The sequence below is a fragment of the Lactiplantibacillus herbarum genome (assembly GCF_001039045.1).
In the GTDB taxonomy this organism is placed as follows: domain Bacteria; phylum Bacillota; class Bacilli; order Lactobacillales; family Lactobacillaceae; genus Lactiplantibacillus; species Lactiplantibacillus herbarum.
In genome coordinates, this window is sequence record NZ_LFEE01000003.1 from 1 (window position 1) to 55181 (window position 55181).

53 protein-coding genes and 1 pseudogene are annotated in these 55181 nt (G+C 43.5%); 34 read left to right on the plus strand and 20 right to left on the minus strand.

Annotation, left to right across the window (positions count from 1 at the left end; translation table 11 throughout):
* Positions 1-65: 65 nt before the first annotated feature.
* Positions 66-536: a transcription elongation factor GreA gene (gene greA, locus ACG95_RS01315; protein ID WP_047998771.1), complete on the minus strand. Its 471-nt coding sequence runs from the start codon at positions 534-536 to the stop codon at positions 66-68.
* Positions 537-948: 412 nt separating this feature from the next.
* Here greA and ACG95_RS01320 point away from each other — a divergent pair, with 412 nt between their 5' ends.
* Entirely contained in the window at positions 949-1662 is a 714-nt protein-coding gene (locus tag ACG95_RS01320) for a glucosamine-6-phosphate deaminase (protein ID WP_047998772.1), read from the plus strand.
* A 257-nt stretch (positions 1663-1919) separates the two neighbouring features.
* On the opposite strand, the gene ACG95_RS01325 is transcribed toward ACG95_RS01320, so the two are convergent.
* On the minus strand, positions 1920-3335 hold the full coding sequence (locus tag ACG95_RS01325; RefSeq protein WP_047998773.1) for a C69 family dipeptidase: 1416 nt from the start codon (positions 3333-3335) through the stop codon (positions 1920-1922).
* A 362-nt stretch (positions 3336-3697) separates the two neighbouring features.
* On the opposite strand from ACG95_RS01325, the gene ACG95_RS01330 reads away from it, so the two are divergent.
* The 4 genes from ACG95_RS01330 to ACG95_RS01345 are packed head-to-tail and all read left to right on the plus strand — an operon-like array spanning position 3698 to position 9259.
* Complete coding sequence (locus tag ACG95_RS01330) at positions 3698-5533, plus strand: PTS mannitol transporter subunit IIBC (protein WP_047998774.1); 1836 nt, start codon at positions 3698-3700, stop codon at positions 5531-5533.
* A gap of 36 nt (positions 5534-5569) precedes the next feature.
* Complete coding sequence (locus ACG95_RS01335) at positions 5570-7645, plus strand: BglG family transcription antiterminator (RefSeq protein ID WP_047998775.1); 2076 nt, start codon at positions 5570-5572, stop codon at positions 7643-7645.
* Between the two features lie 14 nt (positions 7646-7659).
* The gene (locus tag ACG95_RS01340) at positions 7660-8109 is read left to right on the plus strand and encodes a PTS mannitol transporter subunit IIA (protein ID WP_047998776.1); all 450 of its coding nucleotides are present in this window, start codon (positions 7660-7662) and stop codon (positions 8107-8109) included.
* A gap of 1 nt (position 8110) precedes the next feature.
* Entirely contained in the window at positions 8111-9259 is a 1149-nt protein-coding gene (locus tag ACG95_RS01345) for a mannitol-1-phosphate 5-dehydrogenase (protein WP_047998777.1), read from the plus strand.
* Between the two features lie 161 nt (positions 9260-9420).
* Here ACG95_RS01345 and ACG95_RS01350 read toward each other — a convergent pair whose 3' ends face one another.
* Positions 9421-9939 carry a MerR family transcriptional regulator gene (locus ACG95_RS01350; RefSeq protein WP_047998778.1) on the minus strand — a complete coding sequence of 173 codons (519 nt, stop codon included), beginning with the start codon at positions 9937-9939 and terminating at the stop codon, positions 9421-9423.
* Between the two features lie 182 nt (positions 9940-10121).
* Between ACG95_RS01350 and trxA the strand changes: the two genes are divergently transcribed.
* The 3 genes from trxA (at position 10122) to ACG95_RS01365 (ending at position 11954) form a co-directional block, all read left to right on the plus strand.
* Positions 10122-10451, plus strand: coding sequence for a thioredoxin (gene trxA, locus ACG95_RS01355; RefSeq protein ID WP_047998779.1), 330 nt, complete (start codon positions 10122-10124; stop codon positions 10449-10451).
* 289 nt (positions 10452-10740) lie between these two features.
* Positions 10741-11355 (plus strand): signal peptidase I, encoded by a 615-nt coding sequence (lepB, locus tag ACG95_RS01360; RefSeq protein ID WP_047998780.1) that lies wholly within the window; start codon positions 10741-10743, stop codon positions 11353-11355.
* Between the two features lie 362 nt (positions 11356-11717).
* Positions 11718-11954 (plus strand): hypothetical protein, encoded by a 237-nt coding sequence (locus ACG95_RS01365; protein ID WP_047998781.1) that lies wholly within the window; start codon positions 11718-11720, stop codon positions 11952-11954.
* Between the two features lie 73 nt (positions 11955-12027).
* Here ACG95_RS01365 and ACG95_RS01370 read toward each other — a convergent pair whose 3' ends face one another.
* Entirely contained in the window at positions 12028-12423 is a 396-nt protein-coding gene (locus tag ACG95_RS01370; RefSeq protein WP_047998782.1) for a hypothetical protein, read from the minus strand.
* 301 nt (positions 12424-12724) lie between these two features.
* Positions 12725-13186 (minus strand): nucleoside-diphosphate kinase, encoded by a 462-nt coding sequence (ndk, locus tag ACG95_RS01375; protein WP_047998783.1) that lies wholly within the window; start codon positions 13184-13186, stop codon positions 12725-12727.
* 239 nt (positions 13187-13425) lie between these two features.
* Here ndk and ACG95_RS01380 point away from each other — a divergent pair, with 239 nt between their 5' ends.
* Together ACG95_RS01380 and ACG95_RS01385 are read left to right on the plus strand one after the other, a co-directional pair.
* Positions 13426-14775, plus strand: a complete 1350-nt coding sequence (locus ACG95_RS01380) for a DUF2252 domain-containing protein (protein WP_047998784.1) — start codon at positions 13426-13428, stop codon at positions 14773-14775.
* A 288-nt stretch (positions 14776-15063) separates the two neighbouring features.
* The gene (locus tag ACG95_RS01385; protein WP_047998785.1) at positions 15064-15612 is read left to right on the plus strand and encodes an NADPH-dependent FMN reductase; all 549 of its coding nucleotides are present in this window, start codon (positions 15064-15066) and stop codon (positions 15610-15612) included.
* Positions 15613-15684: 72 nt separating this feature from the next.
* On the opposite strand, the gene map is transcribed toward ACG95_RS01385, so the two are convergent.
* Complete coding sequence (gene map, locus ACG95_RS01390) at positions 15685-16476, minus strand: type I methionyl aminopeptidase (protein WP_047998786.1); 792 nt, start codon at positions 16474-16476, stop codon at positions 15685-15687.
* A 367-nt stretch (positions 16477-16843) separates the two neighbouring features.
* Here map and pnuC point away from each other — a divergent pair, with 367 nt between their 5' ends.
* From pnuC to ACG95_RS01415, 5 genes are all read left to right on the plus strand, one after another.
* Positions 16844-17620, plus strand: a complete 777-nt coding sequence (gene pnuC / locus ACG95_RS01395) for a nicotinamide riboside transporter PnuC (protein ID WP_082137276.1) — start codon at positions 16844-16846, stop codon at positions 17618-17620.
* Positions 17621-17976: 356 nt separating this feature from the next.
* Positions 17977-18696 carry a trehalose operon repressor gene (treR, locus tag ACG95_RS01400; RefSeq protein WP_047998788.1) on the plus strand — a complete coding sequence of 240 codons (720 nt, stop codon included), beginning with the start codon at positions 17977-17979 and terminating at the stop codon, positions 18694-18696.
* Positions 18697-18707: 11 nt separating this feature from the next.
* Complete coding sequence (gene treC, locus ACG95_RS01405; RefSeq protein ID WP_047998789.1) at positions 18708-20351, plus strand: alpha,alpha-phosphotrehalase; 1644 nt, start codon at positions 18708-18710, stop codon at positions 20349-20351.
* A 16-nt stretch (positions 20352-20367) separates the two neighbouring features.
* Positions 20368-22365, plus strand: a complete 1998-nt coding sequence (locus tag ACG95_RS01410) for a PTS sugar transporter subunit IIABC (protein ID WP_047998790.1) — start codon at positions 20368-20370, stop codon at positions 22363-22365.
* 112 nt (positions 22366-22477) lie between these two features.
* On the plus strand, positions 22478-24445 hold the full coding sequence (locus ACG95_RS01415; RefSeq protein WP_047998791.1) for a PTS sugar transporter subunit IIABC: 1968 nt from the start codon (positions 22478-22480) through the stop codon (positions 24443-24445).
* 58 nt (positions 24446-24503) lie between these two features.
* On the opposite strand, the gene ACG95_RS01420 is transcribed toward ACG95_RS01415, so the two are convergent.
* Positions 24504-25286: a hypothetical protein gene (locus ACG95_RS01420; protein ID WP_047998792.1), complete on the minus strand. Its 783-nt coding sequence runs from the start codon at positions 25284-25286 to the stop codon at positions 24504-24506.
* Between the two features lie 244 nt (positions 25287-25530).
* On the opposite strand from ACG95_RS01420, the gene ACG95_RS01425 reads away from it, so the two are divergent.
* The 3 genes from ACG95_RS01425 (at position 25531) to ACG95_RS01435 (ending at position 27138) form a co-directional block, all read left to right on the plus strand.
* Positions 25531-26094 carry a UbiX family flavin prenyltransferase gene (locus ACG95_RS01425; RefSeq protein ID WP_047998793.1) on the plus strand — a complete coding sequence of 188 codons (564 nt, stop codon included), beginning with the start codon at positions 25531-25533 and terminating at the stop codon, positions 26092-26094.
* Positions 26095-26096: 2 nt separating this feature from the next.
* Positions 26097-26507 carry a prenylated flavin chaperone LpdD gene (lpdD, locus tag ACG95_RS01430; protein ID WP_047998794.1) on the plus strand — a complete coding sequence of 137 codons (411 nt, stop codon included), beginning with the start codon at positions 26097-26099 and terminating at the stop codon, positions 26505-26507.
* A 277-nt stretch (positions 26508-26784) separates the two neighbouring features.
* Positions 26785-27138 carry a hypothetical protein gene (locus tag ACG95_RS01435; RefSeq protein ID WP_152668261.1) on the plus strand — a complete coding sequence of 118 codons (354 nt, stop codon included), beginning with the start codon at positions 26785-26787 and terminating at the stop codon, positions 27136-27138.
* A 109-nt stretch (positions 27139-27247) separates the two neighbouring features.
* Here the strand turns inward: ACG95_RS01435 and ACG95_RS01440 are convergent, their stop codons facing one another.
* The gene (locus ACG95_RS01440) at positions 27248-27688 is read right to left on the minus strand and encodes an Rrf2 family transcriptional regulator (RefSeq protein ID WP_047998796.1); all 441 of its coding nucleotides are present in this window, start codon (positions 27686-27688) and stop codon (positions 27248-27250) included.
* 187 nt (positions 27689-27875) lie between these two features.
* Between ACG95_RS01440 and ACG95_RS01445 the strand changes: the two genes are divergently transcribed.
* Together ACG95_RS01445 and ACG95_RS01450 are read left to right on the plus strand one after the other, a co-directional pair.
* A complete protein-coding gene (locus tag ACG95_RS01445; RefSeq protein ID WP_047998797.1) occupies positions 27876-28553 on the plus strand; it encodes a TetR/AcrR family transcriptional regulator in 678 nt (225 codons plus the stop codon).
* 184 nt (positions 28554-28737) lie between these two features.
* Positions 28738-30132: an Nramp family divalent metal transporter gene (locus tag ACG95_RS01450; RefSeq protein ID WP_047998798.1), complete on the plus strand. Its 1395-nt coding sequence runs from the start codon at positions 28738-28740 to the stop codon at positions 30130-30132.
* Positions 30133-30170: 38 nt separating this feature from the next.
* Here the strand turns inward: ACG95_RS01450 and ACG95_RS01455 are convergent, their stop codons facing one another.
* From ACG95_RS01455 to ACG95_RS01470, 4 genes are all read right to left on the minus strand, one after another.
* Positions 30171-30812 (minus strand): hypothetical protein, encoded by a 642-nt coding sequence (locus tag ACG95_RS01455; protein ID WP_047998799.1) that lies wholly within the window; start codon positions 30810-30812, stop codon positions 30171-30173.
* A 20-nt stretch (positions 30813-30832) separates the two neighbouring features.
* Positions 30833-31123 (minus strand): hypothetical protein, encoded by a 291-nt coding sequence (locus tag ACG95_RS01460; protein WP_047998800.1) that lies wholly within the window; start codon positions 31121-31123, stop codon positions 30833-30835.
* Positions 31124-31176: 53 nt separating this feature from the next.
* Complete coding sequence (locus ACG95_RS01465) at positions 31177-31428, minus strand: hypothetical protein (protein ID WP_047998801.1); 252 nt, start codon at positions 31426-31428, stop codon at positions 31177-31179.
* Positions 31429-31741: 313 nt separating this feature from the next.
* Positions 31742-32224, minus strand: coding sequence for a GyrI-like domain-containing protein (locus ACG95_RS01470; protein ID WP_047998802.1), 483 nt, complete (start codon positions 32222-32224; stop codon positions 31742-31744).
* A gap of 91 nt (positions 32225-32315) precedes the next feature.
* Between ACG95_RS01470 and ACG95_RS01475 the strand changes: the two genes are divergently transcribed.
* A complete protein-coding gene (locus tag ACG95_RS01475) occupies positions 32316-33251 on the plus strand; it encodes a helix-turn-helix transcriptional regulator (RefSeq protein WP_047998803.1) in 936 nt (311 codons plus the stop codon).
* A 233-nt stretch (positions 33252-33484) separates the two neighbouring features.
* On the opposite strand, the gene ACG95_RS14980 is transcribed toward ACG95_RS01475, so the two are convergent.
* The 3 genes from ACG95_RS14980 to ACG95_RS01485 form a co-directional block, all read right to left on the minus strand.
* A complete protein-coding gene (locus ACG95_RS14980; protein ID WP_202812188.1) occupies positions 33485-33583 on the minus strand; it encodes a type I toxin-antitoxin system Fst family toxin in 99 nt (32 codons plus the stop codon).
* 155 nt (positions 33584-33738) lie between these two features.
* Positions 33739-35130 (minus strand): sensor histidine kinase, encoded by a 1392-nt coding sequence (locus ACG95_RS01480; protein ID WP_047998804.1) that lies wholly within the window; start codon positions 35128-35130, stop codon positions 33739-33741.
* The gene (locus ACG95_RS01485; RefSeq protein WP_047998805.1) at positions 35117-35821 is read right to left on the minus strand and encodes a response regulator transcription factor; all 705 of its coding nucleotides are present in this window, start codon (positions 35819-35821) and stop codon (positions 35117-35119) included. The genes ACG95_RS01480 and ACG95_RS01485 overlap by 14 nt, the downstream gene beginning before the upstream one ends.
* Positions 35822-35991: 170 nt before the next feature.
* On the opposite strand from ACG95_RS01485, the gene ACG95_RS01490 reads away from it, so the two are divergent.
* The 5 genes from ACG95_RS01490 to ACG95_RS01510 all read left to right on the plus strand — a co-directional run bounded on the left by ACG95_RS01490 (position 35992) and on the right by ACG95_RS01510 (position 41198).
* Complete coding sequence (locus ACG95_RS01490; protein WP_047998806.1) at positions 35992-36279, plus strand: hypothetical protein; 288 nt, start codon at positions 35992-35994, stop codon at positions 36277-36279.
* 78 nt (positions 36280-36357) lie between these two features.
* Positions 36358-37089: a MurR/RpiR family transcriptional regulator gene (locus tag ACG95_RS01495; protein WP_047998807.1), complete on the plus strand. Its 732-nt coding sequence runs from the start codon at positions 36358-36360 to the stop codon at positions 37087-37089.
* Between the two features lie 301 nt (positions 37090-37390).
* The gene (gene celB / locus ACG95_RS01500) at positions 37391-38713 is read left to right on the plus strand and encodes a PTS cellobiose transporter subunit IIC (RefSeq protein ID WP_047998808.1); all 1323 of its coding nucleotides are present in this window, start codon (positions 37391-37393) and stop codon (positions 38711-38713) included.
* A 192-nt stretch (positions 38714-38905) separates the two neighbouring features.
* Entirely contained in the window at positions 38906-39583 is a 678-nt protein-coding gene (locus ACG95_RS01505) for a KxYKxGKxW signal peptide domain-containing protein (RefSeq protein WP_047998809.1), read from the plus strand.
* On the plus strand, positions 39501-41198 hold the full coding sequence (locus ACG95_RS01510; RefSeq protein ID WP_237756425.1) for an SH3 domain-containing protein: 1698 nt from the start codon (positions 39501-39503) through the stop codon (positions 41196-41198). Before ACG95_RS01505 ends, ACG95_RS01510 begins: the two co-directional genes overlap by 83 nt.
* 177 nt (positions 41199-41375) lie before the next feature.
* Here the strand turns inward: ACG95_RS01510 and ACG95_RS01515 are convergent, their stop codons facing one another.
* Positions 41376-41687: a hypothetical protein gene (locus ACG95_RS01515; protein WP_047998810.1), complete on the minus strand. Its 312-nt coding sequence runs from the start codon at positions 41685-41687 to the stop codon at positions 41376-41378.
* Positions 41688-41906: 219 nt separating this feature from the next.
* Between ACG95_RS01515 and ACG95_RS01520 the strand changes: the two genes are divergently transcribed.
* Positions 41907-42161, plus strand: a complete 255-nt coding sequence (locus tag ACG95_RS01520; RefSeq protein ID WP_047998811.1) for a hypothetical protein — start codon at positions 41907-41909, stop codon at positions 42159-42161.
* Positions 42162-42284: 123 nt separating this feature from the next.
* Here ACG95_RS01520 and ACG95_RS01525 read toward each other — a convergent pair whose 3' ends face one another.
* A complete protein-coding gene (locus ACG95_RS01525) occupies positions 42285-43316 on the minus strand; it encodes an LCP family protein (protein ID WP_047998812.1) in 1032 nt (343 codons plus the stop codon).
* A gap of 274 nt (positions 43317-43590) precedes the next feature.
* Here ACG95_RS01525 and ACG95_RS01530 point away from each other — a divergent pair, with 274 nt between their 5' ends.
* The 3 genes from ACG95_RS01530 (at position 43591) to ACG95_RS01540 (ending at position 46152) form a co-directional block, all read left to right on the plus strand.
* Positions 43591-44985, plus strand: a complete 1395-nt coding sequence (locus tag ACG95_RS01530; RefSeq protein WP_047998813.1) for an FAD-binding oxidoreductase — start codon at positions 43591-43593, stop codon at positions 44983-44985.
* A 141-nt stretch (positions 44986-45126) separates the two neighbouring features.
* A complete protein-coding gene (locus ACG95_RS01535) occupies positions 45127-45414 on the plus strand; it encodes a hypothetical protein (RefSeq protein WP_047998814.1) in 288 nt (95 codons plus the stop codon).
* A gap of 45 nt (positions 45415-45459) precedes the next feature.
* Positions 45460-46152, plus strand: coding sequence for a GTP pyrophosphokinase (locus tag ACG95_RS01540; protein ID WP_047998815.1), 693 nt, complete (start codon positions 45460-45462; stop codon positions 46150-46152).
* Positions 46153-46376: 224 nt separating this feature from the next.
* On the opposite strand, the gene ACG95_RS01545 is transcribed toward ACG95_RS01540, so the two are convergent.
* Positions 46377-46952 carry a TetR/AcrR family transcriptional regulator gene (locus tag ACG95_RS01545; protein ID WP_047998816.1) on the minus strand — a complete coding sequence of 192 codons (576 nt, stop codon included), beginning with the start codon at positions 46950-46952 and terminating at the stop codon, positions 46377-46379.
* 233 nt (positions 46953-47185) lie between these two features.
* On the opposite strand from ACG95_RS01545, the gene ACG95_RS01550 reads away from it, so the two are divergent.
* The 4 genes from ACG95_RS01550 to ACG95_RS01565 all read left to right on the plus strand — a co-directional run bounded on the left by ACG95_RS01550 (position 47186) and on the right by ACG95_RS01565 (position 54075).
* Complete coding sequence (locus tag ACG95_RS01550; protein ID WP_420324092.1) at positions 47186-51019, plus strand: MMPL family transporter; 3834 nt, start codon at positions 47186-47188, stop codon at positions 51017-51019.
* A gap of 92 nt (positions 51020-51111) precedes the next feature.
* Positions 51112-51675, plus strand: coding sequence for a DNA-3-methyladenine glycosylase I (locus ACG95_RS01555; protein WP_047998818.1), 564 nt, complete (start codon positions 51112-51114; stop codon positions 51673-51675).
* A gap of 238 nt (positions 51676-51913) precedes the next feature.
* Positions 51914-53404, plus strand: coding sequence for an ABC transporter permease (locus ACG95_RS01560; protein ID WP_047998819.1), 1491 nt, complete (start codon positions 51914-51916; stop codon positions 53402-53404).
* Between the two features lie 11 nt (positions 53405-53415).
* Positions 53416-54075, plus strand: coding sequence for an ABC transporter ATP-binding protein (locus ACG95_RS01565; RefSeq protein ID WP_047998820.1), 660 nt, complete (start codon positions 53416-53418; stop codon positions 54073-54075).
* 125 nt (positions 54076-54200) lie between these two features.
* On the opposite strand, the gene ACG95_RS01570 is transcribed toward ACG95_RS01565, so the two are convergent.
* Together ACG95_RS01570 and ACG95_RS14935 are read right to left on the minus strand one after the other, a co-directional pair.
* Positions 54201-54920: a CPBP family intramembrane glutamic endopeptidase gene (locus tag ACG95_RS01570; protein WP_047998821.1), complete on the minus strand. Its 720-nt coding sequence runs from the start codon at positions 54918-54920 to the stop codon at positions 54201-54203.
* 162 nt (positions 54921-55082) lie between these two features.
* Positions 55083-55181: pseudogene (locus ACG95_RS14935) on the minus strand (aggregation-promoting factor); the annotation flags it as partial.

A 55181-nucleotide genomic window follows, 5' to 3' on the forward strand; every position in this document is an offset into this window, starting at 1 on the left:
ACTGTTAAATCAATGGTTTAAGTTGTTTTGTAACTTTCAACCTTCAGTTGGTTTTAAGTGACTGGTTAAGCTTTTTTGATAGCGATGATCTTAACCTGATAATCGCCATTTGGGGCGCTGACCGTTACCAGATCATCAACCATGTGATTAGCGAGTGCTTGACCGATGGGTGACGTGAATGAAATTTTATTCTGGTCGAGGTTGGCCTCTTGCTTACCAACTAATTGATAAGTTAGCTGATCGTGGTCGTCCATGAATTCGATAGTGACGAATTTACCGATATCGAGTTGATCATTGTCGGCTGGGTGAACGATCTGAGCGTATTGGAGTTGCTTGTTTAAGAAACGGATACGACTCTCTAAGCGTCCTAAGTCGCGTTTGGAACTACTATACTCGGCGTTTTCGGAACGGTCACCGAGAGCCGCTGCAGCTGCAAGAATGCGGATGCGTTCTGGGCGTTGTTTTATTAAGTCCTCAATCTCCTGCTCAATCGCATGGTAGCCCGCGGGGGTCATCTTGTTAAAAACTGGTTCCATTTGAAAAACCTCACATCTGTTGAATTGATGGGAATAGTGTACCGCAAATTAACGGAGAAAGGTATTCGAGGCAAATTAAAAATATTTCCCGGGAAAACTTAGGGATTAGTTAGCTGTTTGCTGAATGAATTCAGTAGTGGAAATAGCCAAATTATGAACAAAAAAATAGCCAATGACCTTTCAGCCTTGGCTAGTCGTGGAGGTTCTCACATTCCACGGAGTTACGAACAGTTCTAAGTATAGGCAAAATTATCACAAAATACAATTTATTTGTTAATGAAGTAAGCCTAGTTAACTTAAAGATGGTAACGATTGCAAAAGAAAAATTAAAATATTTCGGACAAACCACTTGAATTTTAGTCTAGACCAATATACAATTGGACTATACCAAAAAAGAGGGAGTCAGTTAATTATGAAAGTTATCGTAGTAAAGGATCAAGCTGCCGGCGGAAAAGAAGGATACAAAGTATTCAAGGATGCTTTGGACAATGGTGCGAAAGTATTTGGATTAGCAACTGGGTCAACCCCCGTTACGACTTACAAAGAAATCGTCAACAGTGACTTAGATTTCAGTAACTGCACATCAGTTAACTTGGATGAATACGTTGGAATTGCACCAGACAACGATCAAAGTTACAAATACTTCATGCAAACTCATTTATTTAATGACAAGCCATTCAAGGAATCATTCTTGCCTAACGGTTTAGCTTCAGATCCTGACGCTGAAGTTAAGCGCTACGACAAAGTAATTGACGAACACCCAATCGACTTACAAATCTTAGGGATTGGTCGGAACGGTCACATTGGTTTTAACGAACCAGGGACTGCCCGCGACGTTACGACTCACGTAGTTGATTTAACTGAATCAACGATCGAAGCTAACGCACGTTTCTTCGCTAGCGAAAATGATGTTCCTAAGCAAGCCTTCTCAATGGGCTTAGCTTCTATCATGAAGAGCAAGCACCTTATTCTTGAAGCCTTTGGTGAAGATAAGGCTGATGCAATCAAGGGTATGATCGAAGGTCCTGACACCGTTGACTTACCTGCAAGTATCTTGCAAAACCACGACAACGTCACTGTTATCATTGACGAAGCCGCTGCAAGCAAGTTAAGCAAAAAATACTAAGATTAAATTCTGAAGATTAAATAAAACGTCCAGTAATCGTGTGGGTTACTGGACGTTTTTTAGTGTCTATTGGTTCACCAATGAGTTGGAGTTGTGGCAAAAATCATAATCTCTATTTGTGTTCTTAATGTTAATAGTTGAAACGTGTGACAAAAGCCAGTTGCATTCGCTCTGTTGCATAAACAACGATTGAAAACCCCAATCATTCGGCTTCCTAGGCTATGCTCAGCAACTAACCGGCTTTTGTCACACTCTGATTACAGGTTCTGCCCTTTTTCCCAAGTTGTCTGCGAAAGCATTAGTCCTTGTTTAACTAAGCTATCAAAGAGTTCATGAGTTCGTTTAGAGATTTCACCAGCCGTGGTGGCATTGGCTTTAGTTAAGAATTCCGTGACGTCACCAGAAATGGCTTCGTCAGCTGCGGCAACCTGACCACGCGCGTAGGATTGACAGCCATCACGGTAGGCATTAACCGTTTCAGCAAATTCGTGCCAGTGGGGTTCGATCAGAACGGAGAGCGTCTTGGATAACCAATAAACATTATCGAGGGCGACCGTTGCCGTGGTATTGCGATAGTCTACCGGTGTGTCATCGATATTGGTAAAGAATGGCACGTATGGCGCGTACGCAAAGAAGCCCATGGCGATCCACTGAATGGCAGCTTGTGCTGCGGGAACGTCGTTGCGAATCTGCAAGATTGAGGAACACTGGTTACGGTCCATGGCGATTGAGCGGTAGCGTTTCTGTTCACGTTCATCACCGGATGCAAAGGTGCCAAATGGATCATAGGGTGTGCCGTTGTAATGTGACGACAGGAAGAATTGGACGTCTTCAATCGCAATCTTCTTACTAGGCTGCCGGAACATCGGCATATTCTGAGCGGTTGGTTGTTGTTCAATTTCGGGGTTGAACAACTGCTGTCCGTACCATGTCCGTGGGGTGTTGTAGAAAGCATCCGCTTCATTTTGCGTGCCAAAAATCTCACGGAAGTTAAAGTGGCCGGGATTAGGATTTAAGTGGTACTTTTCAATAAAGTCAGCTAAGTCCGTAGCGCCAAGGTAGTTATCGGTATCGCTGAGATCGAGTTCCTGCACGATGGTCTGGTTAGGAACGATTGCGTAGGTATCTTCAGGTAAACGCATGGCGCCCCAGTGATGACCACCCGCAGTTTCTAAAATCCAGATGTCGTCATGATCGTTGAAGGCAATACTGTTACTTTCGCCAGTACCGTATTTTTCGATTAAAGCCCCGAGACGTTCAACGCCTTCTTTGGCACTCTTGATATAAGGTAAAACGAGTGTGACCATGGCTTCTTCATCGATACCATCGTGTACTAAGGGATCGTAGCCCAGAACACGGGCATTGGTGGCGGTCGTTTCGGTGGCACTCATGCCGACGTTCAGTTCATTGATACCAGCTTCTTCGTAGCGCCCGTCATTCTGGTCAGCTTGGGGCGTTGCCGTATAGCGGTAAGCATGATCAGGTAATGGCACGGTAACGCCAGTTGTGACCGACGTGTAACTAGTGTTAGTCTGATCCTGGGCTGCATGTACGACAAATTTAATCGGATTAATGGGACCGTAACCGTCTTCGTTGCGGGCAACAATAGTAGAGCCGTCCATGCTGGCAGCTTTACCAACCAATATTTCAGTACAATCGGATGCTTTTTTCATAGATAAGTCACTCCTTATTTATCTCTAAGTATAGGAGCTTGTTAGGGGAATTCAACGGGTAAATTAGGGAGTTGCGTTTAAAATGAAAGTTCAATGAAGTGAATAGGGAGAAAACGATGTCAGGACTTGATGAGAATGCTTGTGAAAACGAAATCATGTTAACTAGATAATGAACGGTGTAAAGGATATCATTGCATATTTAACAGCGATTCGCTAAAAGTGTGCCAGATATTTGCTTGTGAATTGATGAGTTTAATCGTGGCACAGTTTGTCGTGCCACGGGTCTGCCTAGAACTTCTTGAAACCGCTTACTGTCACCGCTATGATTAAAGACGTTAAGAAAAAGGAAGGAGCTTTACCTGATGAGTGAAAATGTAAATACAAATGCAGCGCCAACCGCTCCAGCTGCAAAACCAAAAGTGGGCCTCAAGGCTCGAGTTCAAAAATTTGGGAGCGCTTTAAGTAACATGGTTATGCCGAACATCGGCGCATTCATCGCTTGGGGATTAATTACCGCCATCTTTATGGCTGGTGGTTGGTGGCCAAACGCTGGCTTAGCTAAGATGATCCAACCAATGGTTAATTATTTATTGCCATTATTGATAGCGTTTACCGGTGGGAGTATGATCGCCGGACACCGTGGTGGGGTCGTTGGTGCGATTGCAACTATGGGTGTGATCGTTGGTTCAAATATTCCAATGTTTATCGGGGCCATGATTATGGGACCTTTAGGCGGCTGGTGTATTAAGAAATGGGATGACGCCATTTCTGATAAGATTCGCAGCGGATTTGAAATGTTAGTTAATAACTTCTCCGCTGGGATTATTGGGATGTTGTTAGCCATTGTCGGTTACTACGCAATTGGCCCAGTTGTTACGGGTGCCAGTGCAATGATGGCCGCCGGTGTTAACTGGATCATCAAGATGAAGTTATTACCATTAGCTAACGTCTTCATTGAACCAGCTAAGATTTTATTCTTGAACAACGCGATTAACCAAGGAATTTTGACACCACTTGGGATTCAAGCAGCAGCTAGTGCTGGTAAGTCAATTCTGTTCTTACTAGAACCAGATCCAGGTCCAGGTCTTGGGATTCTGTTAGCCTTTGCCTTGTTTGGTAAGGGAACTGCTAAAGCTTCCGCACCAAGTGCCATCATCATTCACTTCCTTGGTGGGATTCACGAAATTTACTTCCCATACGTATTGATGAAGCCAGCATTGTTCTTAGCTGTTATTGCCGGTGGGGTTACCGGGACGGCCACATTTAGTTTACTAAACGTTGGTTTACGTTCAACGCCATCACCTGGTTCAATTATTTCATTACTACTGATGTCACCAAAGAGTATTTCTAACTACATTGGTTTGTTAGTCGGGGTTGCTTTAGCAACAGCTGCATCATTCATCGTTGCATCAATTATCCTGAAACATGACAAATCAGAAGATACTGCTGATTTAGCCGCTGCACAGGGCAAGATGAGTGAAATGAAGAGTGGTAAAGCCGATGCTGCTTCAGATGCAGAACCAGCCGATGTCATTGCTTCATACAAAGACGTTGATCACATTATCTTCGCTTGTGATGCCGGAATGGGTTCGTCCGCAATGGGTGCTTCCTTATTACGGGACAAGGTGAAGAAGGCTGGTATCGACATGTCCGTTACCAACACTGCAATTAGCAACTTAAAAGATGAACCAGGCCTGTTAGTTATCACGCAAAACGAGTTAGCTGACCGGGCTGCACAAAAATCACCACATGCTTTACGTTTATCCGTGGATAACTTCTTAAGTAGTCCTAAGTATGATCAAGTTGTCGTTAACTTAAAGGCTCGTGACCAAGTTAGTGCTGAACCAGCACCTGCATCACAGGCAGCACAAGCAACAACGGCAGCCCCAGATGATTTACCAGCTAACTTAGATTTAACGGTTGTTGATCAAATCGTCTTCGTTCACCATGATGGTCACTTAGGTACGGCAACGATGGCTACTTCCTTAATGAAGGATCGGGTCAAGAAAGCCAACAAGCAGGTTAGCGTTAAGAACTTAGGTATTGATGAATTAACTGATAGCAATAGCTTGTTAGTTGTTTCAAGTGCCGAAGCTGCTAAGAACCTCAAGACACGCTACACTCAAGTTCAAGTGTTGATCACAGCTGATCTTTTGAACTCACCTAAATATGATAAGATGGTATTAGAATTGAAATAAAATGATATTACTACCATTTATCATATGAGGTGTCCCATGGTTAAGTTCACGCAACGTCAAGATGAATTATTACAGTTACTGTTGGCCAATCCAGTTGGACTTTCAATGAGTCAGATTGAAACCGGTCTCAACAGTAGTAGACGAACCATCTATCGCGAGTTTAGTAATCTCGAATTAGTGTTAGCAAACGCTGGTTTGAAGATTGTTAACGAGCAGCATCATTTTCAACTGAACGGCTCATCAACGGCTCTGAGTGAGTTTCAAGCCCAGTTATCCGTTGATCGTAAGCTAGCCCCCGCATTTGACTCGCAAACGCGACAGAATGCGCTGGCATGCCGGTTGTTAATGAGCGACCGGTCTATGAAGCTGAAAGAGCTCGCGTTAGATTTCGATGTCAGTATTGCGACGATTTCAAATGACTTGACCGCGTTGGCTACGCCGTTCACTGACTATGAGTTAGCCATTGAACGGTTGAAGTCGCGGGGAATTCAAGTTGCGGGGACTGAAGGTAGTATCCGTAACTTGTTCGCAACGATTTTAAATAATGAGATTAATGATTATGAGTTTTTCAAGACGATTGGCAAGTTGAATCGCGGATTAGCTGTTACGGCTAGCGACGAACAATCCTATTTCTTGAATTTACTCGACGCACCAACCCTGATGATGTGCTATCAGGCGGTGCGAGGATTGAAGAAAAAGTACTTTGCTTCGGTACCGGATGGTCAACTACAACAGCTGATCATTGCACTAACTACCGGAGTGATGCGCTTGCAACACCAGCAACGGGTCACTTACTTGCAGGGCATCAACCGCGATGACTTCTTGAAGTATCAGCGGATTGCCCTTGCAATCATGACCCAGCTGCCAGCAACGATTAAGTCGGCAGTTACGGGAGCTGAGATTGACTTCTTAGCGCAACAGATCAAGGGTCTGACGTTCCGGATTGATCAGGATACATCATTATCGAATTATGATCTGCAGTTAACGTATCGCGTCAAACAACTGATTGATGCGGTTGCGGCTAACTTCAACTGGTCGTTTGGTACTGATGATCGTCTGATGAATAACTTGACGGCGCACATGCAGATTGCCCTCCAACGAGCTAACGTACATGGTCCGGTACCCCCCAGTGCTGAACTGCAAGAAGTACGCGAGCAGTATCCGAAGTTATATTCGGCGGTGGTTCGCGGATTTGCAGCGACGTTTGCTGATCAAGATTTTAAGGCGGATGAATTAACCTACTTACTCATACATTTTGCTAGTACGTACGAGCAGCAGTTGAGCCATCAAGCGTTGAAAGTATTAGTCCTGTGTCCAAACGGGATGACGACAGCACGCATCTTAAAGACACGATTAGCACGCTTAGTCCCTGAGATTACAACGATTGAGGTCGCCCGGATCGGTAATCTTGGACAGGTCAACTTGGCTGACTTCGACATGATCTTGTCAACGACCACGTTGCCAGGTTTCAAGTTGAACTACCGAGTTGTCAGTCCTTTACTGTTAGAAAATGAAGTCAGCGCGTTGCGCGAATACATCCATCAGTACTTTCCTAGTACGAAGGTGGCGGACTCGCCAGCTGACGACGAACCAACGACTAACCTAGATTTCGATACGGTCTACGAACGGATGACGATTGCGAAACAAATTCTAGCGCGTTTCACAATCACACCGATTCGCAATGAGCAGGAGACGATGGCAGAGACACTCGTCAAGATTACGAGTCACATTGACACCAACCTGATTCATGATCCAATGGAAGTCGCTGGTCGCTTGTTACACCGTTTAGGATTGGCACCAGTTGGTATCCCTGATACGAACTTGGCGTTGGTTCACACGTTAAGCAAAGAAGTAACTGCACCGTATTGCGCTATCTTCGAATTAGACGAACCCCTGACCTTTAAAAGCATGGATAATCAGTCAATTCGATTACAGCGGATTGTATTAATGCTCGGCCCCGCCAACATCAGTGATTTTGAAAATCGGTTGATGGGTAAACTAAGCGCACTGGTCATTGAGAGTCAGGCTAATACTGAGACCTTCATGACTGGTGATCGCCAACAACTTTATCAGTTAATTAGCAAAGCGTTTTTGAACGAACTAACGAAATAGCGTAGGTGAATAAAATGGAAGCTTTAGATAATAAAATGATTGCGTTGAACCAACAAGTTGCAACACAAGCAGAAGGCATCCGCTTAGCCGGTCAACTATTGGTCGATGGCGGTTGTGTCGAACCAGAATACATTGATGCCATGCAGGCACGTAACCAAGATGTTTCTGTATATATGGGTAATTTCATTGCTATCCCCCATGGTACTGAAGATGGCATGAAGTATATTAAAAAGACCGGGATCTCAGTGGTCCAAGTACCAATGGGTGTGAGCTGGGGCGATCCAGACAATGACGATGATGACAAGACTGTCACGGTCATCTTCGGTATTGCTGGTTTGAACGGCGAACACTTGAACCTCTTATCTCAGATTGCAATATACTGTAGCGATGTTGCCAACGTGGCAAAATTAGCGGACGCTCAATCTGAAGATGAAATCATAAATCTATTAAAGGAAGTTGATTAGCATGTTAGACGTACATTTTGGCGCAGGGAATATTGGTCGGGGTTTCATTGGCGAAACTTTGGCAGACAATGGTTTTAAGATTACTTTCGTTGATGTTAACGATACTTTGATCGACGAATTGAACAAACGCAATGGTTACACCATCGAGTTGGCCGCAGAAGGTCAAGAACACATTGAAGTTCACGATGTTAAGGGTATCAACAATGGTAAGGATCCAAAGGCCGTTGCTGAAGAAATCGCCCAAGCAGACTTGGTTACCACTGCAATCGGTCCTAAGATCTTGAAGTTCATTGCCCCATTGATTGCCGACGGGTTAAAGTTACGGCAAGCTAACAACAACACAACGCCAATCGACATCATCGCTTGTGAAAACATGATTGGTGGGAGCCAATCATTGAAGAAATCCGTTTATGAAACGTTGAATGCTGACGAACAAGCATGGGCTGACCAAAATGCTGGTTTCCCTAATGCAGCGGTTGACCGTATCGTTCCTTTACAAAAGCATGACGATCCATTGTTTGTTTCCGTTGAACCTTTCAAGGAATGGGTTGTCGACAAGTCACAAATGAAGAACCCTGCAATTCAATTGAAGGGTGTCGAATATGCTGACGACTTGGAACCATTCATCGAACGTAAGTTGTTCTCTGTTAACACGGGCCATGCTACGGTTGCCTACACCGGTAATATTAAGGGCTACAAGACGATTGGCGAAGCCGTTAAGGACAACAGTGTCGTTGACCAAGCTAAGCGCGTCTTAGGTGAAACTGGGGACTTATTGATCCAGAAATGGAACTTTGATCCAGAAGCTCACCATGCTTACCAAGCTAAGATTTTGAGCCGTTTTGAAAACCCATATATCTCTGATGATATCGAACGGGTTGGCCGGACCCCAATCCGGAAGATGGGCTTTGACGAACGCTTCATTCGCCCAATCCGTGAATTGAAGGAACGTGGCCGTGATTACAGTAACTTAGTTGATACGGTCGGTGAAATGTTCTTCTTCAACTTCCCTAACGACAGCGAAAGTGTTAAGTTACAACAGATGTTGAAGGATGAACCAATCGAACAAGTTATCCGTGAAAACACTAACTTAACCGATGAAGACTTAATTAACGATATTAAAGCAGCTTATGAAAAGTATGCTAAATAAAAGTTGTTAAATGACTGATTACTAACCGCCATGGTAATTAGTGAGCACTGTGATAAGACTCTTAGGAGGCTTATCACAGTGCTTTTTTTATGGAAATAAGCGCATTAAAAAAGAGTTTACGGTGACGTAAACTCTTATGGCTATCTATTGATGATACGAATTTATTTTTCCCAGAAATGCCACCAAGGTGTGGGGGCTTGCTTAGCTTGTTCGTCAAGCCTTTCTAGGACTAGGTTCAGTCGGTAGTTGAGCGAATCGAGACGACGAATGATGATCTCTTGTTGCTTGGCTAGTTCAGCGTTACTAGGGCCGTCATCAGTCTTAGCGGCAACCTTTGGTGCGGTAGTTGGGGCCGTTGTAGTTGCTGCTTGAGACTTGGGTGCAGTAGTCGTACTAGTGGTTGTTGTCTTAGTATCGGCATTGAAAGCTTGGTTTAAGGCCGTTGCTAGGGTTGTTCCCTGTTCAGCCAAGTCGATGGCTGTTTTGAAGGTTTCAAGGTCAGCCGGTGTGTAGAGGCGGTGACTATTGTCAGCTGGACGGAAACGGTTGTCATCGTTCAGTTGTTTTTCGACCATCGTACTATACTTTCGTAAGGTGACGGCTTTAATGCCGAGTTGTTCAGCGGCAACGGAGGCCACCAATTCAGTTGTTGGTTGTGATGCTACGGTTTGTTCAGTCAAGATACATGCACTCCTTTGTGTTATATCGTTTCTATAACGTTATTATATCGAATTGCATGGTCGAAAAACACTAATCTGCGGAGAATTAGTGACCAGTATTCGATATTCAGACTTTGAAGCGGCGACAGGAGGTCTAAACATGCTATGATAGAACGGAAAATAGAAGGAATGAGGACTAAAGAATGATTGAACCAGTAAATGAGACCACTTTTGAAACGGTCGCTGACGGGACAACGTTAACCGTTGTTGATTTCTGGGCAGATTGGTGTGGGCCATGTAAGATGCAGACCCCAGCACTGGAAGCTCTTGATGAGGACTACGATGGCAAAATTAAATTTGCTTCCCTTGATGTGGATCAGTATCAGAGCATCGCCGAGAAGTTTGAGATTATGAGTATTCCAGCGTTAGTTATCTTCAAAAATGGTAAGGCCGCGGAAAAAGTCGTCGGTTTCCATCCACAAGCAGCTTTAAAGAAATATTTAGATCAGAAGTTAGCGGAAGCAACAGCTTAGCCAATAATTTTAATTAAGAGTCTGGGGCAACTGTCCGAGGCTCTTTTTGTCCGTGTTTATTCGTTAACGAAAATACAGTCAAACTGGTTGAATCGAAAGTAGTGTTGGAACTTTTATACCAAGATGGCTCAATTTGCAATCAGAAGAGACTATGTTCTTATTAAAATTTAGTCTTAAATATATCTTTTATTAAGGGCGAACGATAATATTAAAGAGTTGGTTTCTTGACTAATATTAGTATAGTTATTAAAAGCAAGTGACCTAAAATTTATATAAAGGTTGTGAAAGCATGTCCAGGTTTCTAAAGATATGCCGAGACTTCATTCTACCGGTTGTCATCGGTTTGTTAATTGCGTTTGCCATTAAACAATTCTTGTTCACCATAGTTAAGGTCGATGGCTCTTCAATGTCACCTAATCTACATAACAATGAACGAGTCGCGTTACTAAAAACTGCTAAAATTAAGCGAGATTTGGTCATTGTATTTAATGCCAACGGGGTAGATGGCACGAAGGTATTTACTAACAATAGCCCAGTTTACTATGTTAAACGGGTGATTGCTTTGCCTGGTGATACGGTCAAATATACTAGTAAAGGTAATCTGTATATCAATGGTAAAAAGCAAAGCCAAAGTTATATCACTAAAAAGCAGCGCACTACCGGGACACTTGATCCGATAAACTTAACTGGCAAAGGATTTACCTTATATTCATTAGGAGAACAGGAAAATTGGCCTAAAACCTATTTTAAAGTGCCTAAGAATAAGTACTTTGTGATGGGAGATAACCGTGCCAAGTCAAATGATGGCCGTTTCTGGGGACTGGTGCCCAAGAGCAAAGTCACTGGGGTGGTTAAGGTATTTCCATGGAATTCGCATCGAAGCGTTATTAATAATTATAAATAGTATCTGACAAGTCTTGCGCTTATTGTTAAGACCTGGACAGCAACTTAGCCGTGCTTATGATGGTTACTTTCGAGTAGCGCTGATTGAGCACGGCTTTTAATTTGGGCCAGATAGATTGAGTTGTTCAATTCGGCGATTTATACATATGAAAATAAATCGGTATTAAATTGGTGATTTTTTTAATGAATTTGATTAGTTGTCAAATTAAAAGTGCGTAAAAACTCAGTGAAATTAATTGTGAGTTAGCCCGTCATACTAGTTCTGTTGGCCAAAGCGTTATTAATAATTAAACCGACCCGCCAGTTTTAGAATATAAATTATCAATCCGTGATAAATTGAATTAAAACACTGGGGTAGATGGTATGAAAAAAATGGTCTGGGCACTACGAATTGGAATTATAGTTGCGGGGGCGGGGTTAACGATGGAACAAGTACAGCTCAATCGTCAACATAAGGCAGAACAGCGGACGGTGGCTCCCGTAACGACAATTACTGGTAATGAGCACGGTAAACAAACGGCGGATTTGCCAGTTGTTAACGTGTGGGAACTCGCTAAGAGTCTACAAACACTTAAAAGTAGCGCTAGTTATCGCGTTTGAACCTAAAAAGAGAGCTTGGGGACTGACCCAAACCCTCTCTTTAAAACTTGAATGAAATAATGGTACTTATAAATTAGTAATGATTGTAGAGTGTCTCAATCAGGTCGTCACTGTTAGTGATTAACCGGTGATCCAGTGAGATTAAATATTTCTGGTGTGACGGATCCACGATGTTGTGGAAGGTATCTTCGATAATACAGCCAGTCAACTTGAACGACTTTTTGTGGTCGCGGACCATTGTGGTAAAGGAGTGTTGTTGACTAGTGAGGATAACGTTGACGCCCATTAAATGGGTGAGGTTTAAGCCGATGATGGCGGCCGAGTCTGTTAATCCTAAAGTGCCAGTTCGTTTAATGAGTTCTAGGCATTCGTCAATACGACTTAGTGAGTTAAACATTGAAAACTTAGTCGTGTTATTCGCATGACTAGTACGCGATCGCCGCGCTGAGGTCCCAACAGCTATGTTCATAGTGATTCCCCCAAATCATTTGTTTGATTATGTTAATCATAGTCGGTGCGAACAAGTGGTGCGAAAATTTCGGCATCTATCAGGGGTTAGTTGCCTGACTTTCTAGGTTGACTTCGGAAGCTTTACTAACGTTTGATGTGATTGAAAAAATCTGGTATTGCCTTGTCGAGTAACTAACACTGGTAAGTTGTGGGGATTACTTGGACTAACACGGCCAAACGAGCAGCCTTGTTTAGCTGTTGTAACATAAAACGAGCTTAGCAATTAATTATGCTAAGCTCGTTGTTTTAGTCTAATCGTATTAGTTCTTCTTACCAGCATTTTTGTGTGCAGTAACGGCAAGTTCTGGGAACCAGATCGCAATTTCATGATGCGCATTTTCACGGCTGTCAGAAGTGTGGACAATGTTCCGTAAGATACCATCGGGATATTCGTGAGCATAATCGCCACGAATGGTTCCTGGTTGGGCATCAGAAGGACGAGTGTTACCAGCTAAGCTGTGAATTGCTTTGACAACACCGCTTCCGCTCACGATAATGGCAACTAAGGGGCCTTCCATCATATAGGTTTCAATTTCCTTAAAATAAGGTTTACCAACCTTTTCACTGTAATGTAATTGAAGTTGTTCCGTGGTAGCTTTAACAACCTTGAGTGCGGAGATTTTGAAACCTTTACGTTCGATACGGGTGATGATCGTGCCAATATGTCCTTCAGCAACACCATCGGGTTTAACTAGTACCAATGTTTTTTCAGAATTTGCCATAATATGTGACCTCCTCGTTTTGTAAGCGGTATCATTTATAACTTAAATTGTAGGTGACTTTTGCCGGCACGTCAACCAGAATTGCCGATTTGTTGAAAATCAAGCTTGTAAATTGTTAACTGGTGCATAATAATGAAAACGCACCTATAGAGAACTTAGTTGGATACAGGAATCTGTTCGTATTGCTAAGGTAAATCGTTATAATAGAATCAGTAAACCATAAAAGGGATTGATACAACATGCCACCACTTGATTTAACACATATTCGCCAACACCATACGGTTGCCGAATTGATTGCACTCGGAAAGGCGCGCCGCCAAGTTACCTCGTTTGAACAGCTCGGAACTTTCGTTGCTGTCGAACGTGACGCGGCCGATTATTTAAAACACGTTAGAGAAATGCTCGTTCCAGAACTACTGCCACTACGGCGGGAACGGATGTCTGCCTCGGCTTTCGCATTCTTCCGCGGTTCAGTCGAACTGATGGACTACGACTTGGATTATCAAAAGTCGACGGAGATTCCGGCAGTTGTCTGTGGGGATGCCCACATTGGGAACTTTGGTTTCTACGCATCGCCAGAACGGCGGTTGGTCTTTGATCTCAACGACTTTGACGAAGCGGGCGTGCATCCTTGGGAATGGGATCTACGACGATTACTTGTCAGCATTATGCTGGCAGCTCGTAACTCTGATTTCAAGCCTAAACGGGTCGAAAAATTAGTTCAGATGGCTAGTGCCAACTATCGTGAGACGTTGAAACGATTATTTGACCAAACCACCCTTGATCGTTTTTATCGTGATAATGAAGTTCAAGCTGTCCTGAACTTCGGTGGCGAACCCGAGGATACGGCCGATTTTATTGCCGACCTTGTCAAAAAAGCTCAAAAACGAAATTCAGAACAGGTTGTCCGTAAATTCACGTTGACCAATAGTCGCGGTGAACGTCAATTCAAGGACAATGCGCCACGTTCAGTGCACGTTGATAAGAAGACGTACCATGGTTTGAAGAAGGGCATCAAGGAGTACTTGCGAAATGTTCGTACCGATGTCGCGCTACTACTCTCTCAATACGAAGTGACGGATATTATTCGCCACAGTGTCGGCGTTGGGAGCTTTGGTTCACTCTGTTACCTAGTGTTACTGACTAGTACGGATGGCAGTCACATGGTCTTGCAGATCAAGGAAGCTTTGCCGACTCGTAAAGTTGGGAGTCAGGGACGGCCAGCACTTACTGCGGCGATGGAATTAACGGAAGGTCAACGAATCGTCAGTTCGCAGCAGATCTTGCAGTCGACGTCAGACGTGTTCCTCGGTTACTTCCAGATGGAGCATAAGAGTTTCTATGTTCGTCAGTTCCGAGATATGAAGGAATCTATCGATATTCCAACGTTAGATTGGGGTCAGTTCCAAGCTTATTCGAATACGTGTGCCATGATTTTGGCGCAGGCACATGCTCAAAGTCCAACGGCTGCGATGATTCGCGGCTACGTGGGTAGTTCAGTGAAGTTCGATGAAGCGATGGCTAAATGGGCAGCTGCCTACGTGGATCAAGTCGATCATGATTACCAAGATTTTTTGAAGATGGAATAAGTTAATCGTAAAATTATGCCAGCAGGTCGTTCGTTTACTGTATGCGGAACGGACTGCCAGATGGTGAATGCTAAAACATAAATAAACTACTTCAGAATTTGATCGTTCTGGGGTAGTTTATTTTTTTACGCCGTCACAGCTAAGTTAATACGGAGGTTTAAGCGCCATTTTGAAATTCACTAACAAATAATTAGTGAAAATGGTTGCACTTTTAAATTTTACTGATATACTTACTATTAGTAAGTGAAATTAAGAAAATAAATTAAATTTAAAGGGGTCGTTATAATTATGACAAAATATGGTGTAATCGTAGGTTCTATTCGCAAAAATTCATACTCTAAAGGGGTTGCCGACGCAATCGTTGCCGGTTTACCTGAAGATGCAGAAGTAACGTACTTAAACATTGGTAATTTACCACTATATAACCAAGACTTAGATGCTAACTCTCCCGTTGAATATACTGAATTCCGGGCAGCTGTTGCAGCTCAAGATGCTATTCTCTTCGTAACACCAGAACATAACCGTAGTATTCCAGCTGCATTGAAGAATGCCTTGGATATTGCTTCACGTCCATGGGGCGAAAGTGTTTGGGGTGGCAAGCCTGCCTTGGTTGCTTCACAATCAATCTCAGGAATCTCTGGCGTCTTGGCACACCACGTCTTACGTCAATCATTAGTATTCTTAGACATGCCAACTATGCAACAACCAGAACTTTACATTGCTAACACTGATAAGTTAGCTGACGAAAACGGTAAGATCACTAACGAAGGTACTCAAGCCTTCTTAGCAGGCGCCGGCAAGCAATTCAGCGAATTTGCAGCTAAGTTCGTTAAATAATTAATTGAATGCACAAAAAACGACCAACCGCTATTTGGTTGATCGTTTTTTTGTGCTGTGATTAAAAATAGCTTATTTCTTCCACAAGTACTTAGCATCAAAGTCGTTATCGAATGATGATAAGATCTTAGGACCATCGTCGGTAATAACCAAGGTGTGTTCATACTGGCAACTGAGGCTACCGTCCATTGTGCGGACAGTCCAGCCATCATCAGCGGTTTCGCCAGAACGCCAGTCGCCAATGTTAACCATTGGTTCGATGGTGATGGTCATCCCAGCCTTCAGACGAGTGCCGTGACCGGCTTCGCCGTAGTGAGGAACGTCAGGCTTTTCGTGCATCGTAGGTCCGATGCCATGGCCAATGTATTCGCGGACAACGCCGTAACCCATTTCGTTTTCAGCGTAGTTTTGAATGGCCCAGCCAATGTCACCGATACGGTTGCCGACAACGGCTTGGTCAATTCCTAGATATAGTGCCTTAAGCGTAACGTCCATTAATTTTTGAACTTCAGGTACAGTTGTGCCAGCAACGAAGGCGTGGCATGAGTCACTGAGGTAACCGTGATAGTTAATAACGGTATCAACTTTCAATAGGTCACCATCTTTGACCAAGATATCCTTGCTTGGGCAGCCGTGGCAAATCATGTCATTGACGCTGACACAGGTTGAATATTTGTAGCCTTCGAAGTTTAGTTCGCCAGGGGTAGCGTCATGGGCGATGATGTATTCGTATGCGAAGTGATCAACGTCCCAAGTCGTAATCCCAGGCTTGATGTAGTCTTCAAGGGCGTGAAATAGCCCGACCATGATGTCGCCAGCTTCTTGCATCCCTTGAATTTCGCGATCTGATTTAAGCGTAATCATAAGGTTCCTCCAAAAATTTAAATTAAATAGTTTGTAAAAGTAAATCATTGTTCTTCTCTAGTATACTGCAAGCGCGGTTGACCGACAAAATCCAATGGTCGGGACAGAATTGAATCATTGGTTATATTTTGAGTTAGAAAAATCAGTCAAAAAAATTTCCGTACCAAAAAGACCAGCGTGGCAGGAAGTTCACGGATTAGTTGTGCACAACTTACCGACTGAGGACAATTTTTTCCTTTTCATTAGCAAAGATAATGATACAATATATAGTGTTGTTTCAAACGAATACACCATATATGGTGTTACAATACAACTAGTTGGCCAACTAGAATTTAAACAACCGCATAAGAGAAACGGAAAGAGGAGCATGATTTTGAGTAATTATATTAAATTCTTATCACACCAATTGAAAGGTTGGCCGCAACAAAACTACTACTTATTCTACTTTAGCTTGGGGTGCCAAGTGATGACCTTGGTCAGTGCCCCAATCACACTGTTATCCATTCTAACATTTATTGGGACGACCTTGGGTGTGTTATGTGTCTTGGCGATCAATGCTGCCAAGTCCGTCAATGGGTTGCTTGGCGTTATCTCAGCGATTTGTTTTATTGTCGTTGGTTTCTCCGCTAAAAATTATCTCAGTATCGGTGAACAATTAGCTTACGTGGTCACCTTAGATATTCCAGTGCTACTGAGTGCAAACTGGAACGTCAACATGGTTTCTAAGATTCGTAAGTTCACTGGTCGAACATGGATTATTGCCATTGCTGCAACGCTGGTTGTTTATGGGATTTCAGGCTATCTGATTGGTGCCTTCACTGATGATCCACGGCCGTGGGTAGATGCAATCAGTTTTGCCATCTGTTTGACGGCGGGCGTGATCTGTTTCCTACGTTACAACAACCAGTATTTCTGGTGGATCGCCTCCGGTCTAGCTCAGATGGTCTTGTGGTTCATCTCATTCCGTCAGGGTTCCGCAACGTTAGCGATGTTTATCAATAGTTCAGTCTATCTGATGAACGACGTCTTAGCCTTTACCGTATCGCCTTGGTATAACAAACATGAACGAGCCCGCCTGATTGCGGAAGAGCAGGCTGAAACGGCAGCCAGTACCGATGATCAGATTCTTAGTATCAATCGGTAAATTAAAATGATCAACAACGTGTGACAGAGGACAGTTAGGCTGTGAGCATTAACGGAAATCAAAGATTATTCCGGGCTTGGGAATAATTCCCTGATTTTAGGTTAAGCGGAAGCAGATGCCTTCTAAAAACATGTTTTGTAAGTAATATTCTGAATATCAAAATGGACCGCGACTTTTGTCACAGTCCATTTTTGTATTAATTATGCTAACTTGTCTATACTTGGATAGACGGGTTTATTCAGGCTGAATCGGCTGTATATAAGGGACTCAACCTTGTGATGTATTAAATGTTGACAACTTGTCTAAACAAGTTTATATTCATTGATGAAAGCGATAACAAGGAGGGCGAACGGCACATGAACAAGTCGGCATTAGTGTATGACGATTTAATGCAAAAAATCGAGGGTGAGATTTACCCCGTGGGGACGTACTTACCTAGTGAGAATCAACTCTGTGACCTGTACGGAATTTCTCGAGAAACCGGTCGTAAGGCGCTCGCAGAACTGGCAGAAAATGGCTATATTCAAAAGATTCGTGGCAAGGGTTCACTCGTCATCGAGCATCACCAGTACGAATTTCCCGTTTCAGGGATCGTCAGTTATAAGGAATTGGCAGCTAAGCTCCACATTAAGACTGAAAATATCGTTTACAGTTATGAACCAAACGCAATTCTACCCGTAGCGGATTTTACGGCCCTCGGGACTGAATTGACCGAAGCACCGGTGACAGCAATTAAACGGGTTCGGGTGATCAACGATGAACCGGATATTATTGATAAGGACTACATTCTGAAGACCGTGATTCCAGACGTTCCGCGTTCTGCTGCTGAGGACTCGTTATATGACTACTTTGAAAATCAGCTAGGCTTAGAGATCGGTTACGCAACTAAGGAAATCACGATGGCACCAGCGACCGCTGAAGATTGTGAACACTTGGGATTGAAGCCAGGTGCGTACGTCGCCGTGGTCCGCAGTGTGACTAGTCTGACGGATGCCCGTGCATTTCAATTTACTGAGTCACGACATCGACCAGACAAGTTTAGTTTCCGTGATTTTGCACGGCGAGCACATAAATAGGAGGGATGAGCATGAAGTTATCGCAACAAGTGATCTACCAGATTTATCCAAAGTCATTCTATGATAGTGATGGCGATGGTATCGGTGATTTACGGGGAATTATTAGTAAAATTGACTATCTTAAACAGCTGAACATCGACATGATCTGGTTCAATCCGTTCTTCGTCTCACCTCAAAATGACAACGGTTACGACATTGCTGATTATTATCGAATCGACCCAACCTTTGGGACAATGGCTGACTTTGAAGAATTGGTGGCAACACTTAAGGCGGCTGGAATTGGCGTCATGCTCGACATGGTCTTCAACCACACGTCAACGCAGCATGAGTGGTTCCAAAAAGCCTTAGCTGGCGATGAGACTTATCAAAAATTCTACTACCTACGACCAGCGAAGGCTGATGGTAGTTTGCCAACTAATTGGGAATCTAAATTCGGTGGGCCAGCGTTGGGACCGATTGGAGATACGGGGCTCTACTATTTACACCTCTATGACCCAACTCAAGCTGATCTTGACTGGCACAATCCAGCGGTACGGGAAGCATGCGCTGAAGTCGTTAATTTTTGGCGCGACAAGGGTGTCCAAGGCTTTCGCTTCGATGTCATCAACGTGACTGGTAAATCAGAACAGCTTGTTGATGCACCAACTGGCGTGGCTAGCAAAACGCTCTATACCGACACGCCGATTGTGCACGACTACTTGAAAGAACTGAATGAGGCTAGCTTTGGCCAGGATCCCGATAGTATTACAGTGGGTGAGATGTCCTCAACGACGATTAAAAACAGTATTGGTTACACGAAGCCAAGCAATCACGAGTTATCGATGGTCTTTAATTTCCACCACCTGAAGACGGACTACGTTGATGGCCGTAAGTGGTCACGGATGGCTTTCGACTTTCCACGGCTCAAACAACTATTAGATGGTTGGGCGGCCGGTATGGATGCTGGCGGTGGCTGGCAAGCGCTGTTCTGGAATAATCATGACCAACCCCGAGCACTCAACCGCTTTGGCGATGCGGGTCAGTACCGTGTTAAGTCCGCTGAAATGTTAGCAACGGTCATTCACTTGATGCGTGGGACGCCGTTTATCTACATGGGTGAAGAGATCGGGATGGTTGATCCATATTACGATTCAATGGCGGATTATGCGGATATTGAAGCGCTCAATGCTTATCGGGCACTGGTTCGGAGTGGTTACAGCCATAAGGATGCCTTCACGATTGTGAGAACCAAAGCGCGTGATAATTCGCGAACGCCAATGCAATGGGATGCAACGCCTAAAGCCGGTTTCACGACTGGGCGGCCGTGGTTACGACCAACCAATCAGCAGACGATCAACGTGGCTGATGAATTGGATCACGGCGAGATTTTTAACTACTATCAACAATTGATTCATTTGCGCAAAACGATGCCGATTATTGCGGATGGGACGTATAAGACTTGGCGCTTGGATGATCAACAGGTCTTCGGTTACTGGCGTCAACTGGGTGAACAGCAATTATTAGTTTTAAACAATTTTTACCCAACCGCTACTACCGTGAAATTACCAGAAGCTATGGTAAACGCAGAAGTCTTGTTATCAAATTACCCAGACGTAGTTGTTCAAGCAGATCTACAGTTACAACCATATCAATCAGTTGCACTGTTGCTTAATTAGAAATGGAGGAATAAATATGGCACACGCACAAACAGTAACGATTTTAACCCCAGTTAGTGGTGAAGTGATTCCGTTGACTGCAGTGAAAGATCCAGTATTCTCAGCTGGGATGCTTGGACTTGGATTTGGGATTCAACCGACTGACGGGCGGATTGTCGCACCGGTCAGTGGTAAAGTCACAATGGTAGCAGAAACGAAGCATGCATTAGGTTTTACAACGCCGGATAACAATTTGGAAGTGTTGGTACATCTGGGTATCGATACGGTTGACTTGAAGGGCGCTCCCTTTACACTCACGGTCGAGGCTGGCGATGAAGTTCACGCTGGTGATCAGATTGCAACGATGGATCTCGAGGCCGTTCAGCAAGCCAATCGTCAGACCACGGTCGTGCTAGCTGTAACTAACTCTAGTGATAAGCTAGATTCATTAGAAGCCGCAACCGGGGTGAAAAACGCTGGGGAAGTTGCTGCAACCGGTCGTTTGAACGCCAATACTTTCAATGCGAAGCGTCAAGGTCGCTTGGCAAAAGCCGACAAGTACGATCAACTCGCAACTGAAATTATTGAAAATATTGGTGGCGCTGCCAACGTCAACAGTGTCATTCACTGTATCACCCGCTTACGTTTTTATTTGAAGGACGAAAGTTTGGCAAATGACGAAACCATCGCTAACTTGAGTGGGGTGATTGACGTTGCCAAAGCTGGTGGTCAGTTCCAAGTTGTGATTGGACCAGCTGTTACGGACGTTTACGATGCAGTTATTAAGCAGATTGGACCTGAGTTCTCCAATGATTCTGAAACAGCTAAAGCGGTAGCAGAAACTAACGCTGCGGCGAACCGGCCAACAACCGCGTGGGGCAAGGTCAAGTGGGGCATGAGCAACTTGATTGGGGTCATCACGGGTTCGATGATTCCAGTGATCGGGTTGTTAGCTGCTTCCGGGATTCTAAAAGGGGTCTTAGCGCTATTAACCACGTTTAAAATCGTTAGTGCCACGGCACCAACCTACGTCATTATCAATGCGATGGGTGACTCAGTCTTCTACTTCCTACCAATTTTCGTTGGGTTTACGGCTGGTAAAAAACTCGGTGCTGACCCAGTGATCATGGGAATCATCGGTGGGGTTTTGACCTATCCGGCAATTGTCACAATGGCTAGTGGTAAGGCAATGGGGACTTTCCTCGGTATGGGAATCAACGCGGACTTCTTCGGTTTACCCGTCCACGTGGCTTCATACACGTATTCAATCTTCCCAATGATTGCAGGTGCCTGGTTAGCTAGCAAGCTGGAACCATGGCTCAAACGTGTGATTCCAACCGTTTTACGAATGATCTTTGTGCCATTATTTGAAGTTGTGATTGTTTCAGGTGCCATTCTATTATTCTTAGGACCAATTATTACGGTATTATCTACGGGCTTAGCAAACGCGATTGTTGCGATTTACAACTTAAGTCCAGCTATTTCAGGTTTGATTATTGGTGGTTTCTATCAAGTCTTAGTTATCTTTGGATTACACTGGGCCGTTATTCCGATTGTTGCCAACGATATTGCAACGACTGGACACAGTTACTTGAACGCAATTGTTTCTGCAACCATGGTTGCGCAAGGTGGTGCGGTTCTAGCGATTGCTTTGAAATCTAAATTAGCAAGTATTCAAGAATTATCATGGCCAGCAACGATTTCCGCATTCTGTGGTGTTACTGAACCAGCGATGTACGGTATTAACTTGAAATATGGTCGGGCCTTCGTCACTGCTAGTATTGGGGCAGCAGTTGGTGGATTCTTGACTGGATTAATGCGGGTTAACATGTGGGGCTTTACCGGTTCATTAATTGGCTTTACATCGTTTGTTAATCCGAAGGGGTTAGATTTCAGTTTCTGGGGGTTCTGGATTGCATCTATCGTGACAATTGTGGTTTCATTTACACTGACATGGATGTTCGGTTTTAAGGACGAAGACGTCAATGCAGTGAAGACTGCACCTAAGAAACGTCATTTAGGACAAACTGCTTAATTTGGCTAGTTTTAAGATGGCAGAACTATGTCGAAAGCTTTAAAATTAATGACTAGTTAGTGAAATGAGTAAACTGAGTTAGGTTAACAATCAATTGGGGGCTTGAATGATAATGGGTATCGCGGCGACGATAACAATGTTGACACCGATTAGCGGTGAAGTGATTGCATTAAAGGATGTTCAAGATTCAGTGTTTGCCACAGGCATGATGGGTTTGGGCTTTGGTGTACAACCACGAGAGGAGCACGTCATTGCTCCAGTTGGCGGTAAAGTGACATTGGTAGCCGCGACGAAACACGCTATCGGCTTAACAACTCCAACTGGATTAGAAGTTTTAATCCACATGGGGATTGATACGGTTGCACTGAAAGGCACGCCATTTACACTGAACGTTCAAGCTGGTGATGTGGTTGAGGCTGGAACCCAGTTAGCAACAATGGATCTAGAAACTATTGAAAAGGCACAAAAACTGGCTACGGTGATCGTAGTGGTAACGAATACTAAGGAACGTCTGGATAGCTTGGATGTTACGACGGGTGACTTGGATGCCGGAACACCGGCTGCAACTGGTATCTTGAAGACAGTACCAGTTGCTTCAGCTGATATATCAGCGCCAACTAAGCTGACCGCTTCAAAGACTGGTACGGGTAAGTATGCGGACTTAGCGACGGCGATTATCTCTAACGTTGGTGGTGCAGCTAACGTGAATAGCCTGATTCACTGTATTACGCGTCTTCGTTTTTATCTCAAAGATGATGCCAAGGCCAACGATGAAAAGATTGCGAACCTCAATGGTGTGATTGATGTGGCTAAGGCCGGTGGTCAGTACCAAGTCGTGATTGGTCCAGCGGTCACGGATGTCTATGATGCGGTCATTGCACAACTGGGACCACAGTTTGGTGAGGGACAAACGACTACTGAACCGACAACAAAAGAATCCGATGAGACCACGCCCCACGGACTATTAGGGCGAGTGCAGCACGGATTAAGCACACTGATTGGTGTCATGACGGCTTCGATGATTCCAGTGATTGGAATTCTAGCTGGTTCCGGGATTCTAAAAGGAATTCTGGCAGCGCTTACTGGCTTCGGTGTGTTAAGTACGACCAGTGGTACTTACATGGTCTTGAATGCGATTGGTGATGCGACCTTCTATTTCCTACCTGTTATTCTAGGTTTTACGGCGGCGAAAAAGTTAGGCTCTGACCCAATCGTCATGGCGATTGTTGGTGGGATCCTGGTTTACCCAAGCATTATTACGGCGGCGGGTAAAGCGGCGTCAGCGCAAATCACGTTCATGGGGTTACCAACGCATCTCGTTTCATACTCCGCGTCAGTCTTTCCGATCATTGTAGCGGCATGGCTGGGAACGTACGTTGAGAAGGGGCTAAAAAAGGTCATCCCGCTGTATTTGCGGAGTGTCTTTGTGCCGATCCTAGAGGCGTTGATTTTAAGCGTGATTATCTTAGCCGGCGTAGGGCCTCTGATTACGGTCATCAGTAAGGGACTCGCGGATGGCATCATTGCCGTCTATAACTTTAGTCCGGCGTTATCCGGTCTGGTAATTGGTGGCTTGTATCAAACAATGGTTATCTTTGGCCTTCATTGGGGCCTGATTCCAATTGTTATTAATGATATTGCGACTAATGGTCACAGCTATCTCAACTCGATCTTGTCGATAACGATGGTTGCACAAGGTGGGGCCGTATTAGTGGTCTTCCTGAAATCAAAGGATAAGCATCTGAAAGAAATCTCATTGGCAGCCGCGGTGTCCGCGTTCTGTGGTGTCACGGAACCCGCCTTGTATGGGGTTAACTTGAAGTATAAACGGGTCTTCGTGGTTGCAAGTATCGCGAGTGCGATTGGTGGGTTGATCACTGGATTGCTGCGGGTAAATAATTACGCGTTGTCTGGTTCATTGATTGGTTTTCCAGCGTTCATTACACCCGGCGTGGGTATTGGGAGTAACTTCTATGGCTACTTGATTTCCCATTACGGAACGTTGGTCATCTCTACCGTGCTGGTTTATCTATTCGGATTTTCGGATAAGATGTTGAAGAAATCGGCTAGTGATAAATAAATATAAGATTAGTCATAACTAAAATCGGACTCCTGCTCAGCGCGGGGGTCCGATTTTTTTATGAACTGAGTGCTTGTAATCGTGATTGCTGACGAATCGCCTCGACGTAGATCCGGACAAAATCGGTACCGTACGCGCCAGACAACTGTTGTTCCAAATTAGGTGTTGGTGGTAATTCTGCCAGTAGCGGCCGAATCCACTGATTGGTAGGTAATAGTCGTAGTAAACGGTGACTAGTGAATTGTGAAAAGAGTAAATTACGACCGAAACATTGGCCTAGGCGTGATTGAAAGGCTGGTTGCTTAACAGGCACCAGCTGCAAACTGCTATTATTCATGTTGCCTAGTAATAATTTAGCGTGACTGAAATCGTCGTGCAGGTCTAACCGCTGATTCTTATAGGATTTGGCAATATCTGGAGCTAACTGAATTAGCCAGATTAATTGGTATTGCTCTAAGTGTAAGATGAGTCGCAACGTGATGATATCAGCCGTACTGAGTTGATAACTATATTGCTGCAGTGTTTCAGCGGTTAATTGGTGACGTAAAGTCTGCTGAATACCAGCAAAATCGCCAGCTCTCCAAGAAATTGCTAGTTGATCATGATTACTTAACCACAGTAAGTGATCAGCGATGCGCAGAGTTAGAAAACGGGGGACATTAGACTGTGGCTGCCGAATCATTAGTAGCCAATATGAGCTGGCACTCGAACGGGCAAAGTTACGTGCAAGGACGTGAACGTTGGTCGGTAGCGCCAATTGGACCGCTAATTGTAGTTGCCGGCGATCGGTGGCGGTATTTACAAATTGTTGTGGATCGTGGGTGGTGCGTTGTTTAGCCATGAATAGACTTCCTAACTAGGTGAATTACTTTAATTATAGGTCAACTAGGAATAAATGACGTGATGACGACTTACTTTTTTCTGAATTTCAGAATAGGTACGAAAGCGCGGCAATGTTGTAATATTCCAATAGAGAATAATAGCTAGTCGAAACACGATTTGTTTCAACCTACTTCACGCGCTAAGATAAAGATAATCGAAATAAACAGATGATAAAACTAGTGATAAAGTGAGGGCGTGTTGCAATGAAACGAATTGTTGTGGGGATTACGGGTGCATCAGGGACGATCTATGCGGTCGATTTGTTAGAAAAATTACATCAATTACCTGATGTTGAAGTCCATCTGGTCATGAGTGCTTGGGCCAAGAAGAACCTTGAACTAGAAACCGATTATACCTTGGCACAATTAACGGCATTGGCGGATGCGACTTACAAGGCTAATGATCAGGGTGCCGCCATTGCGAGTGGCTCATTCCTTAATGATGGCATGGTAATCGTTCCAGCTAGTATGAAGACCGTTGCTGGTATTGCCTATGGTTTTGGTGATAACCTGATTTCGCGGGCTGCGGATGTGACGATTAAAGAGCAGCGTAAACTGGTGATTGTTCCACGTGAAACACCGTTGAGTGTGATTCATTTAGAAAACTTAACTAAGTTAGCTAAATTAGGTGCACAGATCATTCCACCGATTCCAGCATTTTATAATCATCCAAAAACGATTCAAGATCTCGTTAATCATCAAACGATGAAGATCTTAGACGCGTTCCAGATTCACAATGAAACTGATCGACGTTGGGAAGGTGACTAGTTATGCCAACTTTTACAACAACGCAGGCTGGTTATCAAATGACAGCAAAACTTCAAGTGATTGGTTATGATCTCCTAATTGTTGTAACGGGTGGGAGTAATCCTCATATTGGCGATGTCACAACGATTACGGCTGATACTGAGCTGCAAACGGTTAAGTTTCCTAGTCACGATGGTCGTTTTCATAAGGATAACTTCATTTCAGAGCGGCTGGCCAAGCGATTACAGCCTTATCTGCAAGGAAGCTGTACGATTACGGCCGGCATTCACGTTAATCAGATTACCAAGGCTCAGATTGCTGCCGCTGCACCGATGACGGATGAGCTCAGCCAGCAAATCATTAGCTGGCTACAGGATAATCCAATCCAGGCAGTTCAGCCAGAATATTATGGAAATGATGAACAGCCGGAATAAAGGCTGGCGTAGATACGCGAACCAAGCTTAATGCTCGCCAACAGCTTGATGGACCTGATAAGAGATAGATATAAATAGTAAGCTACTTCAGAATTGTGATATGTCTGAAGTAGCTTATTTTGTGTGGTAGTCGTAATACTTTAGTTTTAGATGCTTTTGGCAACTTAATCTATTAGTGATCATGGCTTTTTCAAGTAGTTTGGTTTGCACTTACTTTAAAGTGAACGAATAGCGTGACATAATGAGAACAGATTAGATGATTATTGGGGTGTTAGTTATGGAAATAGGTCCTTTATCAGAATGGGTGGCTGCGGCTGCCGAAATATTGGCAGTGTCAGTAGCCTTGTTCTTGCCATATTACAATCAGCGGCAGGAGCGTTTACACCGGTTGAAACGCTTTAAGAAAATCGTTGAGCAGTCGATCAATGTGGTTAGCCAAAATAATCTGAGTAATCTGGATGACTTTCAATCGTTTATCAAGATTTCATCGCTACTAGAAGTGGATGAGCGGTTGCTAGCTGTTCTACAAGTTGGTGATGAATTGATTGAGATTATTGATCACCAAACGACCTTATCGCCGCGCCAGATTACTGATGTATTGGCATTGAAAGAACACTTATCAGCAATTTAAGTCAGTTATTCAAAAAAAGTCTCCAGATTGGTTTATGAGCGAAGTCGTTTCGCGGAACCAATCTGGAGACTTTTTTAGTAATGATGTGATGGCATTTATTTTCTAAGAATTAGCTCCGAGCGTCTTTTTTAGCCTGTTCGACTAAGAGGTTATCGACGACGTCTTGCAGACTAGTCTTAGCCAGGCGCGCTTCAGCTGCGGTCTGGGCATCTTGATAGTACTGTTTCAGGACCGTTTGAATGTTGCCACCAACGATGCAATCTGGATTGGTCTTAGGATCAACGGCTAGTAAGGGCTTGTCCCCCTCAATCGCATAGAAGACGCTGAGTAATGAAATCTGGGTTAGCGGTTTAGCAATCACGGGTTGAGCCGTACCAGGAGTGGTGGTAATTAGTCCGGCTTGGCGTAACTTGCTCATTAAACGACGGACTACAACTGGGCTAGTCTCAATACTAGCTGCAATGGCATCACTGGTGAGCTTGGTATCAGCATAGATGTTCAAGTAGGCGAGCAAATGAATCGCATCGCTGTAACGGGTGGAAACACGCATGTTATCACTTCCTGTAACTTGTTTGGTTACTACTATTATAAAGGGATGTAGATTTAAAAGCAATTAACTAACTCATAATCATAAATTATGTAACTTTTGATTAATGGTGGTTGTTTCGGTGTACCAAATCAGTTATGATGTAATTGCCGAAAATTGAGCAGTCACTGCAAAAAAGGAGCTTAATCTCATGAGTGAAATTGAAACCATCCAGGCTTATTACGCGGCCTCATTGGGGAAGGATGGTCGTATTAGTCGTACACAGCGCCAGATCTTAGCCGCTGCGCTCGAGTTGTTTGCCGAAAAGGGTTACGAGGAAGTCGGAACACGTGAGATTGCGGAGCGAGCAGGAGTAGCTGAGGGGACGTTATTCCATAATTTTGTTAATAAAAACGGTATTTTGGATGCAATTATGCAACCAATTGTTAAAAATATTTTACCAACTATGCTTAACACGTTAGATCAGGCTGTCCTGGATAAAGACAGTCATACGCTAGAGTCATTTATTGTGGCGCTAGTTACGGATCGAGTTGACTTTGTCGCACATAACCGAGCTTCACTAGCGGTTATTCTGTCACAGTTTTTCAACAATGAACAGGACCGTGCAGCGGTATTAGGGATGGTCTCACCGGTGATTTTGACGCAAGCTAATCAAGCAATGGATCGGTTGAAAGCAGCTGGTGAACTAGTTGATTGGCCGAACGGTATGATTTTACAACTCGTATTCTCGACGCTAGGGGGATACTTGGTGAAAAACGTCCTGTATCCAAATCTCAACAGACTCAATCGTCAACAGACGACCCAGTATCTCAGTGATTTTTTAGTTAATGGTTTGAACCCACGAAGAATCCCCTTACAAGGTGACTAGCCAGCCGTTGAATAAACTTTAGGCATGCCAAAGTAATAATTAATAATAGTTGATTATTTGTTGGATGGTGCTATACTACGTAGTGGAATTAAAGTGAGTGCTCAATATTAGAGCACCCCGCTGTTGAGGATCACATAGTAGTCCACAACCTGAATTCTAAACCAATAGAAGAGAGGGTTTCATTATGAAATCAGCAAAAACGAAGGATCGCTCGCAAGTGAAGGTAGCCGAAGAGAAGGCAATTCATGCAACGAGTACCGATAGTAAGAGCTTGGACGAAGTAAATGGGAGTGTCCGGGTACCAAAAGATGCCAACTTCTGGCGGACGTTGATTGCCTATACCGGACCGGGGGCCTTAGTCGCCGTCGGTTATATGGATCCAGGTAACTGGATCACATCGATTGCCGGTGGGTCACAGTATAAGTACGCGTTGCTTTCTGTGATTCTGATATCAAGTTTGATTGCCATGTTGTTACAAGCTATGGCCGCACGCTTGGGGATCGTTACCGGTAAGGACCTCGCACAATTGACCAGAGAGCACACTTCCAAAGGGATGGGGATTTTTCTCTGGATTATCACGGAACTAGCCATCATGGCAACGGACGTTGCTGAAATAATTGGTTCTGGGATTGCATTAAAGTTATTATTTGGTTTCCCACTGATAGTCGGGATTTTAATCACGACTGCCGATGTCTTGATTCTGTTATTATTAATGAAATTAGGCTTCCGTAAGATTGAAGCCATTGTTGCGACGCTGGTCGCTGTGATCCTGTTCGTCTTCTTATACGAAGTTATCATCTCACAGCCAAACGTTCCTGAAATGTTGAAGGGTTACGTGCCAACGACTCAGATCGTCAGCAACAAATCAATGCTGTACTTGGCATTGGGGATCGTGGGTGCAACGGTTATGCCACATAACCTGTACTTGGGATCATCAATCTCACAAACACGACAAATTGATCGTGATGATGAGAAAGAAGTTGCTAAGGCAGTTAAGTTCACCACCATCGATTCCAATATTCAATTGACCGTTGCGTTCGTTGTTAATAGTTTACTATTAATCTTAGGTGCCGCATTATTCTTTGGTACTAAGGGTGACTTGGGTCGTTTCGTTGACCTGTACAACGCCTTAGGTGACAGCAAGATTGTTGGATCGATTGCTAGTCCAGTACTAAGTATGTTGTTCGCAATCGCGTTACTATCTTCTGGTCAAAGTTCTACGATTACTGGAACGTTATCTGGTCAGATCATCATGGAAGGCTTCATTCGTTTGAAGATGCCATTATGGGCTCAACGGTTATTGACACGGTTGATCTCAGTGACACCCGTGTTAGCATTCGCCATTTACTACCATGGTAATGAAGCTAAGATTGAAAGTCTGTTGACCTTCTCGCAAGTGTTCCTGAGTATCGCGTTACCATTCGCCATGATTCCACTTGTGAAGTTCACGAGTAGCCATGAGCTGATGGGGAACTTTGCCAACCATGCTTGGGTCAAATGGACGGCTTGGGTGATTACCGCAGTTCTGATTATCTTAAATATTTATCTGATTCTACAAACGGTTGGTATGGTTAAATAATTACCACCAATAATAAAGTAAATGCGTACTTCCCATGGTTAACTTGGGAGGTACGCATTTTTAGTTGGGGTTAAAGTAAAGGGGGTAGCGGTTATGAGATTGGTCAGACAGGGTAAGAGACCGGTATCCAAGTCGTACAGGCTGCTGAGCTGGGATCGGGGTTGCCCGTGTTCAGCCATCTGTAAGAGTTGTTGTTGGGTTAGCTGAACCTGACTGGCTGGGAGAATCAAGTCGGGATGGCTATCGCGAGCTATGGGCATCGCGTGATCGTGAACCAGGTAGGTGAAACCCGGTGCCGTGTTCAGAATGAGGGTTAGCATACTGATCTCACGGGGATCAAGTTGGGTGGCTAATTCGTTGGTTTGAGTAGGTGAGTAGACCATAGCGGCATACACTTGCGGTGCCAGCTCTGGCAGGGTCGAACTGGGTGGGGTTAGGGTCACCGTTAGACCTAATTGCCAGCTGGCCAGTAATAGACCGGGAATCGTGACAGCTTGAGTTGGGCTGATTAGGATCGCCTGACCAGCATGAACATTTTGCTGTTGCAGACTGGTTTCGCACAGGGCTAAGTCTTCGAGGACGTCTGCGCCAGTGTACCAACTACCACGGGCGTCTTTTAAAACGGGCTGGGTGTATTGACGTTGTAATTGACGGGTGATTGCTTTCGTTAGTTGGCTCATGGCGTCGTCCTCCTTGGGGGCTATTTAGTGTATTTCATCTTAGTAATGCTTTGACTGCTGGCATCGATGGTTTCGAGAACCTGGGTTTGCCTAGTCTTCATGACTAAGTTAGTTGGCCGTGGCGTAATGTCGTGAACGGGTGTCGTTGTCGTACTAGTTGCTAAATTAGTGCCGTGATTGACTTTGTTAACGAGCGTCGTTGAGGTTTGTTCTGGTTGCGTCGTTGTGTCAGCTGAAGCGGATACTGAAGTAGCGAAGAGGGTCCCGGCAGCCATCAAAGTAATTGTTAGTTTCGTAAATGCGTTTTTCATAATAATCAAACTCCTTTTAGTTTGTAATTAATTTTTATAGTAGATTGTCGTTGTTATTGTGCGGCGGGCATTAACCAGTCGTTAGAAAGTAATTGGTGGAAGTGGCGACCAAGTGGCACCCACAGTTGTGACTTACGGATGTTCTTCAACGTGTCCCAGAATAATGGGTCTTGAAGTTGTTCATCACTGATTTGGACTTTAACGAATTCGCCATCTTCAGTCTTAGCAATCACCAGTGGGTAAGTGACCTTGACGATTTGAGCAGCGGCGATATTTTTAATTTTAGGATCAGTATCTAATAACATTTTACATAGCTCCTTAGTTAGCTTTGAGTAGTTGTTTGTTTAAGTTGTTTTGTTTTAATTGAATGACTATAGTTTACCGACAATCCGACTAACCAACTATCGAGTTTCAATAAACTTTATCTAAGAAATTCTTAGATTAGCGTTTAGATTGGGCTCATAATTGCAGGAAATGCCGAATCAAAGGGATTCTTAGTTCTTTATAAATAATAGAAATTAAATAAAAATCCTTAAAACAAGTTATATTAAAGACTTGTTTTAAGGATTTTTATAGGAATATGGGCCAACGTTATGTCGGCAGAAATGGCTAATGTAGTTAGGCTGTCACAGTCGTTGGTAACCGTAGCTCCACGACTGCATTGCGCGGATCGTTATTCATCAGTGCTTCAATAATATAGCTGTCACCTTGATATAACTCTGGGCGTTGTGGCAGGATTTCGCCAAAGAACGTTTTGATCAGGCCATCAAAGAGTTGTCGACTTGGGCCACCTGAAGCTTTGAGGATGATGTAATTACCAGCGGGTAGTTCACGAGTGACGGTTTGTTCTACTGTAGCTGAAATATTTGCACCAGCAAAGTATTCGAGTTGACCGTCACGAATGCGGCTGAGGGCGTAACCAATATGGTCGTGGCTGGCTGCCATCAACTGTCCGAACTGACCACTTTTAGCGAGTTGCATGAAGTGTTGGCTCTTGCCTTGAGAGACTGCAGCAACGTTGTCCATAGTGGGTAGGGGTAATGTCATAGGGTAGCCAGTTAAAGTAGTTGCAGCAAGCGTTTTGATTTCATAAGTTGTCATAGGTTTAAGTCCTGCTTTCTTTTTAGTAAACTAAGAATAACTTACAATACCTGACAATAAGCTGGCAGGTATTAGAAATTAGGTGAAAAAGATGCGGATTGCGCGACTAATTAATTTAATCATGCTGCTATTACGAACGGAAAAGATCTCAGCCCCAGCGTTAGCGGCTCGTTTTGAGGTTTCAGTGCGAACCATTTACCGGGATGTGGAGACTTTGAGTATGGCGGGGATTCCAATATATGCCTCGCGCGGCAGAAACGGTGGTATTGGATTGATGGCCAATTATAAGGTTGATAAGAAGTTGTTAACGGCCGATGATATTCGTAATCTGCGTTTAGCGCTGAACGGCGTGCATACGTTAATTGCCAATCCTAAGATGACCGCAACCATGCAGAAGTTAAATGCGCTCTATGCAGCCGATCATGCGGATGATCACTTACTGATCGACTACGCTAACTGGCCTGGAACTCAGGAGTTGAAACAACTAGCAGAACAGATTGATCAGACGATTGAACAACACGTTTATTTGGAATTTAAGTATAGTGATCGCAACGGAAACCAGACGAGTCGTCGCGTTGAACCTTATCGCCTAGTATATAAGAGTGAACGCTGGTACTTACAAGCCTACAGTGTTGAACGAGCGGATTTTCGAATGTTCCGCTTATCGCGTATTCATGAATTAGGCATAACAAACAAGTCGTTTGAACCGCGCGCAGTACCAACATTGGAGTTTAATTTTAATGAACGCCTGCGTCCTGAGATGACTGCTGTTACCGTCCAAGTGAATAATATTGCTCGAGGGCCGTTTGTCGAGCGTTTTGGCAATCAGGTTATTGAGTCGCAAACGGCAGCGACATTTAATGCTACGGTTGAACTACCGCTCAGTGAAAACGCCTATCTGTTTGTTCTCTCAATGGGACAGCATATTAAAATCATTAGTGAGGGCCCTTTTTATCAAGGGTTTCAGCAGTATTTGAAGCAAGTGATGGCCCAATATTGTACACAACTAGATACGAATATAGAGTAACTTTCCATAAAATAAATATTTAGTAGAAAGTTAAGACCGAGAAATCCTTTTACAGTAGGAATTGGGTAACTTTTTACGTTGTGTTATATAAATCAATTTAGTTGATAATTATACGTTTAAACCATATAATTACGTTTGAAAGTATAGATATTAAGACAGCACAAAAGGAACCCATCCACCACAAACGGGTTCCTTTTTTTCGTGCTTTTGCCAGTTAAACTAGTGTTGTCCTACTATCGTTTGTTGAACCACTTGGTAAAAATAGTGACCACCACGCCACTAATGATTCCGGCTGCGACAGCAATTGCCAGGGATAAAAGTATAGATATCAAAACAAGCCCCCCCTTTCCATTATTGCAAAAGGGTCGGACAACGGTTTAATTTTAACATGGTCCTTTACTAGTGTTCGTGATCTACACTGTATTAAATAAAATGATCTAAAAAGACGGTAATACCTGTTGCAAAGGGTAATTACCGTCTCTTTAGATTAATCTTTAGCTGTTGATAACATCCAACTAACCGTGAAAATACTTCCCTGAGGCTGGTTGTCCGTCACTTTGATGGTTCCCTGGTTCAGAGCAACTAACTGCTGAACGATGGCTAATCCCAGCCCACTACCTTCAATCGCTTGCGAACGAGATTGGTCGACCCGGTAGAAGCGTTGGAAAACGGCCTGTTTCTGATCATCAGGGATTCCTTCACCTAAATCAGTCACGGCTAGTTCAACGCGCTGGTCTGTTTGATGTAGACTCAGCGTGATCGGTTGGTTATGTGGCGAATACTTATGAGCATTATCTAGTAACGCAACAATAATTTGTTGCAGCATTTCCGCGTTGCCTAAAACATGAATATTCGGATCAATCGCGAGTTTGACCGGTTGATCGATCGATGGCTGGTAATGTTCGCCGAGTTCTAGCATCAGAAATGATAGGTCTTGATCTGTTAGTTCTAACTGAGCGCGGTCAGCCCGGGATAGATGTAGTAAATTCTCGATTAAATGTTGCATGCGTAGTGATTCCTCGTCAATGAAGTTCAACGATTCCGGAATAATCTCAGGGTGAGCGTCACCACGCCTGCGAATCAGGCTGAGATTACCACGGACGGCGGCAATCGGAGTCCGTAATTCGTGCGAAGCATCTGAGATGAATTGACGCTCATGTTGCAATCGCTGATTTTGGGTGACTAATAATTCATTGAATGCACGGCCCAAATCGTTGATTTCACGGGGGCTTTCAGGAACGCTAAGAGTCGGTTGGTCGCTATCTGGATTATTCGACGTGTACTTAGTTTCATGTAATAGCGTGATTGTTGGGGCACTCAGGCGAGCTGCCAAACGATGGGCCCACCAAGCACCTAGTCCTAATGCCGCCATCGTAATCAGTGCCATTAAAATAATCAGAATGAGCAGACTATTGAATAGGCGACCGAGACTGACCCAGAGATGGTAAGTGTTGGCACCATCTTTTTGCGTATATGATAGAAAGAAACCGAATCCGCGAACGTAGATTAATGGTCCAACTAGCTTAGTTTGAGACTTACTAAAGAAGGCTTTTGACGATGGCGAAGTGATAATAGTTCGCTTGGTCTTAGTCGCCGTTGTCAATGTTGCTTTTTGCGTGGTGACCCGAATGAAGGCGGGTTGTTTTGTATTACGTGTCGTTGTATTGTTCCAGTGAATAAAACTAGGAACGTCTTTGATGTTGGCTTGATTCAAGCTACTCATCAGGTCACGAGCTTCTCGCGTGGTATTCAGAGTTTGCTGCGTGCCAACCACGACTAATGTAATCAGGCTCACTAATAGGGTGATTGTCAGCATTAAACGGCGAATCGCCCTATTGATCAATTGTTCGTAGGTTGGAATCGATTTATTCTTGGACATTCGACATCGGCTCCCTTAGTTTGTACCCAACGCCCCGTACCGTTTTAATCAGTGGTGCTGCATCTGGCGTTGCTAGTTTACTACGCAAATAGCCCACGTAGACGTCGACTACGTTTTGCTGTCCCAGAAAATCAGCGCCCCAGACCTGATCAAGGAGATCATCGCGAGTGAAGACTTCATCTGGATGGGCGAGGAAGAATTGTAAGAGATCGTATTCACGATGAGTTAGAATGACTTCTTCATCAGCATTAGTGACGCGGTGGGCTTTAGTATCCAATTGTACGTCGTCTGCTTGATAGACTTGGTTCACATCAATCTGATTGTCGGCACGACGTTGAATGACACGGATGCGCGCCAATAGTTCTTCGATCTCAAACGGTTTGGTGATGTAGTCATCGGCACCATTATCGAGGCCGGCGACCTTATCACCGATATAGTCGCGAGCAGTCATAATAATAACTGGCAGCTGGTCGTGTTTACGGATGCGGCGTAGTACTTCCATCCCATCTAATTTGGGTAGCATCCAGTCCAGTAGAATTAGTAATAGTTCGTTTTGGTGTTCCTGATAAGTCTCCATGGCGGCTAACCCATCACTGGCAACTAAGACGTTAAAGTCCTCAAATTGAAGTTCCTTAGTCAAATAGCCGGATAAACTTTCTTCATCCTCAACGATTAAAATCGTGTTCTTCATGGGTCCCGTCCTCCTGATAACCTAATTTATGCTTAATTATAGCGAATAATTATGACGGAAACCTGATATTTTGACTTATTTTCATAGATTTATTCGAAGTAAATGAAAGCGCCTCAGTACTTGTGCTAAACTTGTACTAAATTATAAGTGTGGAAGGTAAGTGAGTATTCATGGGACTTTTTGGTGATGCCATGCAGGCGATGTATCACAGCGGGCACTACGGCTACAATATTAATGTGAAGAAGACGGCTCCAGCAGTCGATCCTAAGGAAGTGCCAGAAATTGCAGATCTAGGTCGGCTTAATCGAACACCAAACTTTAAGACGTGGTCAATTGATTCACCATATAAAACGGCTGAATTCACAGAAAAACTAGCGCTTGCCGTGGAGAACTGTGATTTAGAGATGGCAGATATTGAGATCAAACCACAAATTGACGGTCGCTGGGGCGATAAATAACGGAATTTGTTCCCACAACTTTTAGTGATGAGTATCAATTATGTTATAGACCAATATTAAGGATTTAGGGGTGAGCAAATGTTCTCATATGATCAGGTTCAGCAACTCAACCGGTTAGAAATTGAAGTTTATAAGTATATTACGGGTCATCCTGTCGAAGTCAGTACGATGACGATCCGGCAATTGGCAGATCACAGCCATGTGTCAGCAACGACGATTTTACGGTTTTTGAAACGAATGGGATATGATGGCTACGCTGAATTCAAATTTAGGCTAAAAGAACAACTGCGACGAGATGCAGAACAACCACTATCTCAGACGGTGGTTCCGATGCGTGTCTTTTTTGATCGCATGAACATGGCGGATATGACGGCTAAAATCAAGCAAGCGACTCAGTTGATTCGTGACGCTAACATGGTGATTTTAACGGCTTCGGGGACTAGTGCAGGTCTGGCGAGTTATGGGACCCACTTGTTAGCTAATTTTGGGGTTTACAGTATGATGTTGAGCGATACGCATCAGCCACATCCAGTGAATAAACGTGATTTAGCAGATACCGTTTTATTAGTTGTCTCGGTTTCTGGCGAGTCTGAGGATGTGATCGAGCAGGGCGTCTATTATCAGCAGAACGGTGCTAAAATAATTGCGATTACGGCTAGCAGTCACTCAACATTGGCAGGAATTGCTGATGTCGTGCTGAGCTACGATACACCCGAAGTTCAAGCCATTAGTGGGGGGAGTACGTTGTCGCAGTTACCAGTAGTCTATTACCTAGAACAATTGGCAATGACGGTCCAACCCTTGGCGTAGACCAGTTTTTGTGGAAATTGTTCCTGATTTGGAACAATTTCCATGATTTAAAACACCGTCCGAATTTAATTGAAAGGGTATACATTCAAAAGGCAATGGGTATAATAGAAAATGTAGGAAGCGCATTCATGGGTACAAATGCTAAAAGGCAGGACTACTTTGAAACGGATTTAAGCATAACGTTCTACATATTCAACGAGTAATCGGCCATTATTTATTGAACGTTGTGATTGGTTTCATGATATCTGAGACTAACCGTTGCACGAATCGTCGCTTTTAAATTATTTTAGGGGGTCACGACATGAGCGAGAATAATAACTCTAGCTTCGTCAACGACCGACTCATTCCTTTCTTCGGAAAGATTGCTGGTTCACGGCATCTAATCGCATTACGTGATGGGATGACACTTGCCGTACCAATGATTATTATTGGGTCAGTCTTCATGATCATTGCACAATTCCCTATCAAAGGTTACCAAACCTTCATGGCGAATACCTTTGGTGCGAACTGGGCAACGATTGTTCAATATCCAACTAACGCATCATTCCATATCATGGGGTTGATTGCGGTTATTGGGATTTCATATAACTTGGCTAAAAGTTATAAAGTCGATCCACTGTCTGCTTCGATTGTCTCATTAGGTGCATGGTTCTTAACGATTCCATTAAACACCGATAAGGCAGGAGCACTGTGGGTTCCACTGACACAACTTGATTCAGCCGGTTTGTTTACTGCTCTTATTATTGGTCTATTTATTACTGATTTTTACGTCTTCATGGTTCACCGCAATTGGACAATTAAGATGCCTGATAGTGTTCCACCTGCAGTCAGCAACTCGTTTGCTGCCTTAGTTCCTGGTTTCATTATCTTATTCTTGATTTGGTTACTTCGGATGTTGGTTGAAGCAACGCCAATGCAAAGTATTCCAAACGTTATTTCCTTCGTTTTGGCACGACCACTTGGGCTATTAAGCAACACCTTACCAGGTGCTTTAGTTGCTGAATTCGTTGTATGTATTCTTTGGATCTTTGGGATTCACGGTGCCAACGTCGTTTCCGGCGTTATGCAACCAATCTGGTTGGCCGCAATGTCACAAAATGCTGCCGCTTTAAAGGCTGGTAAAGCATTACCAAACGTTGTTACTCAACAATTCTTTGATAACTTTGTTCACATGGGTGGTTCTGGTGCAACTTTAGGCCTAGCTTTCATGATTGCCTTTGTTTCGAAGAGTTCTGAATTCAAGACTTTAGGTAAATTGATTATTGGACCTGCTATCTTTAACATTAACGAACCAATCGTCTTTGGTTTGCCAATCGTTATGAACTACCGGATGGCAATTCCATTCATCTTAGCACCACTAGTTAACGTTACAACGACTTACTTTGCAATGTCGACTGGCTTAGTGGCTAAGACAATCGGGGTCATGGTTCCTTGGACCACGCCACCAATTATCTCTGGTTACTTAGCAACGATGCACGTTTCTGGTGCGGTATTACAACTTGTTAATATCGTGTTGGATGGTGCCATCTACTACTTCTTCTTCAAGGCCTTAGATCGTGATAAGGTTAAGGAAGAAAAAACATTTGCTGAAAAAGAAGCTGCTGGCGAAACGGTCAACGCATAATTTAACAGTATAATGAAAAGCGCTCGGATTTATTTCGAGCGCTTTTTTTGTTGTTTTAATACTGATGTGTAGTGGGGTTAACTATTTATCTATAAAATAAATTTTAGGTATTCGCTTCTAAGGTCTTGAATGGAAAAGGAGAACCTTTATAATAAACTTAGGCAATCAAATTATATTTTAAAGGATGGCAACATGAACTATAAATCACAGAATCCAATCAATGTCACTCAGAAACAGCGAATCAAGTTATATAAATCAGGGAAACTTTGGCTAGCTGCTGGTTTAACATTTGTTTCATTTGCAGGTGGTGCGATCGTTAGTAATCCTAACGTTCAAGCAGATACTGCTACGACTAGCGCAACCGTAACAAGTACTAGTGATACCACTAGTGCTGCTAGCGAAGCAACGACTCAATCAGCCAGTGTTGCATCAACTAGTGCTACGAGCGCATCAGTAAGTGCTGCTTCAAGTACTGCAACTAGTGCAACCTCAACTAGCACGACTAGTCAATCAACTAGTACAGCCTCAAGCGCTGCCACCAGTTCATCAACTAGCACTGCTTCAAGTACTGCAACTAGTTCATCAACGAGTCAGGCTGCTAGCACTGCAACCAGTCAGGCAACTAGTTCAGTAAATACTGCGACTAGTCAAGCAACTAAGGCTGTAACTAGTACTGCAACTAGTCAAGCTACTAGTACTGCTTCAAGCACAGCAACCAGTCAAGCTGCCAGCACTGCTTCAAGTCAGGCTACTAGTGTAAGTTCTTCAGCTAAAACTGTCAAAGCAGTTGCTGAATCAACTATTACAACGGCTGCTACAACTGCCGCAACCGTTACGGATGTTTGGCGACACAACTCGGCCACGGGTTGACGTTGTTGACGTTTCATCATACCAAAGCGCGATGACGCAAGCAGACTTTAATAAGTTAAAAGCATTAGGTGTTAAGACGGTTATCGTCAAAGCTACTGAAGGTACGACTTACGTAAACGGATCAGCTGTAAGCCAAGCTCAGATGGCCAATAAAGCTGGTTTAAACGTTGACTTTTATCACTACTCAACGTTCAGTACAGCTACTGCTGCTAAATCTGAAGCAACTAATTTGGCAAAATTCTTAGTTAACAACAAAGTTTCTACTAAAGTCTTATTGTTCGCTGATATGGAAGATTCACAATCTGAATCAGTCAATGCAGAAGCTAACCTGAACGCATTCTGGACGGTCTTAAATTCATATGGTTACACGAACCATGCCGTTTATACTTCAACCACATACTTATACCGTGATGCTGTTATCCGGACGGTCGGGACATCACGTGTATGGCGTGCACAATATCCATACACACCATCAGCTAACAACCTATGGAACAAGTCTGATGCCGCATGGCAATTCTCTTCAACTGCATTATTGCCATCTGGTTCAGATTACACAGGTTACTTAGATGTCAGCATAAGTTATACTGGATTAACTGAAAATAGTGCCGGTACTAGTACTTTTGTAACAACTAGCACGGGTAACACTAATACTGGTAGTACCAGCACCGGTAATACTAGCTCAAATACTAATAAAACCACTACCCAAAATGTTTCTGGTTGGTACACGTTCACGGCTAACACTTCAATCAAGAGTTCAGCTAGTGATAGTGCTAAGACTGTTGGGACTTACAGTAAAGGGAACCGCGTTTACTACAATGCCAAGATTACAACAAATGGCGAAACATGGTTACGTTACTTAAGCTACAGTGGTGCAGAACACTACGTTAAGATTGCTAGTGCAACTACCACGACTAAGCCAAGCACTAGTACTTCCAAGACGACAATCGTATCAGGGACATACAAGTTTACTGGGACGACTGCTATCAAATCATCTGCTAGTGATTCAGCTTCAACTGTTGGAAATTACTACAAGGGTAACACAGTAAACTACAATGCCAAGATTACGGTTAATGGCGAAACATGGTTACGTTACCTAAGTTATAGTGGTGCACAACACTACGTTAAGATCAGTAGTTCAAGCACTTCAACTACAACTAAGCCAAGTACTAGCACTTCAACGACTACGGCTGCAACGGGAACTTACACGTTTACGTCAGCAACTGCTATCAAGGGGTCTGCTAGTGACTCAGCATCAACGCTTGGCACTTACTACAAAGGTAATACTGTGAACTACAACGCCAAGGTTACGGTTAATGGCGAAACATGGTTACGTTACCTAAGTTATAGTGGTGCACAACACTACGTTAAGGTTAGCGGTTCAAGCACAACTGCAAGTACTTCATCAAATAGTACTGCAACAGCTGCAACTGGCCGTTACACTTTCAAGACCACGACTAATATTCGGACTGGTGCAAGTTTAAGTTCTTCAATCACTGGCCAATACTATGCTGGCGAATCAGTCTACTACGTTGGTAAGATTTCATCTGATGGTTACCAATGGTTGAAGTATATTTCAAACTCTGGCGCATACCACTACGTCGCAGTAATCGGCTAATTGCTGGTTAATAGATTAGGTAAATAGTTTTCAAAAAGGCGTCTTAATTCAGCAATGAATTGAAACGCCTTTTTTAGTGTGATAGACAAGAATGTATACGCTATAGAAGAATAGTAAAACGCTACAAAAAAGCGACTGAAAAAATCTCAGTCACTTGCTAATTCGGATAAGCTTATATTAACGGGTGTGGAATTGTGGGTGCAGCATCCGCGGGTGTCCATGATCCTCACCCTTGTATTGAAATAACCAGTAATCGTTTTGCGGCAAATCACTACGAGCAATGAGATGGGTGATCGTGTAGCGAATAGTATCCGCATTCGCATCCGTCCATAAGCGCCAAGTGGGTAGCTTGGAGGAGTGGACCCGTTCCCAATCGCCCAATGCTTTGTCGCTGGCCGTCAAAGCAGCTAGTAGCTCAGGCTGTTCAGTACCGGTTAGTTCAATGTAGTAACAATACTTTTGTGTATGAACTGCATCAGATTTGATCATTACGGGATAACTCCTCCATTTATGAATTTGGTAATATCACATATTATATTTTCTAACAATATAGTACAACCGTTTGACTAATTTAGCTAGTATTTATATCATCTGTTATCAAAATGTAACAATCAAAGTTGCAATTAAAATAATGAGTGTCGCCCCTTGACCTGAAACGGGTTTCAGCATTTATATTATAGTAAGGATGATGAGGGGAGCGAATCTAAGATGGAAACCGGAATTTTAAAACAAATTGATTTAACGACAACCACAGAACGATATTTCTTTGTGCAGGTCCAGCGACTGGCGGGCTACATCTGGATTCGTTCGTTACAGAACTTCAAGCCTTTAGAGATCATTGTCAAAATGAGTGATTTACGAATCGGCCAGCACCGAGCAGTCGCGGCTCGTGGGGATAAACAATATGAATTTAATGATGATACTAGTGGGTTGGTTACGCAGTTAACGGGCTGGGTACAGTAAATAAAGAGTGGTCCAGCAGGCGGTTATGCTCAGTCCCTGCCTGCTGGACCACGTTTCGGCTATTAACCTCCAGAACACAAAAAATGGGCTACGATGAAAAATCGTAGTCCATTTTTATTGGTATTAATTCGTACTATCCGTATAGGTAATCTTATCTAATCCTTGAGTATCATAGTTAAGATTAGTCTTACCATCATAAGTCGTATTTTGCGCATTGAGTTTAGTCTCCATATTATTAAGCGTCGCAGTCTTTAGTCCTAGCTGTGTGCGTAATTGGTTGGAGGTTGTCTGCAATGTCTGGGTGCTGAGGATCTGGTAGGAACTGGTGTTGATCCATGCTGGTGACCCGATAACTTGGGTCGATTGAATGTGTTGCATGTTGCTGCGGTCGTGAGTTGCGAGCCCGACTAAGTCATCAAAGCTAAGGTCAGTCTTTAAGTTGCCTTTTAATGAAGTCAAGAGTTGGTTATACCGACTATAGGTTTTAGTCTGAGCTAGTTTAGTTAAGACGGCCCGCATCACTTGTTGTTGCCGTAATTGGCGACCGTAATCACCGCGAGGATCTTGATAACGCATCCGGGTGTAAGCTAGCGCCTGTTTACCATTGAGATGGTGCTGGCCCTTAGTAACTGTAATATGATCAAAAGTCACATTTAGTGGACTGGTGATGGTAACCCCGCCGACAGCGTCCACGATTTGCTTAAGGCCACCCATGTTGATGGTGGCGTAGTGGCTGAGTGGAACATTTAGTAGTTTGCTAACACTAGCTTTTGCCATAGTTGAGCCGCCAATATTATAGGCCGCGTTCAACTTTTGGACATTGGTTTTTTGATCGCCAACCATTTCAGCCATTGTATCCCGTGGAATACTGGTAATAATTGTTTTCTTAGTCTGAGGGTTGATAGTAACGACCATGATCGTATCAGAGTTTCCCTTATCAATACGGCCATCTGCACCCGTATCAACACCCAATAGTAAGATACTTAGTGGTTTGGTCGGATTCACCTTGGTCTGATTGTTCCCCGTATAGACGTCTGATTGGTAGCGTGCCTGTGCTTGGTGAATAAGAACACCAATAGTAATGATAATAACAATAATAATAAGACCGACCGCAATTAACAGTGGCCGCCGTTTTGAAGATGCCATGTGACGCATGTTCAAATCCCCCTTTTAATGTGGATCGGTTGCGTATTTCCCCACTAGTTTTATGCCGTATTGAACCGATAGTCACTAGCATACCCGGTTAATACTTGCTCGGGAAATACTTATTTTAAGTGTAGGTAATTCAAAAAATAGATACTAGCAAAGGGGGTTGGATTGGAAACTGAGTGAATTAGGATGACAAACTGGAAGAACAGATTAGGTGTTTGTTCAGCGTCATTGGCTTATACTGACCATATCTTAATCAATTAAAAGCGAGGTCTTGAATTTGACAGTTTTTCGAGCATTTTCTAATCAAGAAATATTAACCTACTTGACGGCACAAGTACCTGATGGCCGTGTTTTGACCGATGATAGTACGTTGAGGCAGTACTCTTTTAGTGACAAACAGACCGGTGACGACAGTGGTTTGGCACTAGCTTATATCGAAGCGCATTCGACCAAAGATATTCAGGGCGCACTGAAAGCTGCTCGTAAGTACCATCTTCCCGTAATTCCGCAAGACCAGATGACTAGTACGGTGATTGGTGCGGATGGGTTAACGGATAGCTTGATTCTATCCACTGCTAAAATGAACCATGTGCTGGATATCAGTAAGGCTGATTCAGTGGCCGTGGTTGAACCTGGTGTGATTAACGGCGATCTCGACAAGCTTGCTCGTGAGCAGGGGATGTTCTACGCGCCAGACCCAGGTTCTAAGCCAATCTCTGGGATTGGCGGTAACGTGGCAACCAATGCTGGTGGGATGAGTACCGTTAAGTATGGTGCCACTAAAGATAACGTACTAGGTGTGAAGGTCGTCTTGGCAGATGGTCGTGAGATCAAGCTAGGCGGACGGACCCTCAAACAGGCTTTCGGCTATGATTTAACCCAATTAATGATTGGTTCAGAAGGGACCCTAGGGATTATTACTGAAGTCACTGTTAAACTCCTACCAATTCCACTAGGGACGCCGGTAATGGGTGTGGCTTTCTTCGATAATATGACAGAATTGGCTAAAGCTGTAACAGCAATCCGAATTTCTGGCGTCTACCCAACAATGCTGGAAGCCTTAGATGGTAACACCGTGGCTGCCTTAGATCGATATGAAAAGACTCATTATGCCAAGGACAGTGCGGCCATGCTGATCTTTAAGCTGGATAATGGTGGCGCTGATAGCATGAAGGTAGTAGAAGATATACTGACGGAACAACAGGCTAGCAACGTAACTATTACCACTAAACCAGAGGAACAGGCTGATTTGGAACAGTTACGTCGTGACATGTTACCCGCAGTCTTTGCTGGTCAGAATCATATTATGGAAGACATGGCAGTGCCGTTGTCACAATTGGCACCCTTAATGGACTACATTCAAGATTTAGCGCAACGGTTGAACGTTGATATCTATACGGCTGGCCATGCTGGTGATGGTAACGTGCACCCAACGCTGGTTTGGCCTAAGGAAGCAACGAAGACGCCAGAAGCAGTTATTATTGCGTTGCAAGAGATGTTCAAGAAGACCTTGGAACTCGGTGGTACGATCTCCGGTGAACACGCAGTTGGTATGCTGAAGAATCAGTGGAATAACGCAGAACTTGGCGAAGACGTCGACATGTTACAACATCAGATCAAGGCACTCTTCGACCCAATGAATCTGTTGAATCCTAAGCGTAAAATCAACTAGGGCATTAAGTTTTGGTATTAGTAGGTTAACAATCATTGCATAACTAGCTAGAGTTGTTTTATGATTAACTTGTTACTATATAAATTAGTCGTTGGTTATTCATAAATCATTTGTTAATAATCAATGTGAAGGAGGCCCCACTTGATACCAAAAAGCGCGCGCATACGCCTCGAGTTTGATGCTGAAGTTTTACGTAATGAAATCCTAGCTGTTCATGATTTTGAGAGCTTCCAAGGGTTTTGGCACCGGTTTGAGAATTTTCTGGCGGATCGAATGGTGATGGGTCATTTAAATGTATTAGAAAGTCACGGTTGGGTTCCTAGTGACTTTGAAGACGTTGACAGTCAGTTGGCGTATCAAGTTGGCGAAGAAGCTTATCGTGTGGATTACACGCAGCTAGCTCGTGAGTGGACCGTCACGATTCGCTAGTGAGGAACAAGAGAGAATTGAGTCTATTATTGGAGCGGATAACGATTGAGCACAACAAATTCTAGAGCAAACGCGGATGACGATCAGTTTTTACCGGCGCCACCGGAACTTTTACAAGCTGTTGATCAATTGAAGGCTTATTCGTTGCGGTATGAAGTAGCGATGAAGCTTGTATTGGATAAATTAGATTATATTAGTCGTGAATACGAGTTGCGTTATGGATATGCCTTAATCGACAGTAAGCAATCACGGATTAAATCACCAGAAAGTATTATTGGTAAACTGCAGCGTAAGCACTTACCGTTGACGTTTAACGCGGTTTTTAGTGAACTACATGACATTGCGGGTATCCGACTGATTGTTCGATTTTTAAGCGACATTAAGACGGTGGAGGATTTATTGGCGACGCAGGCAGATATTAAGGTTCTGCGGGTCAAAGACTATATCCACCACCCTAAGACGAATGGCTATCAAAGTTTACACCTTATCTTAGGCGTGCCAATATACACGGTTGATGGCCCCAATATTATTGAGGTGGAACTACAGATTCGAACGATTGCTATGAATTTCTGGGCGTCGTTGGAGCATGAATTAAATTATAAGAAAAATGTGCCAGAGCAGGCGACGTTACAAGCATCGTTGACTAAGAAGGCACAATTAATTACTGAATTAGATCAAGAAATGGATGACATTAAGCGACGGATGTACCAATCCAAAACGCCACCGCAGTCATCATAAAAATTAGTCCCAGCTAATCACAATTATGTGTTTAGCTGGGACTATTTTAATGAATTAAACGTTTAGAAGCTAGATTGCTTTCGTTAATATTAGTGGCATGGTACCTTAGACTAGGTAAGATAATTTTATGTGCATTTTGTGAATAATTATTTTAATGCACAGAGGATTATCACGTGCCGTTTAATTAGTTAATTGAACGAATAATGTGGGTAACTCAGACTGACCTATGATTGATCGGCCAAGTCTTTAAGTGGTTTGCCACGGTACCACCAGTCATTGATGAAGCTAGCCAGTTGTTCTGGGGATTCATGCAAGCCAGTTTTAAGCCAGTAGCGTACGACACCCACGATGCCGTTTAGGTAGTACTCGAACATGTACTCCTTTTCACGGTCATGGATGCCGACGATTTGGGCTTGATTGTGCGCGAAGATTTCGCGTTTGGTGGTGGCAATAAAACTCATTAGAAAGTCCTGGTCAGTAGTAAGAATAAACGACGTAACCGCGTGGCGCTTCTTAACAACTTCGAAGATGCCTGTCAAGATGGCTTGTAGCGAGTCTGGATTCAGATGTTCGTCAATGACGGCTAAGAGTTCCTTAGTTGCATCTTGCTCCATTCGCTGCATACAATCCTTGACGTCTTCATAGTGGGCGTAAAAAGTCCCTCTGTTGATGTCAGCGGCCTTACAAATTGCGGTGACTGTAATCTCATCAATTGATTGCTGTTGCAGTAATTCAATTAGGCTGTCTTGGATCAAACGTTCAGTCATTTGCGCGCGTCGATTGTTTTTAGTACCTACCATATGGACTTCCCCTCATTATTCGTACAGTATAATTAGATTTGTTTATTTAATGACGATTATATGAAAATTGTTGGTTGAATTTCCATCTGTTTTCATTTAACATATTGTTATTATTTAAACACATTGTTGGTTAAATGTCACGATGTCGTTTTAGAATCTGAAATAGGGAAGGGATACAGATTGAAAGGGGCCGTAAACGTTTTACAATCCAAGCGATTGTTTGGCTGGTTGTGATGGTAGCGGCCATCATTTTCCTACCAAACGTCAGTAACCTAGTACGTGACAAGGGTCAGACGCAGTTACCAAGTTCTGCGAAGAGCCAAGTTGCAAAAGTCATTCAAAATCACTGGGGGCGTAACCAGAACAACACGCGTCAAGTTGTGGTCGTCTTCAATAATGGCGATTCCGCACTAACTAGTGATCAGAAGCAGGCGATCGATGGGACGATCAAGCACTTCAAGAACAACAAGTCGAAATATTACATCAAGTCAATGACGGCTGCTAGCGATAGCTCAGAAGCCAAAGCACAGTTGATTTCAAAAGATAAATCAACCGAATTGTTACAATTAATGGTTGGTGAGCATCAAACTGTTGCTAATATGACTAAAGATATTACGGCCGGTGCGAAAACCAGTGGTGTTAAGACGTACATTACTGGGAGTGACATCTTAAATGATGACTTCACGCAGGAAACCGAAGCCGGGATTCAGAAGACAGAAATCATTACGGTTATCTTCATCTTTATCGTTCTGACACTCGTTTTCCGGTCACCAATTGCACCATTAGTTTCATTATTATCCGTTGGGGTATCGTTCATCATCTCATTGAGTGTTGTGATGAACCTAGTTGATAAGTTTAACTTCCCATTATCAAACCACACCCAAGTCTTTATGGTTGTGGTGCTGTTCGGGATTGGGACCGACTACAATATCCTAATGTTTGATCAATTCAAAGAAGAGCTCAGTCATGGCGATAGTCCGGTTGCCGCGACTGGGAGAGCGTTAAGAGTTGCCGGACGAACCATTCTATACAGTGGTTCTTCACTATTGATTGGGTTTAGTGCGTTAGGTTTAGCCAACTTCTCAATCTACAAGTCAGCAGTTGGGGTTGCGATTGCGGTTGCAATCTTACTACTCGTCTTATTGACATTGAACCCGTTCTTCATGGCATTGCTAGGACCACGGTTGTTCTGGCCAAGCAAGAAGTTTTCAGGTGGTAGTACCAGTAAGATGTGGCATGGTATTTCATCTGCATCGGTACGCTACCCAATTATTGCTCTAGTAGTTGTTCTAGGGGTTTCATTACCATTCGTCTTAACGTATAACAGTGAATTGAATTACGATACGTTAGCTGAATTGGGAGATACGGTTCCCGCTAAGCAAGGGTTCCAAGTCGTTCAGGATCATTTCTCAAAAGGGACGGCAGAACCATCGACGCTTTATATTAAGACCGATCATGCCTTAAATAATGAAAAAGACTTAAAGGTCATCGATAGCTTAACGAAGCAACTACAAAAGGTTGACGGTGTTAAGACGGTAGCATCAGTAACGCAACCGGGTGGCTCATCAGTTGATCAACTATACGTTAAGGACCAATTGAAGACTGTTACTAGTGGGATGAAGAGCTCTAGCAAGGGCTTGACTAAGATTAGTAGTGGGTTGGATAGCGCTAATAGTAAGTTGAAGAGTGCCAACCTTTCTGGGAGTGTTAGCTCAGCTAAGGAATTAGCAGATGGTGCTGACCAAGTTGCATCTGGTTTAAGCACTTTGAATGGTAAAACTGGAACGTTATCCAGTGGTGCTAGTCAATTGGCAAGTGGCTCTAGCTCATTGGCAAGTGGTGTCGTTAGCTATACTAACGGCGTCTACACTGTCAATAAGGGCTTGAGTACGTTAAATAGTAAGACTGGGACTCTAAGTTCAGGTGTTGCTCAGTTATTTAGCGGGACTCAATCATTATCAAATGGTTTAGACACATTGAATAGTAATAAATCTACAATTGCTTCCGGTACCAATAGTTTAACTTCAAGTACAGCAGAATTACAAAGTGGTTCTAAACAGGTTTCTGATGGTTTAACTGAATTAGAAACGCAAATTAAATCTGGCTCAAGTTCAGTTAGTGCGTCTCAGTTAAAGGAATTAGTTGCAGGCTTGAATACAATTAATTCTAAGATGCAAACATTGGTTGATGGTTCTAGTAAGCTAGAGTCTGGAATGGCAACCTTGAATAAGGCTGCAGAAACGACCAAGAATGCACAGTCAGCAGTTACATCTGATATGACAACCATTCAAAGCGCATTGGAAAGTGCAGCAAAATCCGATGCGGCCAAGACTAGTTCAACAACGACTTCAGTAGATGCCAATACAGTTGCTTCAGCAGCAATGGCTGCAGCAGGATCGTCAGCAACTTCTGAGCAGAAGGCTGCTATTAGTTCCGCAGTAACGTCTGCAGTTGATGCTCAAAATAGTGCAAATGCTAAGACTAGCACTGCAACAACTAGTGCTACATCTTCAACTTCTGGTGCCCAATCAGGGTTAACTGCATTAGCTGATTTACAAAAGCAATTGACTGCTATGTCTTCTGCAACGGCAGAATTACAAGATTTAAGTAACCAGTTGAGTGACTTATCGAGTGTTGGGACACTAGCTAGTGCAAGCATCTCTGCTAATAAGCAATCAATTGAGGCAGTTCAAGGCTTACAATCAGCTTTAACACAAATGCAAACATTAGAAACTGCAGTTGGTAAACTATCAGATGGTTCTAACCAAGTAACGTCTGGCTTAAGTCAATTACAAAGTGGAACGACTGTATTAGCTTCTAAGCTAAATCAATACACAAGTGGTGTTTCAACCTTAGCCACTGGTGCTAATACCATTAACAATGGGATGAGTAGCTTAAGTTCACAAGTGCCAACGTTAACGACGGCTATTAGTGCGTTAAGTACGGGTACTAGTACGTTAAATAGCAAGTCTAGTGAATTAAATAGTGGTGCTGCTCAACTTGCTTCTGGTACAGCATCATTAAATGCGCAAGTACCAACATTAGTAAGTGGTGTAAGCAAGCTAAATAGTGGTGCTTCACAAGTTGCTACTGGTAATGAAGAAATGTATACCAGTATTCAAAGTCTTGTCACCCAAATGAAGACCCTCCAAGATGGGTTAACTTCTGCCAGCGATGGTGTGAAGACTATCAACAAGGGTACTGGAACGGTCAACACTTACTTGACTGGTTTGAAGGATTCTGCGGCCGCAGACACTTACTACGTGCCTAAGAGTACCTTGAAGGGTAGCACTTACAAGACTGCCTTGAAAGCCTACATGTCAGGTAACAACCACGCAACTAAGATGACGATTGTCTTGAGTGAAAACCCAAGTTCGAAGTCAGCGATGAATAAAGTTGCTGCCATCCAGAAACAAGCAACTAATAGCTTGAAGGGAACGTCATTAGATGGTGCTACGATTGCTATCGGTGGTCAGACTTCTGAGACTAACGATACACAATCAATCGCATCAAGTGACTTTGTCCGGACGGCTGCTATCATGTTGGTCGGGATTCTAATCGCCTTAATGGTTATTACCCGTTCAGTATTGCAACCATTCTACATTATCGGAACCTTATTGTTGGCTTACATCATGTCCTTGAGTATCACGCGGATGTTGAGTAGCTGGATCTTGGGTGAAAGCATGTTAACGTGGAACACACCGTTCTTCGGTTTCATCATGCTGATTGCCCTCGGGGTCGATTACAGTATCTTCTTGATGATGAAATACCGTGAGTTCGATAATTCGGCGGCAACACCAAGTACTCGAATTGTCAGAGCTGCCGGTGTGATTGGAGCCGTGGTCTTATCCGCTGCCTTGATCCTGAGTGGGACGTTCGCTGCCTTGATGCCATCTGGTGTCTTGACGCTGATCCAAGTGGCAATGGTCGTGATTATCGGGTTAATTATCCTGGTATTCGCTATTCCAACCATTATCCCTAGTTTGATTCGTTTAACTTATCCGTTAACGGATCGCATGGAAAATGAAAGTACCGCGGATGATCAGACGAAGCGTAGTCACAAGTAAAATAAGTAAGTTATGCGATAATAAAGTATAACCAACTGGTGCCACCCAAACGTTGTGTTGGGTGGCACCTTTTTTATGAAGGAGATGGTTGAATGGAACGATGTTCTTGGGCGAATTCAACACCCGCAATGCAGGCGTATCACGATAATGAGTGGGGACGGCCGCAACATGACCAACAAAGATTGTTTGAATTACTCTGCTTGGAAACGTATCAGGCAGGGCTGAGTTGGCAAACGGTGTTAAATAAACGGGCTGCCTTTAATGAAGATTTCTACGATTATGATATTGAAAAGGTAGCGGCCATGACGGATGAAGATGTTGAACGACTCTTAACGGATGCCCGGATTATTCGTCACCGGCAAAAGCTCAACGCAACGATCAACAATGCGCGGGTGATTCGTGACTGGCCAGCTGGACCGAGCTTTGAAGAGTGGCTGTGGAGTTTTGTTGATAATCAGCCAATTCGGCAAGCGTGGACTTCAGCTACGGAGTTACCTGCAACTAATGACTTAGCCAAACAGATTTCAAAAGCGTTAAAGAAGTTGGGCTTTAAGTTTGTGGGGCCGACAACGGTCTATTCTTACTTGCAAGCGGCTGGTCTCATCAATGATCACTTAGTTAGTTGTGATTGGGCACCAGAAAAAGTAAATGCATAGATACGATAACGCTGAAAGACCGTGATGAAGATCATGGCCTTTTTTTTGTAGCCTCATATTACTTAAAATTCTGAATGACCCATCCCTTTAGAGTGTTCGATAGCGTTGATATAAAATATTCGGTTTCCGTCCGATAAAATGACTGATAGAATTCACAATTAAATCGGATTTACCGTGTAATTTGAGTAACAGTAAACGCAATCGTCATACTAATAATTTACCTGAAGGAGGGTTAAGCGTGAATTTTTTCAAACGCGCATGGCTTAATTTAACGGCTAAAAAAGGCCGTTCAGTTCTACTGGTGCTAGTTACATCTGCAATTATGTTGTTTGTACTAGCTGGGTTGTTGATCCGCAACGCTGCGGATACGGCAACGACCAATGCCAAGAATAGTGTCGGGGCAACCGTCACTCTGTCTGCTAACCGGGAGGCGGCTTTTAAGAAGATGCGGAGTTCAACTTCGACTAGTAAGAGTAGTAAGCCGAAGTTAACCACATCACCCGTTAAGTTAAGTGATGCTACGAAGATCGCTAAGTTGAGTAATGTTGCCAGTTATAACGCAACGGTTTCAACATCTGCTAATGCGACTGGATTTAGTGCAATTTCAACGTCTAGCAGTACTGATACCGGTATGAAGGGTATGGGTGGTTCTACTAGCAGTGGTAGTGGTGATATTGCCATTACTGGTGTTACGACTACCAGCAGTGTCTCTACCTTTGAAAGTAGCTCAAGTAAGATCACTAAGGGTCGCGGCATCACTGCTAGCGATGAAGGCACTAATAATGTTGTGATCGAAAGTGAGTTAGCCAAAGAAGACAGTTTAAGCGTGGGTGACACGATTAAACTGAAGGGGACTACTGGTGATAAGAAGACTTACACAATGAAGATCGTCGGTGTCTACAAGGCCTCTTCAAGTGCAAGTACGCAACAGGGTCCTGGTAGTACGGACGTTTCAAATAGCGTCTATACTTCTTATACCTTTGCCAATACCGTTAAGGGTTCAAAATACAAGAACACGGCTGATTCTGTGACCTTTGAAATCTCTGATCCAGCCAAGGTAAGTGCCGTTAAAACATCTGGTAACAAGTTGATCAGTACGTCTAAGTACTCATTGACCACGGATGACAGTAGTTACCAAACAGTTAAGAGTTCAATGGACAACGTTAAGTCGTTTGCCGATAAGATTGTGTGGTTAGTGGCCATCGCTGGGACGATTATCCTTGCCTTGATTGTCATCTTAATGATTCGTGAACGTCGTTATGAAATTGGTGTTCTATTATCATTAGGTGAGAGTCGTTGGAAGATCGTTGCACAGTTCTTCATGGAAATGGTCATGGTCTTGATCGTTTCAGTTGTCTTAGCTGGTTTCGGTGGTAAATTCGTTGGTAACAAGTTGGGTGATCAGCTAGTTTCTCAACAAACGACTACGGCAACAACCAGCACAACGTCAACTAGTCAGGGTCAACCTGGTGGTACTGGTGGCGGTGGTGCGCCTAGTGGTAATACTGGTGGTAGCAAACCAAGTGGCAATATGCCAAGTGGTCGCGGCCAAGGCCAAATAGGTAGCACTAGCACTAATGCAACGGCCAAGACGGATCTAGATATCAACGTTACGGTAATGGATCTAGTTGAGTTAGGCGGCTTCGGGCTGGCAATCATGTTCTTGTCGATCATGCTAGCGTCAGGTGGTATTCTACGACTACAGCCGAAGAAAGTCTTAATTGATTAGGAGGACCCGGAATGTTAAAAGTAAATGACCTTGGCTACTGGTATGACCGCCAAGAAAATAGTTTGTTTGAACACGTGAACCTTGAGTTCAAGTCGGGTAATTCCTACGCAATTGTGGGACAGAGTGGTTCTGGTAAGACGACCTTTCTCTCATTACTCGCAGGCTTAGATAAGCCCCGTGCCGGACAAATCGAAATGAACGGCGAACCGATTAATAAAATTGGTTTAACGAATTATCGAAAATCAAAAGTTGCGATTGTCTTTCAGTCGTATAATCTGTTGACGTATATGTCACCGTTGGATAATTTAATGACAGCGATGGCGATTACGAAATCTGAACACCGTGGTGATAAAGAATTCGCCATTAAGATGTTAAGACAGCTTGGATTAACCGATGATCAGATGAAGAAAAATGTCCAACGTTTATCTGGTGGACAACAACAACGGGTTGCGATTGCACGGACAATGGTCTGTGATGCCAAACTAGTTGTTGCAGATGAACCGACTGGGAACTTGGATGAAGAAAATACCAAGTATGTGATTGAACAGTTCCAAAAGATCGCCCATGAACAGAAAAAGTGTGTCATCATTGTTACCCATGAACCAGATGTTGCGGCTGCGTGCGATCATTCGTACCGGTTAGAAAAACATCAATTTGTGGAAGAAACGTAAGCCAAGGTTATTGAGTCAAGCTCGTAACATTGATTTACAGTTGAAATGAATGATAACTATTAAAATACGGCATCTCAGAAATTTAATTCTTTCTGAGATGCCGTATTTTTTGAGTATGTTCATTATCACTTAGCTATGGTTTTATGAGATTGGTTTAGTATCCAGATTAAAATCAGTACGACAATAATTTCTAAAACTTGAAAGCTGGCGGTGGAGGTAATCAGTGGGAGCTTAATTGGTGGTTGTAATAGACTAAAAAAGTCATTAGCCGCATGAATACCAATGGGCCACCAGAGTGATTGCGTCCGAACGGCCAGCCCGCAGAGCAATAGGCCTAAGACAAAAGTAAATATCAATTGTAATATTGTCAGGTTTACGCTCTGGTGACTGAGGTTGATCAAATGAGTCAGACTGAATAACAAACTGCTAATGATAGCTGCCGCTACTAGTCCAACCGAAGTACGGAGAGATTGAAAAATAATACCACGGAAAAAAGTTTCTTCAAAAAAGCTGATGAAACCAGCCATTAGCAATGCTGATACGATGGTTGTAAAGTGTGTGGCAGTAATTAAACCGTAGCAGCTAATCAGAATAGCGATGACTAAAGTGGGGCCTGCACTGGTTAATTGCTGATCCCAAGGTTGTGCTGATCGGTAGTGAACTGGCTGGTGCAGCCAGCGATCATTAAGAATCAGGACAAATATGGTTAACAATGATTCTTGGAAGCCGATTGTCACTAAGGAGGGCAATTGACTAAAGGGTGCAGTTTTAAATAATAGTCCGATGATAATCAGTGCACTGAGTACGGTTAGCCATAGTATCCCGATTAGTCGAAGTTGGCGCATAGTTTCACTTCCTTTATAGCACTAAGCATACGCTTATTTTGCAACCGGAGTATGAAAAAAATGATTAATTAAAGTGAGTTTTGATGGATGCTGACAAAAAAACGGATGACTACTCAATTGTAGTCATCCGTTTTGTAATTAAATTTAATAGTTTAGTTAACTCTAGTATGAACCGTTAGCAACCCAGTAACTCTTAGCAGCTGCCCATGAACCGTAACGTGAAGTAACGTATTGATCAGCAACACGGTCTTGGTTAGCAGA

Coding starts and splice junctions, on each gene's coding strand:
- greA (WP_047998771.1), bottom strand. CDS start 536: ATGGAACCAGTTTTTAACAAGATGACCCCCGCGGGCTACCATGCGATT.
- ACG95_RS01320 (WP_047998772.1), top strand. CDS start 949: ATGAAAGTTATCGTAGTAAAGGATCAAGCTGCCGGCGGAAAAGAAGGA.
- ACG95_RS01325 (WP_047998773.1), bottom strand. CDS start 3,335: ATGAAAAAAGCATCCGATTGTACTGAAATATTGGTTGGTAAAGCTGCC.
- ACG95_RS01330 (WP_047998774.1), top strand. CDS start 3,698: ATGAGTGAAAATGTAAATACAAATGCAGCGCCAACCGCTCCAGCTGCA.
- ACG95_RS01335 (WP_047998775.1), top strand. CDS start 5,570: ATGGTTAAGTTCACGCAACGTCAAGATGAATTATTACAGTTACTGTTG.
- ACG95_RS01340 (WP_047998776.1), top strand. CDS start 7,660: ATGGAAGCTTTAGATAATAAAATGATTGCGTTGAACCAACAAGTTGCA.
- ACG95_RS01345 (WP_047998777.1), top strand. CDS start 8,111: ATGTTAGACGTACATTTTGGCGCAGGGAATATTGGTCGGGGTTTCATT.
- trxA (WP_047998779.1), top strand. CDS start 10,122: ATGATTGAACCAGTAAATGAGACCACTTTTGAAACGGTCGCTGACGGG.
- lepB (WP_047998780.1), top strand. CDS start 10,741: ATGTCCAGGTTTCTAAAGATATGCCGAGACTTCATTCTACCGGTTGTC.
- ACG95_RS01365 (WP_047998781.1), top strand. CDS start 11,718: ATGAAAAAAATGGTCTGGGCACTACGAATTGGAATTATAGTTGCGGGG.
- ACG95_RS01370 (WP_047998782.1), bottom strand. CDS start 12,423: ATGAACATAGCTGTTGGGACCTCAGCGCGGCGATCGCGTACTAGTCAT.
- ndk (WP_047998783.1), bottom strand. CDS start 13,186: ATGGCAAATTCTGAAAAAACATTGGTACTAGTTAAACCCGATGGTGTT.
- ACG95_RS01380 (WP_047998784.1), top strand. CDS start 13,426: ATGCCACCACTTGATTTAACACATATTCGCCAACACCATACGGTTGCC.
- ACG95_RS01385 (WP_047998785.1), top strand. CDS start 15,064: ATGACAAAATATGGTGTAATCGTAGGTTCTATTCGCAAAAATTCATAC.
- map (WP_047998786.1), bottom strand. CDS start 16,476: ATGATTACGCTTAAATCAGATCGCGAAATTCAAGGGATGCAAGAAGCT.
- pnuC (WP_082137276.1), top strand. CDS start 16,844: ATGATTTTGAGTAATTATATTAAATTCTTATCACACCAATTGAAAGGT.
- treR (WP_047998788.1), top strand. CDS start 17,977: ATGAACAAGTCGGCATTAGTGTATGACGATTTAATGCAAAAAATCGAG.
- treC (WP_047998789.1), top strand. CDS start 18,708: ATGAAGTTATCGCAACAAGTGATCTACCAGATTTATCCAAAGTCATTC.
- ACG95_RS01410 (WP_047998790.1), top strand. CDS start 20,368: ATGGCACACGCACAAACAGTAACGATTTTAACCCCAGTTAGTGGTGAA.
- ACG95_RS01415 (WP_047998791.1), top strand. CDS start 22,478: ATGGGTATCGCGGCGACGATAACAATGTTGACACCGATTAGCGGTGAA.
- ACG95_RS01420 (WP_047998792.1), bottom strand. CDS start 25,286: ATGGCTAAACAACGCACCACCCACGATCCACAACAATTTGTAAATACC.
- ACG95_RS01425 (WP_047998793.1), top strand. CDS start 25,531: ATGAAACGAATTGTTGTGGGGATTACGGGTGCATCAGGGACGATCTAT.
- lpdD (WP_047998794.1), top strand. CDS start 26,097: ATGCCAACTTTTACAACAACGCAGGCTGGTTATCAAATGACAGCAAAA.
- ACG95_RS01435 (WP_152668261.1), top strand. CDS start 26,785: ATGGAAATAGGTCCTTTATCAGAATGGGTGGCTGCGGCTGCCGAAATA.
- ACG95_RS01440 (WP_047998796.1), bottom strand. CDS start 27,688: ATGCGTGTTTCCACCCGTTACAGCGATGCGATTCATTTGCTCGCCTAC.
- ACG95_RS01445 (WP_047998797.1), top strand. CDS start 27,876: ATGAGTGAAATTGAAACCATCCAGGCTTATTACGCGGCCTCATTGGGG.
- ACG95_RS01450 (WP_047998798.1), top strand. CDS start 28,738: ATGAAATCAGCAAAAACGAAGGATCGCTCGCAAGTGAAGGTAGCCGAA.
- ACG95_RS01455 (WP_047998799.1), bottom strand. CDS start 30,812: ATGAGCCAACTAACGAAAGCAATCACCCGTCAATTACAACGTCAATAC.
- ACG95_RS01460 (WP_047998800.1), bottom strand. CDS start 31,123: ATGAAAAACGCATTTACGAAACTAACAATTACTTTGATGGCTGCCGGG.
- ACG95_RS01465 (WP_047998801.1), bottom strand. CDS start 31,428: ATGTTATTAGATACTGATCCTAAAATTAAAAATATCGCCGCTGCTCAA.
- ACG95_RS01470 (WP_047998802.1), bottom strand. CDS start 32,224: ATGACAACTTATGAAATCAAAACGCTTGCTGCAACTACTTTAACTGGC.
- ACG95_RS01475 (WP_047998803.1), top strand. CDS start 32,316: ATGCGGATTGCGCGACTAATTAATTTAATCATGCTGCTATTACGAACG.
- ACG95_RS01480 (WP_047998804.1), bottom strand. CDS start 35,130: ATGTCCAAGAATAAATCGATTCCAACCTACGAACAATTGATCAATAGG.
- ACG95_RS01485 (WP_047998805.1), bottom strand. CDS start 35,821: ATGAAGAACACGATTTTAATCGTTGAGGATGAAGAAAGTTTATCCGGC.
- ACG95_RS01490 (WP_047998806.1), top strand. CDS start 35,992: ATGGGACTTTTTGGTGATGCCATGCAGGCGATGTATCACAGCGGGCAC.
- ACG95_RS01495 (WP_047998807.1), top strand. CDS start 36,358: ATGTTCTCATATGATCAGGTTCAGCAACTCAACCGGTTAGAAATTGAA.
- celB (WP_047998808.1), top strand. CDS start 37,391: ATGAGCGAGAATAATAACTCTAGCTTCGTCAACGACCGACTCATTCCT.
- ACG95_RS01505 (WP_047998809.1), top strand. CDS start 38,906: ATGAACTATAAATCACAGAATCCAATCAATGTCACTCAGAAACAGCGA.
- ACG95_RS01515 (WP_047998810.1), bottom strand. CDS start 41,687: ATGATCAAATCTGATGCAGTTCATACACAAAAGTATTGTTACTACATT.
- ACG95_RS01520 (WP_047998811.1), top strand. CDS start 41,907: ATGGAAACCGGAATTTTAAAACAAATTGATTTAACGACAACCACAGAA.
- ACG95_RS01525 (WP_047998812.1), bottom strand. CDS start 43,316: ATGCGTCACATGGCATCTTCAAAACGGCGGCCACTGTTAATTGCGGTC.
- ACG95_RS01545 (WP_047998816.1), bottom strand. CDS start 46,952: ATGGTAGGTACTAAAAACAATCGACGCGCGCAAATGACTGAACGTTTG.
- ACG95_RS01550 (WP_420324092.1), top strand. CDS start 47,186: ATGGTAGCGGCCATCATTTTCCTACCAAACGTCAGTAACCTAGTACGT.
- ACG95_RS01555 (WP_047998818.1), top strand. CDS start 51,112: ATGGAACGATGTTCTTGGGCGAATTCAACACCCGCAATGCAGGCGTAT.
- ACG95_RS01565 (WP_047998820.1), top strand. CDS start 53,416: ATGTTAAAAGTAAATGACCTTGGCTACTGGTATGACCGCCAAGAAAAT.
- ACG95_RS01570 (WP_047998821.1), bottom strand. CDS start 54,920: ATGCGCCAACTTCGACTAATCGGGATACTATGGCTAACCGTACTCAGT.